Annotated in this window: 58 protein-coding genes and 1 pseudogene (1 of these 59 cut by a window edge); 43 read left to right on the top strand and 16 right to left on the bottom strand. The window is 58.3% G+C overall.

The annotated features are described in order from the left end of the window. From EST62_RS09570 to EST62_RS09625, 12 genes and pseudogenes are all read left to right on the top strand, one after another. Positions 1 to 736, top strand: a pseudogene (locus tag EST62_RS09570) (carbamoyltransferase HypF); the annotation flags it as partial. Between the two features lie 20 nt (positions 737 to 756). Continuing rightward, a complete protein-coding gene (locus EST62_RS09575; protein WP_245153582.1) occupies positions 757 to 1,143 on the top strand; it encodes a four helix bundle protein in 387 nt (128 codons plus the stop codon). 46 nt (positions 1,144 to 1,189) lie between these two features. Further along, entirely contained in the window at positions 1,190 to 1,429 is a 240-nt protein-coding gene (locus tag EST62_RS09580; RefSeq protein WP_167599284.1) for a HypC/HybG/HupF family hydrogenase formation chaperone, read from the top strand. Between the two features lie 273 nt (positions 1,430 to 1,702). Then, positions 1,703 to 2,791 (top strand): hydrogenase formation protein HypD, encoded by a 1,089-nt coding sequence (hypD, locus tag EST62_RS09585; protein ID WP_129051868.1) that lies wholly within the window; start codon positions 1,703 to 1,705, stop codon positions 2,789 to 2,791. A 14-nt stretch (positions 2,792 to 2,805) separates the two neighbouring features. Next, positions 2,806 to 4,086, top strand: coding sequence for a toll/interleukin-1 receptor domain-containing protein (locus EST62_RS09590; RefSeq protein WP_167599285.1), 1,281 nt, complete (start codon positions 2,806 to 2,808; stop codon positions 4,084 to 4,086). A gap of 21 nt (positions 4,087 to 4,107) precedes the next feature. Beyond that, entirely contained in the window at positions 4,108 to 5,142 is a 1,035-nt protein-coding gene (hypE, locus tag EST62_RS09595) for a hydrogenase expression/formation protein HypE (RefSeq protein WP_129051870.1), read from the top strand. A 185-nt stretch (positions 5,143 to 5,327) separates the two neighbouring features. After that, the gene (locus tag EST62_RS09600; protein WP_129051871.1) at positions 5,328 to 6,350 is read left to right on the top strand and encodes a class I fructose-bisphosphate aldolase; all 1,023 of its coding nucleotides are present in this window, start codon (positions 5,328 to 5,330) and stop codon (positions 6,348 to 6,350) included. Between the two features lie 248 nt (positions 6,351 to 6,598). Continuing rightward, positions 6,599 to 7,186 carry a LemA family protein gene (locus tag EST62_RS09605; RefSeq protein WP_129051872.1) on the top strand — a complete coding sequence of 196 codons (588 nt, stop codon included), beginning with the start codon at positions 6,599 to 6,601 and terminating at the stop codon, positions 7,184 to 7,186. A gap of 1 nt (position 7,187) precedes the next feature. Beyond that, positions 7,188 to 7,979, top strand: a complete 792-nt coding sequence (locus tag EST62_RS09610; RefSeq protein ID WP_129051873.1) for a YgcG family protein — start codon at positions 7,188 to 7,190, stop codon at positions 7,977 to 7,979. A gap of 28 nt (positions 7,980 to 8,007) precedes the next feature. Further along, complete coding sequence (locus EST62_RS09615; protein WP_129051874.1) at positions 8,008 to 8,643, top strand: TPM domain-containing protein; 636 nt, start codon at positions 8,008 to 8,010, stop codon at positions 8,641 to 8,643. A gap of 113 nt (positions 8,644 to 8,756) precedes the next feature. Then, on the top strand, positions 8,757 to 9,854 hold the full coding sequence (gene gcvT / locus EST62_RS09620) for a glycine cleavage system aminomethyltransferase GcvT (RefSeq protein WP_129051875.1): 1,098 nt from the start codon (positions 8,757 to 8,759) through the stop codon (positions 9,852 to 9,854). 15 nt (positions 9,855 to 9,869) lie between these two features. Next, a complete protein-coding gene (locus EST62_RS09625; protein ID WP_371414692.1) occupies positions 9,870 to 12,371 on the top strand; it encodes a DNA translocase FtsK in 2,502 nt (833 codons plus the stop codon). 107 nt (positions 12,372 to 12,478) lie between these two features. Here the strand turns inward: EST62_RS09625 and EST62_RS09630 are convergent, their stop codons facing one another. The 3 genes from EST62_RS09630 to der form a co-directional block, all read right to left on the bottom strand. Next, positions 12,479 to 12,730, bottom strand: a complete 252-nt coding sequence (locus EST62_RS09630) for a NifU family protein (protein WP_129051876.1) — start codon at positions 12,728 to 12,730, stop codon at positions 12,479 to 12,481. 142 nt (positions 12,731 to 12,872) lie between these two features. Further along, on the bottom strand, positions 12,873 to 14,012 hold the full coding sequence (locus EST62_RS09635) for an Mrp/NBP35 family ATP-binding protein (RefSeq protein WP_129051877.1): 1,140 nt from the start codon (positions 14,010 to 14,012) through the stop codon (positions 12,873 to 12,875). 136 nt (positions 14,013 to 14,148) lie between these two features. Further along, positions 14,149 to 15,462 carry a ribosome biogenesis GTPase Der gene (der, locus tag EST62_RS09640; RefSeq protein WP_129051878.1) on the bottom strand — a complete coding sequence of 438 codons (1,314 nt, stop codon included), beginning with the start codon at positions 15,460 to 15,462 and terminating at the stop codon, positions 14,149 to 14,151. 149 nt (positions 15,463 to 15,611) lie between these two features. On the opposite strand from der, the gene rplM reads away from it, so the two are divergent. From rplM to pyrH, 5 genes are all read left to right on the top strand, one after another. After that, positions 15,612 to 16,064: a 50S ribosomal protein L13 gene (rplM, locus tag EST62_RS09645; protein WP_129051879.1), complete on the top strand. Its 453-nt coding sequence runs from the start codon at positions 15,612 to 15,614 to the stop codon at positions 16,062 to 16,064. A 15-nt stretch (positions 16,065 to 16,079) separates the two neighbouring features. Further along, complete coding sequence (rpsI, locus tag EST62_RS09650; RefSeq protein ID WP_129051937.1) at positions 16,080 to 16,469, top strand: 30S ribosomal protein S9; 390 nt, start codon at positions 16,080 to 16,082, stop codon at positions 16,467 to 16,469. A gap of 138 nt (positions 16,470 to 16,607) precedes the next feature. Next, complete coding sequence (gene rpsB / locus EST62_RS09655) at positions 16,608 to 17,357, top strand: 30S ribosomal protein S2 (protein WP_129051880.1); 750 nt, start codon at positions 16,608 to 16,610, stop codon at positions 17,355 to 17,357. Between the two features lie 87 nt (positions 17,358 to 17,444). After that, positions 17,445 to 18,311: a translation elongation factor Ts gene (tsf, locus tag EST62_RS09660; protein ID WP_129051881.1), complete on the top strand. Its 867-nt coding sequence runs from the start codon at positions 17,445 to 17,447 to the stop codon at positions 18,309 to 18,311. Between the two features lie 250 nt (positions 18,312 to 18,561). Next, entirely contained in the window at positions 18,562 to 19,281 is a 720-nt protein-coding gene (pyrH, locus tag EST62_RS09665; RefSeq protein WP_129051882.1) for a UMP kinase, read from the top strand. An 80-nt stretch (positions 19,282 to 19,361) separates the two neighbouring features. Here the strand turns inward: pyrH and recX are convergent, their stop codons facing one another. Both recX and EST62_RS09675 read right to left on the bottom strand, forming a co-directional pair. Further along, positions 19,362 to 19,862, bottom strand: a complete 501-nt coding sequence (recX, locus tag EST62_RS09670) for a recombination regulator RecX (RefSeq protein ID WP_129051883.1) — start codon at positions 19,860 to 19,862, stop codon at positions 19,362 to 19,364. Further along, entirely contained in the window at positions 19,855 to 21,276 is a 1,422-nt protein-coding gene (locus EST62_RS09675; protein WP_167599286.1) for a radical SAM protein, read from the bottom strand. Before EST62_RS09675 ends, recX begins: the two co-directional genes overlap by 8 nt. 304 nt (positions 21,277 to 21,580) lie before the next feature. On the opposite strand from EST62_RS09675, the gene bchF reads away from it, so the two are divergent. The 7 genes from bchF to EST62_RS09710 all read left to right on the top strand — a co-directional run bounded on the left by bchF (position 21,581) and on the right by EST62_RS09710 (position 28,211). Further along, complete coding sequence (gene bchF / locus EST62_RS09680) at positions 21,581 to 22,054, top strand: 2-vinyl bacteriochlorophyllide hydratase (protein ID WP_129051884.1); 474 nt, start codon at positions 21,581 to 21,583, stop codon at positions 22,052 to 22,054. A gap of 44 nt (positions 22,055 to 22,098) precedes the next feature. After that, complete coding sequence (locus EST62_RS09685; protein WP_129051885.1) at positions 22,099 to 22,320, top strand: hypothetical protein; 222 nt, start codon at positions 22,099 to 22,101, stop codon at positions 22,318 to 22,320. A 48-nt stretch (positions 22,321 to 22,368) separates the two neighbouring features. Continuing rightward, positions 22,369 to 24,489 carry a bifunctional aldolase/short-chain dehydrogenase gene (locus EST62_RS09690; RefSeq protein ID WP_129051886.1) on the top strand — a complete coding sequence of 707 codons (2,121 nt, stop codon included), beginning with the start codon at positions 22,369 to 22,371 and terminating at the stop codon, positions 24,487 to 24,489. Positions 24,490 to 24,540: 51 nt separating this feature from the next. Beyond that, complete coding sequence (gene lsrF, locus EST62_RS09695) at positions 24,541 to 25,422, top strand: 3-hydroxy-5-phosphonooxypentane-2,4-dione thiolase (protein WP_129051887.1); 882 nt, start codon at positions 24,541 to 24,543, stop codon at positions 25,420 to 25,422. A 101-nt stretch (positions 25,423 to 25,523) separates the two neighbouring features. Beyond that, positions 25,524 to 26,831 (top strand): RuBisCO large subunit C-terminal-like domain-containing protein, encoded by a 1,308-nt coding sequence (locus EST62_RS09700; protein WP_129051888.1) that lies wholly within the window; start codon positions 25,524 to 25,526, stop codon positions 26,829 to 26,831. Positions 26,832 to 26,865: 34 nt separating this feature from the next. Continuing rightward, positions 26,866 to 27,690 carry an SDR family NAD(P)-dependent oxidoreductase gene (locus EST62_RS09705; RefSeq protein WP_129051889.1) on the top strand — a complete coding sequence of 275 codons (825 nt, stop codon included), beginning with the start codon at positions 26,866 to 26,868 and terminating at the stop codon, positions 27,688 to 27,690. A gap of 11 nt (positions 27,691 to 27,701) precedes the next feature. Then, positions 27,702 to 28,211 carry an LptE family protein gene (locus EST62_RS09710; RefSeq protein ID WP_129051890.1) on the top strand — a complete coding sequence of 170 codons (510 nt, stop codon included), beginning with the start codon at positions 27,702 to 27,704 and terminating at the stop codon, positions 28,209 to 28,211. Between the two features lie 104 nt (positions 28,212 to 28,315). Here the strand turns inward: EST62_RS09710 and EST62_RS09715 are convergent, their stop codons facing one another. The 9 genes from EST62_RS09715 to EST62_RS09755 form a co-directional block, all read right to left on the bottom strand. Continuing rightward, positions 28,316 to 28,732, bottom strand: coding sequence for a hypothetical protein (locus EST62_RS09715; protein ID WP_129051891.1), 417 nt, complete (start codon positions 28,730 to 28,732; stop codon positions 28,316 to 28,318). Further along, complete coding sequence (locus EST62_RS09720) at positions 28,716 to 29,114, bottom strand: phage holin family protein (RefSeq protein ID WP_371414690.1); 399 nt, start codon at positions 29,112 to 29,114, stop codon at positions 28,716 to 28,718. Before EST62_RS09720 ends, EST62_RS09715 begins: the two co-directional genes overlap by 17 nt. A gap of 28 nt (positions 29,115 to 29,142) precedes the next feature. After that, positions 29,143 to 29,409, bottom strand: coding sequence for a YqjD family protein (locus EST62_RS09725; protein ID WP_129051893.1), 267 nt, complete (start codon positions 29,407 to 29,409; stop codon positions 29,143 to 29,145). Positions 29,410 to 29,583: 174 nt separating this feature from the next. After that, on the bottom strand, positions 29,584 to 30,318 hold the full coding sequence (locus tag EST62_RS09730; RefSeq protein ID WP_129051894.1) for an SDR family NAD(P)-dependent oxidoreductase: 735 nt from the start codon (positions 30,316 to 30,318) through the stop codon (positions 29,584 to 29,586). 84 nt (positions 30,319 to 30,402) lie between these two features. Continuing rightward, positions 30,403 to 31,170, bottom strand: a complete 768-nt coding sequence (locus EST62_RS09735) for a response regulator transcription factor (RefSeq protein ID WP_129051895.1) — start codon at positions 31,168 to 31,170, stop codon at positions 30,403 to 30,405. Positions 31,171 to 31,185: 15 nt separating this feature from the next. Continuing rightward, positions 31,186 to 33,879, bottom strand: a complete 2,694-nt coding sequence (locus tag EST62_RS09740) for a sensor histidine kinase (RefSeq protein WP_129051896.1) — start codon at positions 33,877 to 33,879, stop codon at positions 31,186 to 31,188. A gap of 184 nt (positions 33,880 to 34,063) precedes the next feature. Next, positions 34,064 to 35,077, bottom strand: a complete 1,014-nt coding sequence (locus EST62_RS09745; RefSeq protein ID WP_129051897.1) for a UbiA family prenyltransferase — start codon at positions 35,075 to 35,077, stop codon at positions 34,064 to 34,066. Between the two features lie 37 nt (positions 35,078 to 35,114). Beyond that, on the bottom strand, positions 35,115 to 36,497 hold the full coding sequence (locus EST62_RS09750) for a B12-binding domain-containing radical SAM protein (protein WP_129051898.1): 1,383 nt from the start codon (positions 36,495 to 36,497) through the stop codon (positions 35,115 to 35,117). 58 nt (positions 36,498 to 36,555) lie between these two features. Next, positions 36,556 to 36,813: a bacteriochlorophyll c-binding family protein gene (locus EST62_RS09755; protein ID WP_129051899.1), complete on the bottom strand. Its 258-nt coding sequence runs from the start codon at positions 36,811 to 36,813 to the stop codon at positions 36,556 to 36,558. Between the two features lie 443 nt (positions 36,814 to 37,256). Here EST62_RS09755 and EST62_RS09760 point away from each other — a divergent pair, with 443 nt between their 5' ends. The 5 genes from EST62_RS09760 to EST62_RS09780 all read left to right on the top strand — a co-directional run bounded on the left by EST62_RS09760 (position 37,257) and on the right by EST62_RS09780 (position 39,521). Continuing rightward, positions 37,257 to 37,484, top strand: a complete 228-nt coding sequence (locus EST62_RS09760; protein WP_129051900.1) for a chlorosome envelope protein B — start codon at positions 37,257 to 37,259, stop codon at positions 37,482 to 37,484. Between the two features lie 113 nt (positions 37,485 to 37,597). Beyond that, positions 37,598 to 37,945, top strand: coding sequence for a hypothetical protein (locus EST62_RS09765; protein ID WP_129051901.1), 348 nt, complete (start codon positions 37,598 to 37,600; stop codon positions 37,943 to 37,945). A gap of 23 nt (positions 37,946 to 37,968) precedes the next feature. Then, positions 37,969 to 38,205, top strand: coding sequence for a hypothetical protein (locus EST62_RS09770; protein ID WP_129051902.1), 237 nt, complete (start codon positions 37,969 to 37,971; stop codon positions 38,203 to 38,205). Between the two features lie 46 nt (positions 38,206 to 38,251). Then, positions 38,252 to 38,572, top strand: a complete 321-nt coding sequence (locus EST62_RS09775; RefSeq protein WP_129051903.1) for a hypothetical protein — start codon at positions 38,252 to 38,254, stop codon at positions 38,570 to 38,572. A gap of 28 nt (positions 38,573 to 38,600) precedes the next feature. Beyond that, the gene (locus tag EST62_RS09780) at positions 38,601 to 39,521 is read left to right on the top strand and encodes a phosphatidylglycerol lysyltransferase domain-containing protein (protein WP_129051904.1); all 921 of its coding nucleotides are present in this window, start codon (positions 38,601 to 38,603) and stop codon (positions 39,519 to 39,521) included. 74 nt (positions 39,522 to 39,595) lie between these two features. Here EST62_RS09780 and EST62_RS09785 read toward each other — a convergent pair whose 3' ends face one another. Continuing rightward, positions 39,596 to 40,021, bottom strand: a complete 426-nt coding sequence (locus EST62_RS09785) for a molybdopterin-binding protein (protein WP_129051905.1) — start codon at positions 40,019 to 40,021, stop codon at positions 39,596 to 39,598. 397 nt (positions 40,022 to 40,418) lie between these two features. Between EST62_RS09785 and EST62_RS09790 the strand changes: the two genes are divergently transcribed. The 8 genes from EST62_RS09790 (at position 40,419) to EST62_RS09825 (ending at position 50,302) form a co-directional block, all read left to right on the top strand. After that, the gene (locus EST62_RS09790; RefSeq protein ID WP_167599287.1) at positions 40,419 to 41,228 is read left to right on the top strand and encodes a uroporphyrinogen-III C-methyltransferase; all 810 of its coding nucleotides are present in this window, start codon (positions 40,419 to 40,421) and stop codon (positions 41,226 to 41,228) included. Between the two features lie 407 nt (positions 41,229 to 41,635). Next, positions 41,636 to 43,636 (top strand): TonB-dependent siderophore receptor, encoded by a 2,001-nt coding sequence (locus EST62_RS09795; RefSeq protein ID WP_129051906.1) that lies wholly within the window; start codon positions 41,636 to 41,638, stop codon positions 43,634 to 43,636. A 13-nt stretch (positions 43,637 to 43,649) separates the two neighbouring features. Then, complete coding sequence (locus tag EST62_RS09800; RefSeq protein WP_129051907.1) at positions 43,650 to 44,651, top strand: iron ABC transporter permease; 1,002 nt, start codon at positions 43,650 to 43,652, stop codon at positions 44,649 to 44,651. Next, on the top strand, positions 44,645 to 45,445 hold the full coding sequence (locus EST62_RS09805) for an ABC transporter ATP-binding protein (protein ID WP_129051908.1): 801 nt from the start codon (positions 44,645 to 44,647) through the stop codon (positions 45,443 to 45,445). Before EST62_RS09800 ends, EST62_RS09805 begins: the two co-directional genes overlap by 7 nt. A gap of 276 nt (positions 45,446 to 45,721) precedes the next feature. After that, a complete protein-coding gene (locus EST62_RS09810; RefSeq protein WP_167599288.1) occupies positions 45,722 to 46,357 on the top strand; it encodes a class I SAM-dependent methyltransferase in 636 nt (211 codons plus the stop codon). Continuing rightward, entirely contained in the window at positions 46,354 to 47,472 is a 1,119-nt protein-coding gene (locus EST62_RS09815) for an ABC transporter substrate-binding protein (protein ID WP_129051909.1), read from the top strand. The genes EST62_RS09810 and EST62_RS09815 overlap by 4 nt, the downstream gene beginning before the upstream one ends. Before the next feature lie 234 nt (positions 47,473 to 47,706). Further along, on the top strand, positions 47,707 to 49,761 hold the full coding sequence (locus EST62_RS09820) for a TonB-dependent siderophore receptor (RefSeq protein WP_167599289.1): 2,055 nt from the start codon (positions 47,707 to 47,709) through the stop codon (positions 49,759 to 49,761). A gap of 10 nt (positions 49,762 to 49,771) precedes the next feature. After that, entirely contained in the window at positions 49,772 to 50,302 is a 531-nt protein-coding gene (locus EST62_RS09825; protein ID WP_129051910.1) for a molybdopterin-dependent oxidoreductase, read from the top strand. A 118-nt stretch (positions 50,303 to 50,420) separates the two neighbouring features. Here EST62_RS09825 and EST62_RS09830 read toward each other — a convergent pair whose 3' ends face one another. Next, on the bottom strand, positions 50,421 to 51,062 hold the full coding sequence (locus EST62_RS09830; protein WP_129051911.1) for a PEP-CTERM sorting domain-containing protein: 642 nt from the start codon (positions 51,060 to 51,062) through the stop codon (positions 50,421 to 50,423). A 287-nt stretch (positions 51,063 to 51,349) separates the two neighbouring features. On the opposite strand from EST62_RS09830, the gene EST62_RS09835 reads away from it, so the two are divergent. From EST62_RS09835 to feoB, 6 genes are all read left to right on the top strand, one after another. Then, positions 51,350 to 52,489 carry a radical SAM protein gene (locus EST62_RS09835; protein WP_129051912.1) on the top strand — a complete coding sequence of 380 codons (1,140 nt, stop codon included), beginning with the start codon at positions 51,350 to 51,352 and terminating at the stop codon, positions 52,487 to 52,489. A 106-nt stretch (positions 52,490 to 52,595) separates the two neighbouring features. Next, on the top strand, positions 52,596 to 53,390 hold the full coding sequence (locus tag EST62_RS09840) for a methyltransferase domain-containing protein (protein ID WP_167599290.1): 795 nt from the start codon (positions 52,596 to 52,598) through the stop codon (positions 53,388 to 53,390). Positions 53,391 to 53,725: 335 nt separating this feature from the next. Further along, positions 53,726 to 54,748 carry an LbtU family siderophore porin gene (locus EST62_RS09845; protein WP_129051913.1) on the top strand — a complete coding sequence of 341 codons (1,023 nt, stop codon included), beginning with the start codon at positions 53,726 to 53,728 and terminating at the stop codon, positions 54,746 to 54,748. 14 nt (positions 54,749 to 54,762) lie between these two features. Further along, entirely contained in the window at positions 54,763 to 55,038 is a 276-nt protein-coding gene (locus EST62_RS09850; RefSeq protein WP_129051914.1) for a FeoA family protein, read from the top strand. Then, a complete protein-coding gene (locus tag EST62_RS09855) occupies positions 55,035 to 55,262 on the top strand; it encodes a FeoA domain-containing protein (RefSeq protein WP_129051915.1) in 228 nt (75 codons plus the stop codon). Before EST62_RS09850 ends, EST62_RS09855 begins: the two co-directional genes overlap by 4 nt. After that, positions 55,262 to 55,942: the beginning of a Fe(2+) transporter permease subunit FeoB gene (gene feoB, locus EST62_RS09860; protein WP_129051916.1), read on the top strand. It continues 1,683 nt past the right edge of the window; 681 of the gene's 2,364 nt are visible here — the first part of the coding sequence; the start codon lies at positions 55,262 to 55,264; the stop codon falls past the right edge of the window. Before EST62_RS09855 ends, feoB begins: the two co-directional genes overlap by 1 nt.

A 55,942-nucleotide genomic window follows, 5' to 3' on the forward strand; every position in this document is an offset into this window, starting at 1 on the left:
GTGGGGCGGCGAGGTGCTCGTCGGCGACGCCGCCGCCGTGACGCGCTTCGCCTCGCTGGAGCCGATGCCGCTGCCCGGCGGCGACGCGGCGGTGCGGCAGGTGTGGCGCACCGCGCTCGGCTGGCTCCACCGGAGCGGCGTGTCGCCGGAGGGGCTGGAGTGCTTTCGCCAGCCGCAGTCGGCGCAGGTGCTCGAACTGCTCGAAAAAGGGGTCGGCACGGCGGAAAGCTCCGGCTGCGGGCGACTCTTCGACGCCGTAGCCTCGATCTCCGGCCTACGCCACGAAGCGCACTACGAAGGCCAGGCGGCCATCGAGCTGATGCAGGCCGCAGGCGGACGGCTCGCCGACGCGGGTTACAGCTTCGGCTTCGAGCGCCAGCACGGGCGCTGGCTGATGCTCATTTCGCCGATGCTCCGCGAAATCGCCGCCGCCGTCCGTGCTGGAGCAGGGGCCGCCGAGGTCGCCCAACGCTTCCACCGAACGCTCGTCGGAATGCTTGCGGAAGCAGCGCGCATGGCCAGCCACGAAACCGGCCTGAAAACCGTCGCCCTCAGCGGCGGCGTCTTCCAGAACCAGCTTCTCACCGAAGCCCTTGCGCACAACCTCGAAAGCGACGGCTACAAAGTGCTCATGCACGAGCAAGTCCCCCCGAACGACGGCAGCCTAAGCCTCGGCCAGGCCGCGATAGGGCGAGAGTTTCTTAAAGGGCGGTATATTGGAGTTTGTAATGGATAATGGATAATTGACAATGGATAATGAAAGAAATGGGAAGCAAGAGTGGGGTAAATCGGGTTAAAGAGCTTTCTTTTGAATTTGCGATTCGTATAGTAAAACTCACGCAGTTTCTGGAGCAGGAGAAAAAGGCATATGTTTTGAGCAGGCAACTCCTGAAATCCGGTACTGCAATAGGGGCCCTTGTGCGTGAGGCGGAACATGCTGAAAGCAAGGCTGATTTTATTCATAAAATGGCCATCGCACTTAAAGAGGCCAATGAGACAGACTATTGGGTCGAGCTTCTCTACCAGTCGCAACTCCTTGAAAAGCAAGGCTTTGATTCGATAAAATCGGATATTGTCGAATTGCTGAAACTTCTGACAGCTATTATCAAGTCATCAAAAAGGAATCCACCCGAAAGCAATTGAGTTCAAATCATTATCAATTATCAACTATCCATTATCCATTAATATCATGTGCTTGGCAATCCCCGGAAAACTCATAGAAATCCGCGAAGAGAATGGCCTCAAAATGGGCACGGTGGACATCAGCGGCGCGCTGACGAAAGCGTGCCTTGAGTACGTGCCGGAGATCGCCATCGGTCAGTACACCATCGTCCACGCGGGTTTCGCGCTGAAGATCATCGATGAGGAGGAAGCTGCCGAAAGCCTCAAGCTCTGGGACGAGCTGATGCGCGCGCAGCGCGACGGATGAATTATGAATGTTGAATTATGAATTGAATGTTCCGTAGGGGCAGAACTATGTGTCTGCCCTTTTCCTGCGAAAAAATTTTGATGTGCGCACTGCTTTTTCTCTTGCCCCGACATGTCGGGGGGTCCGACGAAGTCGGGCGAAGAATCCAGAGAGTCTCGTAACATATTTCAATTCAGTCAATTATGGTGATGCCTCGAAGAAACTGGATTCTTCACTTCGTTCAGAATGACAGAACTGAAACGTGCATAATTTATTCAATCCCCCTGACCGCCCATGAAATTCATCGACGAATATCGCGATCCGGCTCGCGCCCGTGCTTTGCTTGACCGCATTCGGCAGGTGGCGCGGCGGGAGTGGACGATCATGGAGATTTGCGGCGGGCAGACCCACTCGATCATGCGCAACGGCATCGACCAGCTTCTGCCGCCGAACGTGCAGCTCGTTCACGGGCCGGGGTGTCCGGTGTGCGTGACGCCGCTGGAGACTATCGAGCGGGCGCTGGCGATTGCCGCTATGCCGGGGGTGATCCTCACGAGTTTCGGCGACATGCTCCGCGTGCCCGGCAGCGAGAAAGACCTCTTCATGGCGCGAAGCGAGGGGGCGGATGTGCGCATCGTCTTTTCGCCGCTCGAAGCGTTGCAGATCGCACGTGACCATCCCGAAAAAGAGGTGGTGTTTCTCGCCGTCGGCTTCGAGACTACCGCTCCGGCCAACGCGATGGCCGTCCGGCAGGCGGCGCGGGAGGGACTCTCGAACTTCAGCGAACTCGTGAGCCAGGTGATGGTGCCTCCGGCCATGCGGGCGATTCTTTCGTCGCCCGGCAACCGGGTGCAGGGGTTCCTCGCCGCCGGGCACGTCTGCGCCATCATGGGGTACGAGGAGTACGAGCCGGTTGCGGCGGAGTTCGGCGTGCCGATTGTGCCCGCCGGGTTCGAGCCGGTCGATCTGCTCGACGGCATCCTCAAGGTGGTCGAGATGCTCGAAGCGGGGCGCAGCGGCGTCGTCAACGCTTACGGGCGCGTGGTGAGTCGCGAGGGCAACCCCGAAGCGCGGCGGGTGATGCAGGAGGTGTTCGAGGTGGCCGACCGCCCGTGGCGCGGCATCGGCATCATTCCGCAAAGCGGCCTCGTGCTGCGCCCAGAGTTCGCCCGCTTCGACGCCGAAAAGCGCTTCAACGTAGGCCACATCGCCCCGCAGGAGTCCCCCCTCTGCCACAGCGGCGAGGTGCTGCAAGGCCACCTCAAACCCTCCGACTGCCCAGCCTTCGGCCACGAATGCACCCCGCAAACCCCGCTTGGCGCAACGATGGTCTCCAGCGAAGGAGCCTGCGCTGCGTATTATCGCTATCACCGCAAAAGCTGATAAAGGAGGATTTTATGGGAAATATTCTGACGAAAGAATTGCTCCTGAGATCGGTGGAGGAATGGAATAAGGCGAGGGATGCAAATCCAGAACTGAAGCCTGACTTGAGTGGGACAGACCTCCACAGGACAGACCTCCGTGGAGTAAATTTCAGGGGCGCTGACCTTCGTGTGACAGACCTCAGCGAAGCTGACCTTCGGTGGGCAGACCTTGGCGATTCAGACCTCCGTGGAGCATATCTCTGTAGGGTAAACTTAAGCGAGGCAAATCTCAGCAAGGTAGATATGAGCTACGTATTTTTCAAAAGAGGGGCCGATGGTGTATTGGGAGGTGTTAAAAAAGATAGGATTTATGGAACTGATCTAACCGGAGCGAACCTTCATGCTGCATTCATGCCCGAAGCTAATCTTAATACGGCTCATCTTCAAGGTGCAGACCTCAGTGATGCACTTCTCAGTGGAGCTAACCTCAGCGGAGTAAACTTTGTAGATGCAGACCTGAACAAAGTGCGCCTTCACGGGGCAGACCTTCAAGGTGCAATCCTCATCCGAACAAAGCTTATAGAGGCAGACCTAAGCTCGGCAGAAATCAAAGGAGCAATCCTCAGCGAAGCAAATTTCAGCAGAGCAGCAGTTGACAATACAACCTTCGGAGCAGTTGATCTCAGCAGTGTTATAGGGCTGGATACTTTACGACACAAAGGCCCATCAACTATCGGAATCGATACCATTTACGCATCGAATGGCAACATACCGGAAGTCTTTCTACGAGGATGTGGTGTGCCGGATAACTTCATCGATTACGCCCGTTCACTGACAGCCAAGGCCTTTGATTACTACTCATGCTTCATCAGCCATAGCACTTCGGATAAGGTTTTTGCGGATCGTCTCCATGCCGACCTTCAGGCTAAAGGTGTTCGGTGCTGGTATGCTCCGCATGACATGGAGGGTGGCGAACATATCGATACCCAGATTGATCGGGCGATAAAAGTCCATGAAAAGGTGCTTCTTGTGCTTTCTGAGAGCAGTATCAACAGCAACTGGGTGAAACGGGAAATCGCCAAAGCGGTCAAGCGTGAAGAAGCCGAAGGCAAACGAGTGCTGTTTCCCATCAGCCTTGTTGAGTTCAGCACACTTGAACAGTGGGAGTTTGTTGACAGCAAGGGCCGGGATTTGTCGGAAGAGATCAGGAAATTCTACATCCCGAACTTCAAGGGATGGGAAAATGACAATTCTCTTTACACGACGGAGTTCGACAAGTTGCTGAAAGCGTTCAAGGATAAAAGCAAACAATAACCGATTCAATCCCATACATCCATGCAACTGAGCTGCCCTTCGCCGATTCTTCGGCATGAAACCGTTCAGATGGCTCATGGCGCGGGCGGTCGCCTCTCGCAGGAGTTGACGGCGCGGGTGTTCATGCCGCATCTCGGCAATCCGGTGCTCGACCAGCTCGACGATCAGGCGCGGTTCGAGGCCGAGCCGGGGCGCATTGCGTTCACTACCGACACCTACGTCGTCTCGCCGATCTTTTTCCCCGGCGGGAACATCGGCGACCTGGCGGTTAACGGCACGGTGAACGACCTCGCCGTCGGCGGCGCGGTGCCGCGCTACCTCAGCGCCGGGTTCGTGCTCGAAGAGGGACTTCCGCTCGCCGACCTCGAACGCATCGTTGCGAGCATGGCCGAAGCTGCGCGGAAGGCCGGGGTGGTGATCGCGTGCGGCGACACCAAGGTGGTGCAGAAAGGGCAGTGCGACCGGATTTTCATCAACACCTCCGGCGTCGGCTTCATCCCGCCGGGGCGCGACGTATCGTGCCGCAACCTCCGGCCCGGCGACGCGGTTATCCTCTCCGGTACCATCGGCGACCACGGCATGGCGATCCTCACCACCCGTGAAGGCCTCTCCTTCCAGAGCCGCATCCAGACCGACTCCGCCGCCCTGAACGGCCTCGTCGCCGAAGTGCTCGGCGCAGCAAACGTCCACGCCATGCGCGACCCCACGCGCGGCGGCGTCGCGGCGACGCTCAACGAGCTGGCGAACTCATCCTCCGTCGGCATCGAACTCGCCGAAGCCGCGATTCCCGTGCGCGAAGAGGTGCGCGGAGCCGCCGAACTCCTCGGCATCGACCCGCTCACCATCGCCAATGAAGGCAAAATGCTCGCCGTCGTTCCCGCCGCCGAAGCCGACTCAGCGCTCGCCGCCATGCGCGCGCACGAGCACGGACGCGACGCCGCGATTATCGGCAAAGTCACCGAAGAGCACCCCGGCATGGTGGTGATGCGCACGCCATTCGGCAGCCGCCGTATTGTCGAAATGCCGCTCGGCGAGCAGTTGCCGCGGATTTGCTGAGAAGAAGAAAAAGACTTCAAAGACAAAGGGACAGCAAGGACAACAATGCCGGGAGAATCGATCTTTTTTTCTTCGTCCCTGAAGTCCTTGCAGTCCCTGTTGTCCTTTCTTTGCGAACCCGCAGGGCTTGTCGATTGTTTGGGAATCGTGCAGGTGCAACGAATGCAAAACGAGAGGAGGATTGTATGGACACGCAGAAACTGAGCGCGGTGGCCTCCGCCATTGTGTCGCACGCAAAGGGAGTTCTTGCGGCTGATGAAAGCTCGCCGACCATCAAAAAACGGTTCGATTCCATCGACGTCGAGTCCACGGAGCCGACCCGTCGGCGGTATCGTGAAATTCTGTTTACGACCGAAGGGATCGAGCAAGAGATCGGGGGCGTCATTCTGTTCGATGAAACTATCCGCCAGTCCACCCTTGACGGCGTTCCTTTCCCGAAATTGCTTGCGGAGCGCGGCATCGTGCCCGGCATCAAGGTGGACAGGGGAGCCAGGGCGCTGGCTTGTTATCCCGGCGAAAAGGTGACCGAGGGGCTGGACGGCTTGCGTGACCGGCTCGTCGAGTACCGGGAGCTTGGGGCCGGATTCGCGAAGTGGCGGGCCGTCATCGAGATCGACGAGCACGATGCGCCGTCGCCGTTCGGCATCCGCGCGAACGCCCACGCGCTGGCGCGTTACGCCGCGCTGTGTCAGGAGGAGGGGCTGGTGCCGATTGTCGAGCCGGAGGTGCTCATGGACGGCGGGCACGGCATCGAGCGCTGCGAGGAGGTGACGTCGAGGGTGCTCGAAGCGGTGTTCAGCGAACTCGACGCGCATCGCGTGCTCTTCGAGGGAATGCTGCTGAAGCCGAACATGGTGATCGCGGGCAAGCAGTGCTTCCGCCAGAACAGCCCGGAGGAGGTTGCCGAAGCCACGATTCGCTGCCTGAACCGTTACGTTCCGGCAGCCGTGCCGGGCATCGTGTTTCTGTCCGGCGGCCAGAAGGCCGAGGAGGCCACCGCCAATCTCAACGCCATGAACAAGATGGGGCGTCGCCCCTGGGAGGTCAGCTTTTCCTACGGACGCGCCCTGCAAGCTCCCGTGCTGGCTGCCTGGAAAGGTCAGGAGAGCAACGTTGCCGCCGCGCAACAGGCGCTGAAGAAACGCGCCCGCCTCAACGGCTTGGCCCGCGAGGGAAAGTATTCGCCAGCGATGGAGGCTGAGGCGTGAAGAGATGAGTGAAGGACAGAAAGGACTTCAGGGACTCAAAGAACTACAATGCCGCGAGCATCGATTTTCTCTCTTTGACTTTTGAGTCCCTGCTGTCCCTGAAGTCCTTTTTATTTTTCCAGCCCATCTCTAACCCTGACGTGCCAAAAAAATACACCATCCTCAGCGGCGGGCCGGTTTGCATCGGGGAAGGGAATATTCTATTTTGAGCGGTGTTACCAGACTTTTCAAACCGAAAGTACAATGCAATGATACGATATATTTCAAGGGTATTTCCCTTTCTGATGGCGCTCGTCATGCTGAGCGGGTGCGGTTACAATACGATTCAGCAGAACGAAGAGGCGGTCAATCGCGCGTGGGGCGACCTCGAATCGCAGCTTCAGCGCCGTTCCGACCTGGTGCCGAACCTCGTCGCCACGGTGAAGGGGGCGGCAAATTTCGAGAAGGAGACGCTTCAGGCGGTCGTCGAGGCCCGCGCCAAGGCGAGCTCCATCCAGCTCACGCCGGAGATGCTCAGCGATCCCGACGCCATGGCGAAGTTCCAGGCGGCGCAGGGCCAGCTCTCATCCTCGCTGTCGCGTCTCCTCGTCACCGTCGAGCGCTATCCCGACCTGAAGGCGACGCAGAATTTCCGCGACTTGCAGGTGCAGCTCGAAGGCACGGAGAACCGTATCAGCGTTGCCCGCCAGCGCTATAACGAAGCGGCGCAGGTTTTCAACACCTCGATCCGCATTTTCCCGAACTCCATCACCAACAGCGTGGCGCTCAAGCTGAAGCCGAAGGCCTACTTCAAGGCGGACGAGGCGGCCAAAGTCGTGCCGCAGGTGAAATTCTGATATGGCTGTTACCCTCAACAGATCACGCTGGCTGCCCTCCGTTCTCTTTGCGCTGGCGCTCCTGCTGGCGAGCGCTCCGCTCATGGCGGCTTTTCCGCCCGTGCCCGCGCTGAAGCAGCGGGTGAACGATTATGCCGGAATGATTTCGCCGCAGGCTCGGCAGCAGATCGAGCAGAAGCTTGCCGCGCTCGAAGCCGAGGACGGCACGCAGATCGCGATGCTCACGGTGCCGTCGCTCGAAGGCGAGCCGATCGAGGAGTTCTCGATCCGGGTCGCCGAGGCGTGGAAGCTCGGCGACGAAAAACGTGATAACGGCGTCTTGCTCATTGTCTCGAAGGGCGACCGCAAGGTGCGCATCGAGGTTGGCTATGGCCTGGAGGGGACGTTGACCGATCTCGAATCGGGCCGGATTATTCGCGGCGTCATCCAGCCTGCGTTCAAAAGCGGGGATTTCGACGCGGGTTTCACCGGCGCGGCTGACGCGCTCGTTGCGGCGGTGAAGGGCGAGTACAAGGCCGAACCCAAAAAGGGTGATAAAGACAAGCCGTCGGCTCTGGTGGTGCTCATCATCCTTGCCGTGCTGTTTTTCTATCTCCGCATGTTCGGCGGTCGCCACCACGGCGGGCCGTTCGTCTCCGGCGGTTTTCCGGGGCCGGGCGGCGGTATCTTCACCTCCGGCGGCGGTGGTGGATTCAGCGGCGGTGGCGGTGGTGGATTCAGCGGCGGTGGCGGGGGTGGATTCAGCGGCGGTGGCGGCGGCTTCGGCGGCGGAGGAGCGTCGGGCGACTGGTAAGGCAACGAACTCCATTCCGGAAAAAAGCATGAAAGAGAAGATCAAGAAGTTTCTGACCGACGAGGAGCGCCGCCGGATCGAACAGAAGGTCAGGGAGGCGGAGGCCTCGACCTCTGGCGAGATCGTGGTGATGGCGGTCGCGGAGAGCAGCAACTACCCCTCGGCGATTTTGGCCGCGAGCGGCGCAATTTCGCTCGTGCTCGCCATCGGCGGTACGATGTTGTACGGCAGCGAGAGCCTGTGGGTTTTTCTCACGTTGTTCGCGCTTTTTTTCATTGCGTCGAACGAAGTGGTCAAGCGCATCCCCGCCCTGAAGCGCCCCTTCGTCAGCCGCGCGGAGATTGCCGAAGAGGTCGAGGAGGCGGCGATTCACTCATTCTACCACCGCAAGGTGCACGAGACGCGCGACCGCACCGGCATTCTCATCTACATCTCGCTCTACGAGCACAGCGTCAAGGTGCTTGCCGACAGCGGCATCGACGCCGTCGTGGGCAAGCAGGTTTGGCAGGAGGTGGTCGATACCATCACGAAAGGCATTCGTGACGGGCGGCAGGGCGAGGCGATCGGCCAGGCCGTCGGAATCTGCGGCAAGCTCTTGAGCCAGCACTTTCCCCGCAAGGCGGACGACACCAACGAGCTTGCCGATTCGGTCATCATCGGCTGAACGAAGGCCGCAATCTCTTGCGCGGCATGGAGAAAAAGGGCTTTGATCTTTTCCGCAAATTGTTTTTTTACAAGACATTCCATCACATTCATTCAATTGGATAAAAGAGATCAATGAAAAAGACAGCGCTCTCAGCCTGGCATGAAGCAGCCGGTGCGAAAATGATCGATTTCGGCGGCTTTCTGATGCCGGTGCAGTACACCGGAATCATCGCCGAACACAAGGCCGTGCGCGAAGCGGCGGGGCTTTTCGATGTGTCGCACATGGGTAATTTCTACGTCAGGGGCGAGCGGGCGCTGGAGTTCCTCCAGTACATGACCACCAACGATCTCGGCAAAGTCGTGGACGGGCAGGCGCAATATACGCTGATGCTCTATCCCGATGGCGGCATCGTTGATGACCTCATCATCTACCGCGTCAGCGCCGACACCTTTTTCCTCATCGTCAACGCGAGCAACTGCGAAAAGGATTTCGACTGGCTTTCGAGCCACGTCGTCGAGTTCGAGGGCGTCTCACTCGAAAATCACACCAGCGAGCTGTCGCTCGTCGCCCTGCAGGGGCCGAAAGCGATGGAGATTCTCGCGCGGGTTTTCCCCGGCGCGGGCATCGACCAGCTCGGTTCGTTCCACTTCATGAAGCTGCCGTTCGAGGGTGCCGAGATCATGGTGGCCCGCACCGGCTACACCGGCGAGGCGGGCGTGGAGATCTGCCTGCCGAACGAAAAGGCCGAGGCGCTCTGGTCGGCGCTGATGGAGGCCGGAAAGAGTGACGGTATCAAGCCCATCGGCCTCGGCGCGCGCGACACGCTGCGGCTCGAAATGGGCTACTCGCTCTACGGCCACGAAATCGAGAAAAATGTCAATCCGCTCGAAGCGCGGCTCAAATGGGTGGTCAAACTCGACAAGCCCAACTTTATCGGCAAGCAGGCGTGCCAGCAGGTCGAGATCGATCCGCGCCGGAGCGTGGCCGGATTCAGCCTCGAAGGCCGCGCCATTCCGCGCCAGCACTTCAAAATCTATAACGCCGATAAGCAGGAGATTGGCGTGGTGTGCAGCGGCACGGTGTCGCCGACCCTTCAGGAACCGATCGGCACGGCGAGCCTCCTCTGCGACTATGCGAAACCCGGCACGCCGATCTTCGTCGAAATTCGGGGAACCATGCAACCCGGCGCGGTCAGGCGGCTGCCGTTCGTGCATGCCGTCCGCCCATGATCTGAAAAGGAGCCGATCTCCCTGTTGAAAAAGAAGATAGACACGCAGGCTTTCCGCAGGGAGAGTCTCGCCACGGAAGCCGGCGGCATCGTGCTGATGCTCGCCGCGCTTTTTTGCATTGCCGCCGTGCTCGGTTTCCATGCCGAAGACGAGCCGTACATCGTGACCTTGCCCTGGTACGAGATTTTTTCGAGCGCGGCCAAAGCTGTCGCCGGGACGATACACAACCCTTTCGGCCTGTTTGGGGCGCGGGTGTCGGTCTTTTTCATCCGGGTGCTGCTCGGCTATCCGTCGGCATTGCCGCTTTTCGGCTTTCTCGCGCTCGGCTGGCGTCTGTTCAGGATGCAGCCCCTCGGCCCGGCGCTCTTCTTTCTGGTTTACACTCTCCTCATGGCGCTCGACCTCTCGGCCATGTTCGGCCTCTCCACGGTGCCGTTTGCCGATCTCATGGCCGGCGCGACCGGGCGGATGATGGCGTCGTTCCTCTCGACCGTCATCGGCTACCCCGGCGCGTGGACTCTCACCGCTGTCATTGGCGTACTTCTGACCTTCTACATGGGCCGCGATTTCATTACGGAGGCGATTGCCGCCGTGAGCGCATTTTTCGCGAAGGTGTCGGCAACCGTGAAGGCGATCAAGGACGAGCGGTCGAGAAAGCGCCGTGAAAAGGAGGAGCGCGAGGTCAGGAAAAAGGCGGCGCGGATGGCTGTCGCCCAGGAAAAGGAGTGGAAAAAGAGGGAGAAGCAGGAGCGCCGCGCCGCGAAAGGGGGGAAGGCTTCGAAGGCCGCTCCATCCGGAAAACCGCCCAAACCTGCGGCTCCCACGAGGGATACGGAGCCAGAACACGCGCCTGAGCCGCCGCCCGCCAGGCTGCCCGCGCCCGAATCCATTGTGATTCCGGCGGAGGTCGAGGAGATCGAAGCGCCGGAACCGGCAATCGTCCGGTCGGAAGAGGGGCCGGATATGATCATCAATCCGGGAGTTCGAGAGGCGGAGGCCGACCTCGACGAGCGGCGGCTCAAGGTCAGGACGCACGATCACGTTCAGTACCGCTTTCCCTCCATCGATCTGTTGCAGCGCCCGAAGGACGAGGACGAGAGCTACGACGAGCGCCACCTGGCCGAAACCAAGGATCGGCTGATCGAAAAGCTCAGGATTTACAAGATCGACGTCATCCGCATCGCCACCACCGTCGGCCCCCGCGTGGCGCTCTTCGAGCTGGAACTCGCGCCGGAGGTGAAGATCAGCCGCATCAAGTCGCTCGAAAACGATCTCGCCATGGCGATGGCCTCCTCGTCGGGCGGCATCCGCATCATCGCGCCCATTCCCGGCAAGAACGCCATCGGCGTCGAAATCCCGATTCGCAAGCCGCGCCCGGTGGTGATGCGCTCGGTGTTGCAGGTCGAGAAATTCAAGAACAACACGATGGCTCTGCCCATCGTCCTCGGCAAGAGCATCTCGAACGAGGTGATTATCGATGACCTGGCCTCGATGCCGCATCTGCTCATCGCGGGCGCGACCGGCGCGGGCAAGTCGGTGGCGATCAACGTGCTGCTCACCAGCCTGCTCTACTCGAAAAAGCCCGACGAGGTGAAGTTCGTCTTGATCGATCCGAAGCGGGTCGAGCTGAAACCGTACAAACTGCTGAAAGATCACTTCCTGCCGAAGATTCCCGGCATGGAGGATCAGATCATCGTCACCGATCCGCAGAAGGCGGTCGCGGCGCTCCGCTCGGTGGTGCGGGAGATGGAGCATCGCTACGAACTGCTCGAAAAGTGCGGCGTACGCAACATCGGCGAGTACAATAAGAAGATGAAGGATGAGGCGATGTTCTACCTCGTCGTTGTCATCGACGAGCTTGCCGACCTGATGATTACGGCGGGCCGCGAGGTGGAGGAGCCGATCACGCGGCTCGCGCAGATGGCCCGTGCGGTCGGCATTCACCTGATCGTGGCCACGCAGCGTCCGTCGGTTGACGTCATCACCGGCATCATCAAGGCCAACTTCCCGTCGCGCATCGCCTTTCAGGTGGCCAGCAAGGTCGATTCGCGCACCATTCTCGACGTGTCGGGCGCGGAGCAGTTGCTGGGCAGCGGTGACATGCTCTTCCAGTCGGCGAAAATGTCCAAGCCGGAGCGCATCCAGTGCCCCTATATTTCGCTCTCGGAGGTCGATGCGATCACCGAGTTTATCGGCGAGCAGCCGCCATTGAAGACCGAGTGCATGCTGCCCGAACCGCCGTGGTCGAACGGCAACGGCTCCTCCTCCGGCTCCGGCCAGGAGCGGGACGCTCGCGACGCCATGTTCGAGGAGGCCGCCCGGCTTGTCGTCATGCACCAGCAGGCCAGCGTTTCGCTGTTGCAGCGCCGCCTGCGGCTCGGCTTCAGCCGCGCCGGACGGGTGATGGACCAGCTCGAACGCAACGGCATCGTCAGCGCCGGAGACGGCAGCAAGCCCCGCGAAGTGCTCGTCAAGAGCGAAGACTCGCTGGAGCTGCTGCTGCGGAATCTGGATTGAAAATCGGGGTGCGGTTTTTTGTCCTATAGGACTTATAGGGCTTAAACCACAAACGGCTGCTCCGGTCAATTTCCGGGCAGCCGTTTTGCTTTTCCGTGCTGTTTAGCTCAGACCGCTTCGACGCGGGCGATTTCGGGGTTGGCTTTCTTGATGGCCTGCTCGACGCCGGCGCGGAGGGTGAGGGTGCTCATCGGGCAGGAGCCGCAAGCGCCGAGGAGCTTCACATCGACCACCATATCCTTGGTGATGCCGACGAGCTGGCAGTCTCCGCCATCGACCTGGAGGTAGGGGCGGACGGTTTCGAGAGCGCTGATGACTTTGTCGTACAGCGGGTCGGTTTTTGGCAGATAATCCTTCATGGTCTGTAAACTTGTTGTTGGTTTTGGATTATGAAAAAAACGGGTTGCTCGTTCGTTTCTGAAATCAGAGCTTAATATAACAACCGGGCCGCAACCCTGAAAAATCCGGTATTGCTCAAGGCTGCGCTCCTCGCCGCCGATTTCAGTTCATCGAACAGTTGGCGTTCAGAATCGATATCTGCCGGGCGATTTCACCGGCGACCTTGCTTGCCGCCACGGAGGTCGGCGCGTCCGGCGCGGCGATGATCGCCGGCGTGCCGACGTCGCCGCCTTCGCGCATCGAGCTGCTGATCGGAATCGAGCCGAGGAAGGCCAGCGCATTGATCCTGGCGAACTTTTCACCGCCCTGGCGTCCGAAGATGTAGTCGCGCGTACCGTCGGGCAGCTCGTACCAGCTCATGTTTTCGACGAGGCCGAGAATCGGCACGCCGACCTTGCGGAACATCGTGACCGCTTTCGAGACGTCGGCGAGCGCCACCTCCTGCGGGGTGGTGACGATGACCGCGCCGCTGATGGCAAGGTTCTGCACGAGGGTGAGCTGGATGTCGCCGGTGCCGGGAGGCAGGTCGAAAATCAGGTAGTCGAGCTCCTGCCAGTCAACGTCGGTGATGAGCTGGCGCATGGCGCTGGAGGCCATCGGGCCACGCCAGATGAGCGCCGTCTCCGGATCGACGAGGAAGCCGATGGACATCATTTTGACGCCGAACTTTTCGATGGGCATGAGCTTCTGGTTCAGCACTTCGGGCTTGACGTTCTGGAGGCCGACCATTGTCGGGATGCTCGGCCCGTAGAGGTCGGCGTCGATCAGGCCGACCTTGGCGCCCGAAGCGGCGAGGCTGACGGCGAGGTTGAGCGAGACGGTCGATTTGCCGACGCCGCCCTTGCCGGAAGCCACGGCGATGATGTTCTTGACGTTCGGCAGATCGATCTTCTGCGGAGCGCCGTGGCCTCCGTGCGCGCCATGATTGCCGTGCCCGTCGTGATTGTCGCGGCCTCCATGTGCGCCGTGGTGGCTGCACGAAGAGGTGACCTTCGAGGTCATGTTGACGTCGATCGCGCCAACCTCCGGAACGGCGGCCTTGATGGCGTCGATGCAGGAGTTTTTGATTTTCTCTTTCATCGGGCAGGCGGGCGTGGTGAGCACCACAGTGAACGAAACGTTGCCCGCCTCATCGACGGCGATGTTCTCGACCATGCCGAGACTCATGAGGTCACGGCCAAGGTCGGGTTCCATCACCGTGCCCAGCGCGGCCTCGATCTGCGATTTCTGTATTGACATAATTGATAATGGATAGTTGATAATGGATTAGTGATTATTACTGTCGGGACCGCTTTTTTTCTTTCTCCCAAAAGTCCCATGAGTCCCATCCGTCCCGATTGGCAAATCCCCAAAACAAAGGCACTCCCTGTTCCCGCGCTCACTTCTTTACAAACCGCATGGTGATCGGGATTCCCGCGAAATCGAAGTTTTCTCGCAGTCGCTTTTCGAGGAAGCGGCGGAAATTGCTTTCGAGCAGCTCCGGGTCGTTGCAGAAAAAAACGAAGACCGGATGGCCTGATTCGATCTGGGTCATGTACTTGATTTTCAGCTCCTTGCCCGATTTGGTGGCCGGGTGGCGCATGGTGAGCGCCTCCTGCAAGAAGCGGTTCAGGTTGCTGGTGCTGATCTTCTGCCGACGGTTCAGCGCGATCTCGGCCGCCGTGTCGATGGCGCGGTAGCAGTTTTTTTTGGTCAGGGCCGAGGTGAAGAGCACCGGAATATAGCCGATGTTGCCGAGCTGGTTTTGCAGGTTGTCCGTGAACGCCTTGCTGGTTTTGGAATCCTTCTCGACCAGATCCCACTTGTTGACCAGAATCAGCACCCCTTTTTTGCGTTCGATGGCCATGTGGATGATCTTCATGTCCTGGCTTTCGAGGCCGAGCCGGGCGTCGAGCAGCACCAGCGCCACGTCGCAGCGCTCGATGGCGCGTGCGGTCCTGATCGAGCTGTAGAACTCGATGCCGGCGTCGATCTTGGTGCGCTTGCGCAGGCCCGCCGTGTCGATGAGCGTATATTCCTCGCCGTTGCGCTTCAGGACGGAGTCGATGGCGTCGCGCGTCGTGCCGGGCACGTCCGAAACGATCTGGCGTTCCGCGCCGAGGAGGGCGTTGACCATGCTCGATTTGCCGACGTTCGGGCGTCCGAGCACGGCGAGCTTGATCGAATCGTCCTCTTCAGGCTCTTCGCCCTCCGGGCAGGGCAGGGTCGCGAGCACATCATCGAGCATATCGGCCACGCCCGCGCCGTCGCGCGCCGAGATGAAATAGGGTTCGGTAAAGCCGCTCCTGACCAGCGACTGCGCTTCGAGCGCGACCTGTGGATTGTCCACCTTGTTGGCCACGAAAAAGATTTTCTTGTCCTTGAAGGTCTTCTGAAGGATTTTCGTGATGTCGAGGTCGAGATAGGTCAGACCCGCGCGAGCATCCACCATGAAGATGATCGCGTCGGCATCCTCGAAGGCGCGCAAGGTCTGTTCGAGCATGGACACGCTGAGCGAGTCGTTTTCGGGCGCGTAACCGCCGGTGTCCATGAGCAAAAACTGCTTGCCCAGCCACTCGCCGGGGCTGATGTGGCGGTCTCTGGTCACGCCCGGCGTGGGATCGACGATGGCGCTTTTCTGCCTGAGAATGCGGTTGAAGAGGGTCGATTTGCCCACATTCGGGCGACCTACCAAGGCGATCAGTGGTTTCATGAGTCAGCGGCGTGGGAGCGAATTGACGTACGCTTCCGGTTAGATTATTTCTTGCAAAGAGAACAAGGTAATAGTTTGTAGAATTAAACGGAATAAATTACATTGTTCGACCTTATTTTTCGGAATAGACCAGATAATCAAAGAGAAGCATGAGCAAGACGTTAAGCTTTAAAACATACTCAGCCAAACCGGGCGAGGTGGAACGGACATGGTATGTCATCGATGCGGAGAACCAGGTGCTTGGCAGGATGGCCGCCCAGATCGCCAATGTTCTGAGGGGAAAGCACAAACCGCAGTTCACCCCCCATGTCGATACCGGTGATTTCGTGGTCGTGACCAATGCAGGCAAAGTTGCGCTGAGCGGTAAGAAACACGACGACAAGACCTACTTCTCGCACTCCCACTATCCCGGCGGCGTCAGGATCGACAGCGTGAAAGACCTCCTCCAGAAAAAGCCGGAAAAGGTGATCGAACACGCCGTATGGGGTATGCTTCCGCATAACAATCTCGGCCGCCAGCTCTTCAAGAAGCTGAAAGTCTATGCCGGGCCAGAGCATCCGCATACCGCTCAGATGCCGGTGGAAATGAAAGTCAATCAATAAATCTAACGTATAGTGATGAAAGAGGTTATCGATACCGTAGGTCGCCGAAAAACTTCCGTTGCGCGTGTGTTTATGTCGCCGGGCAAGGGCAAGATCGTGGTCAACAAGCTGCCGGTTGAAGAGTATTTCAAGGATGAGTTCAAGCGCAGCCAGGCGCTCAAGCCGCTGGCTGCCGCTGAAAAGCAGGAAGAGTTCGATATCAAAATCAACGTGCAGGGCGGCGGTCTCACCGGCCAGTCCGGCGCGGTGTGCCTGGCTATCGCAAGGGCGCTGGTCGAGTTCGACGAGTCCATTCGCCCTATGCTCAGGGCCGATCGTCTGCTCACCCGTGATCCCCGCATGGTCGAGCGGAAAAAATATGGCAAGAAAAAGGCCCGCAAATCCTTCCAGTTCTCGAAGCGCTGATTTTTTCGTAGCAACAAACAACTCACATACCCTGCCATTCCGGCTTGCCGGATAAACCCCAAGGGAGGTGTCTCGGATGTAATTTCGGGATCCCGATGCGGCGGCAGGGTAGAGGAACAACTCAACAAAGGAGACATCATGTCAACAAAATTCCAGCTCGAAGAGATGCTTCGCGCAGGCGTGCACTTCGGTCACCTCGCCCGCCGATGGAGCCCAAAAATGAAGCCGTATATCTTCATGGAGAAGAACGGCGTTCACATCATCGACCTCAAAAAGACCGTCGTCATGGCTGACGAAGCGTTCAAAGCCATCGAGGCCATCGCTTCGACCGGCCGCGAAATCATGCTGGTCGGCACCAAGAAACAGGCCAAGGTCATCATCGCCGAACAGGCCGAACGCGCCGGTATGCCGTACGTTTGCGAGCGCTGGCTCGGCGGTATGCTGACCAACTTCTCGACCATCCGCCAGAGCATCCGCCGAATGAACGCCATCGACCGCATGGAGACCGACGGTACCTTCGACATGATTACCAAGAAAGAACGGCTCATGCTGCTCCGCGAAAAGGACAAGCTCGTGCGCATCCTCGGCGGTATCTCCAACATGAACCGCCTGCCCGCCGCGCTGTTCGTGGTCGATATCAAAAAAGAGCACATCGCCATCAAGGAGGCTCGTTCGCTCAATATTCCGATCTTTGCGATGGTCGATACCAATTGCGACCCCGACGAGGTCGATTATGTCATTCCGGCCAACGATGACGCTATCCGCTCCATCGATCTGATGGTCAAGGCGGTTGCCGACACCATCCTCGAAGCTCGCGCCTTGCAGGTCGAGCAGGAAGTTCTCGTCGAGATGGACGAACAGGCCGAAGAAGAGTCGGCCAACGACTGATCTTAACGCTACCGGGACGAGGCCGGAACCCCACTGTTACAGCCTCGTTTTCCGCAACATTCACGATTCAATTCCTATAGAAATATTATGAGTCAGATTTCCGCCAAAGACGTCAAGGAACTCAGGGATACCACCGGCGTCGGCATGATGGAGTGCAAGAAAGCTCTCGAAGAGACCGGGGGTGATATGCAGAAAGCCATCGAATATCTTCGCAAAAAGGGCGCGGCGATGGCTGCCAAGCGCGCTGATCGCGAAGCCTCCGAAGGCGCGGTCTGCATTCTGATGAGCGACGACCAGAAGCAGGGCGTGATTCTCGAACTCAACTGCGAGACCGATTTCGTGGCTCGCGGCGAGGTGTTCACCGGCTTTGCCAACGAGCTCGCCACGCTGGCTCTTGCCAATAATTGCGAGTCGAGAGAGGATTTGCTCGGCATCAACCTCGGCGAAGCGTACGGCAACGAAACCGTCGAAGAGGCGCTCAAGTCGATGACCGGCAAGGTTGGCGAAAAGCTCGAACTCAAGCGCATGGCCCAGCTCACCGCTGAAGCGGGCGTGCTCGAAAGCTACATTCACCCTGGTTCGCAGCTCGGCGCTTTGATCTCGGTCGATACCGACAAGCCGGAAGAGACCAAGTCGCTGGCCAGAGACCTCGCCATGCAGGTGGCCGCCGCTTCGCCGATTGTCGTGGGCCGGGACGGAGTGCCGTCGGAGCTTATCGAAAAGGAGAAAGAGATTTACCGTCAGCAGGCGCTTGCCGAGGGAAAGAAAGAGGAGTTCGTTGACAAGATCGTCATGGGCCGTCTCAACAAGTACTACCAGGAGGTGGTGCTGACCGAGCAGACCTTCATCAAAGATCAGAACGCCCGCGTCTCCGGAGTGCTCGATGACTTCATGAAGAAGAACCAGGCGCAAGTCAAGGTCAAAGCCTTTGTCAGGTATCAGTTAGGAGCCTGAAACTGAAAAAAGCCTCGTTGATGCGAGGCTTTTTTTTTGCTTATTTGAAAGAAAAGGCACCTCTAAAAAGCGTCATGAGCGCCATGAGTGCAAGGTGGATGGAGCGCAGAAACCGGAATGTTCTTTTGTCCATGAGGATTTTGAGCACCACCCAACGCAGCAATCAGGGGGCGCGGCAGGTTTGTAGAGATGCCTTGAATACCCTACCCAATCCGTCGCACAAGTCAAATAGAAACAAGGAGAACCAGCCATGCTAAAATACCGGAGAATATTGCTCAAGATCAGTGGTGAATCGCTTGCCGGAGAGAGCGGATATGGCATCGATGCCGGTGTTCTGGAAAGCTTTGCCGACGACATCAAGGAGGCCATCGATCTCGGTGCCGAGATCGCGCTGGTGATTGGCGGCGGCAATATTTTCCGGGGCCTGTCCAAAGCCGCGGCCTCGATGGATCGCGTGCAGGCCGATTACATGGGAATGCTCGCCACGGTCATCAACTCGCTGGCGTTGCAGGATGCGCTTGAGCGCAAGGGCATCTACACCCGCCTGGTGACCGCCATCAAAATGGAGCAGATCGCCGAGCCGTTCATCCGCCGCCGCGCGGTGCGCCACCTCGAAAAAGGGCGCGTCGTCATCTTCGGCGCAGGCACCGGCAACCCCTACTTCACCACCGATACCGCCGCCTCGCTCCGCGCCATCGAAATCGAGGCCGACGTCATCGTCAAGGGTACCAGAGTCGAGGGGGTTTACGATTCCGATCCCGAAAAGAATCCCGACGCGGAGTTCTTCCCCAACATCTCCTACGTCGATGTGATCCGCAAAAACCTCAGGGTGATGGATATGACCGCCATCACGCTCTGCCGCGAAAACACCCTGCCAATCGTGGTGATGAACATGAACACCAAGGGAAACTTCACCCGTCTGCTCAAAGGCGAACCAATCGGTACGCTCGTGCACGTGGGTGATGAATGATGAATTATGAATGTTGAATGATGAATTGCAAGAGGGGCGAGCGGGAAGGTTCGCCCTTTTTTTGTATAGAATCGGACCGGTCAGTCCGATGTGATTGATCCGTCCGATCCGTCCGATCCGTCCAGTTCACCGCTCATCACCAGCTCCACGGTTTCGCGAATGGTTTCCCAGTCGAAGCCACGGTTTTTGAGGAAAGTGATGAGCTTTTTCTTTTTCTGGTCGGGGGGGGCGGTAAGGGTGCGTAGCTTTTTTTCTGCGGCGGCGCGGCACAGCTCGGCCTGGTCGCAGTTGGTGATTGCTTCGTCGATGATTTTGTCGGGAAGTCCTTTCTGCCTGAGGCGGGCGAGGGTCTTGAGTTTGCCTTCCGGCCTGCGGCGGGCCATGCTCGTCATGCAGCTTTGCGCGAAGGCGCGGTCATCGGTCAGGCCAAGCTCGTCAAGTCTTTCAAGGGCTTTTGAAATCGCTTCGGAATCGAACCCTTTTTTCTTCAGCTTGGCTTCGAGTTCGGCTCTTCCGTGAGCTCTTCCGGCCAGCAGCCGGAAGGCATGGTCGAGCGCGGAACTCTTTTTTCCCTCATCCATTCAGGAGCGGTTTCACGCCCGACAGCATGGCCGGGTTCATCTTGTGGTCGCGCTCGAAGGTTTTGAGCTGCGCGGAAAGGTGCGTTTTGAAGGCGATGCTGGTGACCAGATTGATGAGCTTTCTCGGATTGTGAACCGTTCTGAGCAGAATCTCCCTCCATGTGTAAACGTTGACGTAGCTCTTGAGCACTTTGTACTGGAAGAGCAGTGGCTCGTAGCGGTCAGACTTGATGACCAGATGCAGGGCGTTGTATTTTTCCCAGTCCTCGATGGTGATCAGGCCGTTTTCCTTGTATTCGAGGTACATCTGCGTACCTGGGTAGGGGGTGATGATCTGGAAGATGGGCATGAAGATGTGATTCTTCTTGACGAACTGCACCAGCTCGTCGATGTCCTCGAAGGTGTCGATGGCCGGGTTGAACAGGAAGTTGCCCTGGATGTTCAGCCCCGCCTTGCGGCAGTCGTCGATGATCTTCGAGTACTTCTCCGCCGAGTTGACGTGCCCCTTGTTGTAGGCTTCGAGCGTGCTCTGCTTGATCGATTCGAGACCGGCGAGCACGAAGTTGCAACCGGCCTCCACCAGCTTTTTGACCGTGGTCGGGTCTTCGAGGAAGTTGATGCTGAGGAAGACGCTGAAGGTGATGTCGCACTCCTTGAGCAGGTCGAGCGACGCCCAGAGCTTGTTCTTGTTGATGCCGAGGTTTTCGTCGGTAAGCATGAACCAGGGCTTCGAGTTCTTGCCGTTCGCCTTGAAGAAGTACTTTTTCGCCTCCTCGATCTGGTGCTTCAGCGACTCCGGATCCTGCACCCGGTACTGTTTGCCGGTGAAGTTTGGCGTGACGCAGAAGGAGCAGTTGAACGGACAGCCGCGGGTGACGTAAATCGGAATCGACTTGGTGCCGTCAACCTTCGTGCGCTTGGAGGCTTTCGCGATTCTGGCGTAGTCGAGCGGCGTGATCGACTTGACCGGCGGAAAATCCTTGGAGTCGTAGCGCTCCTTGAGGCGGTTGTTGGCCACGTCGTCGAGCAGGGTCGTCCAGAGATTGTCGGCCTCGCCAACCACGATGCAGTTCGCGTGAGAGGCCGCCTCGTCGGGATTGAACGAAATGTGCAGGCCGCCGAGCACCACGGTTTTACCGCGCTTGCGGAACTCGTCGGCGATCTCGTAGGCTCGGGTCGCTTCGATGGTTCGGGAGGTGATGCCGATCATGTCATAGTCGCCATCGTAATTGACCTTGTCGTGGAAGTGCTCGTCCACGAGTTCGATCTGGTGCTGGGGTGGCGTCAGGCTCGTCAAAACGCCGAGCGCCATGTGGAAGAGAGGCTTCTGGTTGCTGTCGTCATCCAGTTTGCCCTGCGGAGATACGAGCAGGATTTTCAAGGGCCGGGTGGCTGCTGGGTCGGGAAATTGCATCAGGTGAAAAAACCGGATTGATACTAAAAAACCATGACTCTGTATTGCAGGATTGCCCGATCCTGAAAGGCGATGGAGGCGGGCGCGCAACCTGTCTGGTGAAACCTACGAAACCTGCCGAATTTAGCAAAATATTCGATAGTTAACAATTACGTCGATGCTGTAAAAAAGATCGTTGCAGAAGCGCAATTTCGGCTTTCAGAGGTTTTTCAGGGTATCCGGATTTTACTATATTCCCTCCTTCGTACAGCCGGGCCGGCTGTATTACAATCGTCCAATTCTCAGTTGCAAGTTTCAAGACTTCATGCCTCGCTATACACCTGAACAGCTCGCCAAACGCAACGCATCGGTCTGGACCGACATCCAGATCATTCTGGCTCCCATACAGTTTTTCATTTTTCTTGGCGGTATAACGCTCAATACCCTCTACGCATTCAATATCGCCAGCATCGATTTTTACTGGATCAGCATCGCCATTCTGTTCAAGACCCTCTTTTTCGCCATCCTGTTCATTACGGGCATGTTTTTCGAGAAGGAGATTTTCGACCAGTGGGTCTATTCCAAAGAGTTTTTCTGGGAGGATGTGGGCAGCACGGTGGCGGCCTTTTTCCATCTGCTCTATTTCGTGATGGCGTGGATGGGGTATCCGGAGCATGTGCTGGTCGTCGAGGCTTACATTGCCTACCTGACCTACGTGATGAACGCTTTGCAGTATCTGGTGAGGATCATTCTCGAAAAAAATAATGAACGAAAGCTGAAGGGGCAGGGGACGATCTGATCTCCGTCCTGTTCTGCCGCTTGTCAGCATAGCTTGCGCCGATTATGAATTACAGTTTCAAGACGCTCTGGAATGTGATGTTTCTGGCCATCGGGCCGGTCTGGTTTTTGCTGGTCTGGATGATCTGGTCTTCCGGACAGCTCACGACAGCGCACGATCGGATACTCTATTTCGCCCTGATCATTCCGGGCTTTATTCTGATTTATTTCTCAGGCTTTCTGATTCAGAAGCGTCATGCAAAAAAAATACAGGGTCTGCACTCCTGAGCAGCGCATCGCAACTTTAACCGTGATTACAGGAATAGTTCAATCCTTATGAAGAATCTCTGGAACGAGTCCGATCTGAACATGACGGCGGCGGGCCGCATCGATGCCGCCGATACTCCCTCCGAACTGGTGGAGCTGGTCTATGCGTCGAGGCTGCTCGGCAAGGATGACCGGCTGGTCATGCACGGCGGCGGCAATACTTCCGTCAAGAGCGTCCTGACCGATTTTATCGGCAATCACGCCAACGTGATCTACATCAAGGCCAGTGGCGTCAATCTCGCCTCGGTCGATGCCGGTGATTTTACGCCGGTGCGCATCGATCCGCTTCGCAAGCTGCAACAGATGTACGCCTCCGGCCAGCGCCACAGCGAGGAGGATATTCGGGATTTTTCGACCAGGGAGTTCAAGAATTTTCTCTTCCTGAACCTCTTCACCCTGACCGACCACATGGTCAGCCGCTCGCTCAGCCCTTCGATTGAAACCCTGCTCCACGCCTTTCTGCCTCATCGCTACATCATGCACACCCACTCGCTGGCGCTGCTCACGCTGAGCAACCAGACCGACGGGGCGCGCCTGTGCCGCGAGGCGCTGGGCGACGGCTACGGGCAGGCGCCCTACATCCAGCCGGGTCTCGGCCTGGCCAACCTCGCCCATGACGCTTACGAGGCAAATCCGTCGATCGAGGGACTCGTGATGCACAAGCATGGTCTCGTCACTTTCGGCGACTCCGCCAGAGAGGCCTATGACCGGATGATCGATGGCGTCAATCGCATCGAGGAGCGCATCGCTTCTGCTGAACGCAAGGCGTTCGCCGTGGCTGAGATGCCGTCGCAGATCGCCAGCGTCGAACAGGTCGCGCCCATCGTGCGCGGCGCGTGCTCGTTCGAGAAGACGCCCGGCGAAAAGGATTACCAGAGCTTTGTGCTCGAATTCAGAACCTCGCCCGCGCTGCTGGACTACCTCAAAATCGCCGACCTGGAGGCGTTCGCCAAAAAAGGGGCGATGACGCCGGACTTCATCATCCGCACCAAGAACCACCCGCTTGTCGCGCCCGCGCCGGATGCTGCCGATCTCGATGGATTCCGCGCCGCAATCCGTGAGCGCGTCGAGCGCTTCACCGAGGAGTACCGCGCCTACTTCGAGCGCCAGCAGGCGGCCACCGGCATGGAGGTTTCGATGATCGATCCGATGCCGCGCGTCGTGCTCGTGCCGGGTCTCGGCCTGTTCGGCCTCGGACGCTCCGTCGCCGACGCCAGGCTCACGGCGGACATCGCCGAGCACTCGGCGGTGGCGATGCTCGATGCCGAGTCTATCGGCTGTTTCGAGTCGATTTCGGAGAAGGATGCGTTCGAGATCGAGTACTGGGACATGGAGCAGGCCAAGGTGCGCAAGAGCCGCAACGGGGGCGAGTTCGCCGGAAAGGTGGCGCTGGTCACGGGTGGCGCGGGCGCGATCGGCCTGGCCACGGCGAAGGCGTTCAAGCAGAAAGGCGCGGAGATCGTGCTGATGGATCTCGATCCGGCGGCGCTCGAAAAGGCGGCGACGGAACTCGGCTCCGGCACACTCGCCATTCCCTGCGATGTCACCAATTCCGCGGCGGTCGGCGCGGCGTTCGACGCGGTCTGCCGCGCTTTCGGCGGCCTCGACATCGTCGTCTCCAACGTCGGCGTCGCATGGCAGGGCAGGATCGGCGACGTTTCCGACGAGCTGCTCCGCAGGAGCTTCGAGCTCAACTTCTTTTCGCACCAGACTATTTCGCAGCAGGCCGTCCGCATCATGCGCCGCCAGGGCACGGGCGGGGTGCTGCTCTACAACGTTTCGAAACAGGCGGTCAATCCCGGCCCGGACTTTGGCCCCTACGGCCTGCCGAAAGCCGCGACCCTCTTTTTGCTCCGCCAGTACGCGCTCGACCACGGGCGCGACGGCATCCGCGCCAATGGTGTCAATGCCGACCGCATCCGCAGCGGCCTGCTCACGCCGGAGATGATCAAGGCCCGTTCGGCGGCGCGCGGACTCTCCGAAAGAGATTACATGGCGGGCAATCTGCTCGGCCTCGAAGTGTCGGCGGAGGATGTGGCCGATGCGTTCGTCCATCTGGCGCTCGAAACCAAGACGACCGGCTCGATCACCACGGTTGACGGTGGCAACATCGCCGCCGCGCTGAGGTAATCCATAGCGTAGTTTTCATTTAAAACCATAACCCAATCTGGAGGTCTCACGATGGCGGAGTACGATAAGGACAAACAGGCGAAAGAGTATTACACCGATGTACCGGTCAACAATTACGGCTTCTTTCTCAAAGGCGCTCACTCGCTCGACTGGGGCATGAAGAACCGCCTGTCGAGGATTTTCCGTCCCGACACCGGCAAGACCGTGATGTTCGCCATCGACCACGGTTACTTCCAGGGGCCGACCACCGGCCTGGAGCGCCCCGACGTGAATATCGTGCCGCTCATGAAGCACGCCGACGCCATCATGCTGACCCGCGGCATTCTGCGCACCACCGTGCCGCCGAGCCTCACCAAGGCTGTCGTCATGCGGTGCAGCGGCGGGCCGAGCATCCTCAAGGAGCTTTCGGACGAGGAGCTGGCCGTTGACATCGAGGACGCCATCCGCATGAACGTGGCCTGCATCACGCTTCAGGTCTTCATCGGCGGCGAGTACGAGACCCGCTCGATCCACAACATGACCAGGCTGGTTGACATGGGCCTGCGCTACGGCATTCCGACGATGGCCGTGACCGCGGTCGGCAAGGATATGGTGCGCGACGCGAAGTACTTCCGCCTCGCCACCCGCATTTGCGCGGAACTCGGCGCGCAGATCGTCAAAACCTACTATGTGCCGGAAGATTTCGAGACCGTCGTTGCCTCCTGCCCGGTACCGATTGTGATGGCTGGCGGCAAGAAGCTCCCCGAAATCGAAGCGCTGACCATGTCGTACAACGCGATCCAGGAGGGCGCTGCTGGCGTCGATATGGGCCGCAACATCTTCCAGAGCGACAATCCCGAAGAGATGATGCTGGCGGTCAACAAGATCGTCCACGAGGGTTATACTCCGAACGAAGCCTTCGAATACTTCAATTCGCTCAAGGCGGAGAAGTGATTTGCCTGGCGGAGCTTTTTTCCGCCGTAATTGTTAACCGGGAGGTGGCCGAATCTGCCTCCCGCTTTTTATAACTGCGCAGCGGCTGATCGGATCAAATTATGAATGCTGAAGACGTCAAAGGTTTTTTTGCTTCCAGGGAATCGCTCGACATGGAGCAATACCTTGTGCTCGATTACTACCTCGAATGCGTGGGTGATATCGAGACGGCTCTCGCCCACTTTTGCAGTGAACAGTCAACCGCTCAGTGGAAGCGGGTCGGCGTCGATGAAGATTTTCGTCCGGTGCACGCCGCCAAGGTGATCGATTACGAGGTGATCGAGGAGCTGGAGCAGCTCAGCTATCCGGTCAAGCACTCCGAGACGGGCAAGATTCATGCCTGCCGCGTGACCATCGCCCATCCGCACTGCAATTTCGGCCCGAAGATTCCCAATCTTCTCACCGCCGTCTGCGGCGAGGGCACCTACTTCACGCCCGGCGTTCCGGTGGTCAAGCTGATGGACATTCAGTTTCCCGACACCTATCTCGCCGATTTCGAAGGGCCGAAGTTCGGCATCGAGGGGCTGCGCGACATTCTCAACGCCCACGGACGCCCGATCTTTTTCGGCGTCGTCAAACCCAATATCGGCCTCAGTCCCCAGGAGTTTTCGGAGATCGCCTACCAGAGCTGGCTGGGCGGACTCGATATCGCCAAGGATGACGAGATGCTGGCCGACGTGACCTGGTCGAGTATCGAAGAGCGGGCGGCTCATCTCGGCAAGGCGAGGCGCAAGGCGGAGGCCGAGACCGGCGAACCCAAGATTTACCTGGCCAACATCACCGACGAGGTGGACAGCCTGATGGAGAAGCACGACGTCGCCGTGCGCAACGGCGCGAACGCTTTGCTCATCAATGCGCTGCCGGTGGGGCTGAGCGCGGTACGGATGCTCAGCAACTACACGCAGGTGCCGCTCATCGGCCACTTCCCGTTCATCGCCTCGTTCAGCCGGATGGAAAAATACGGCATCCACTCCAAAGTGATGACGAAATTACAGCGCCTTGCCGGACTCGACGTGGTCATCATGCCCGGTTTCGGCGACCGCATGATGACTCCCGAGGAGGAGGTGATCGAAAATGTGATCGAGTGCACCAAACCGATGGGGCGCATCAAGCCCTGTCTTCCCGTGCCCGGCGGCAGTGATTCGGCGCTGACGCTCGAAACGGTCTGGCGCAAGGTCGGCAATGTCGATTTCGGCTTCGTGCCGGGGCGCGGCGTGTTCGGTCATCCGATGGGGCCGAAGGCTGGCGCGAAAAGCATCAGGCAGGCGTGGGAGGCCATCGAGCAGGGCATTTCAATCGAAACTTACGCCGAGACCCATCCCGAGCTTCAGGCAATGATCGACCTGACCGCGCTGAAAAAGCAGGACTGACGCGCGGCGCTGCCGGAAGCTGAAACGTGCCGTCATGAAACAGCTCGAAAACAGGGTCGCCGTCATCACCGGTTCGACCAAAGGCATCGGCAGGGCTATCGCCCGCGAGTTCGTCCGCGAGGGCGCGAAGGTGGTCATCACCTCCAGCCGCCGCGAAAATGTCGAAGCCGCCCTCCGCGACTATTCCGAAGAGTCGGTTTATGGCCATGTCTGCGACGTCTCGTCGTACGCCAGCGTCGAGGCTCTGGTCGAAGCAGCCGTCAGGCGGTTCGGCGCAATCGACTGCTTCATCAACAATGCCGGAATCTCCGACCCCTTCACCAGCGTCTGCGACAGCGACCCGGAAGCTTGGGCGCGGGTGATCGACACCAATCTCAAGGGAACCTACAACGGCAGCCGGGCCGCCGCCCGCTACTTTTTGTCGTCCGGCAGGCGCGGCAAAATCATCAACATGGCCGGGTCGGGCACCGACAAAGGCTCGAACACCCCGTTCATTTCGGCCTACGGATCGACCAAGGCGGCCATCGCCCGCTTCACCTACGCCATGGCCGAAGAGTATCGCAAAACCGCTCTTTCGGTTATGCTGCTCCATCCCGGTTTGGTGCGCACGGAGATCAACAGCCCGGAGCGTCCGACCCCGGAACTGCAAAAGCAGCTCAAGACCTTCAATATCATTCTCGACATTTTCGCGCAAAGCCCCGACCGGGCGGCGCGCTATGCGGTAAAAATGGCTTCACGGTGGAGCGATGGCAAGACGGGACTCTATCTCTCCGCGCTCGACGGAAAACGCAAGAAGATGATGCTTCTGAGCTATCCGTTTCGTAAACTGACGAACAGAATCGACCGGCAAACCCATTAACCACGAACGCCATGCGCAAGACGACCGGAACCCTTTTCGCGCTGCTCACACTTGTGACGCTCATTTTGCAGGGATGCTACAGCTTTTCTGGCGGAACGCTTCCTCCGCATCTGCGCACGGTCGCCGTGCCGCTGTTCGATGACTCTACGCAGGCCGGTATCTCGGAGTTCAGGGAGGGCATCACCCGAAGCCTCATCAACAAGATCGAATCGCAAAGCACACTTTCGATTGAAGCCGATCCTTCGCGCGCCGACTCGGTGCTGAATGGCTCGATCGTCTCCTACAGCGACGAGCCGAGCCAGCTCGGCAGCGCCACGGAGCGGGCCGTGACCAACAGGGTCACGATTGTTCTGGAAGCTGATTTCGACGACCAGGTCAAAAACAACAAGCTCTTCTCGCAAACCTTCGTCGGCTTCGCTGATTACCAGGCCGGAAATTACACCGCGCAGCAAGACGCTATAAAGAGCGCCTACAGCATGGCCGTTGACGACCTCTTCAACCAGATGATCTCGAACTGGTGAGAAGAGAACTATGAATTGATAATGTGGGGGATGGTTCTTCGGCTCTTCATCCTATAGGACTTATAAGACCTATACGACCTATAAGTCCTATAGGATAAAAAGCCTTACTTTTTCTTCTCTTCCACGCGGCTTTTGAGCCAGGTGATCCCCAGGTCTCTGAATGTATGCAGCAGCTCCACGCCGATGGCTCCCGCAGCGACACCGGCTGGCGATGGCTGCTTTACCTGAGTTGTGTGCGGCGCTGCGTGAACCTGCGGCTGACTGGCGGGAGCGCAGTCGCCGGTTTTCCTGAAGAAGAGTGATCTGATGATACGGCCTGCCACAATGCCGGTGACGAAAGAGACGCCTGCTGCCTCCACGGGATGTCTTTTGAGCATCTCCACTGGTGAGAGTTCCTCCTGCAAATCCTCTTTCAACTGTCGGGTTCGTTCCCTGATCTGATCCCCGCGTTCACTGATGGTCTCTTCCAGCTCATCGATTCTGGACTGGATGTTTTTGATCGGGTCATTGGCGGTCGTCATGGGCGGAGAGAAGGATTTTGTGGATGAAGTTCTTCAGCGCATTCGGCCTGACTTTGGTGAAGAACGCAAAAGTCAGGATAAATACCATGCTTACAAGGAGATAGCCGAGCCAGACGTGGCCGAACAGTTCGCCAAAGAAGAGGGCAATGGTGGTAATCAGGTAAGCCACGCCGATCAGGAGAACGACGAGCAACAGCACCAGCGCGCTGACCAGCGCTACCTTTTCGGTCAGCTCGATCTTGAACAGTTCGAACTTGGCGTCGATGATCGCCTTGAAATCATCGATGGTCGAATTGACCGTACTGTCTATCAGCTCAGGGATGCCTTTTCGCTGGCGATCCTGGTCTGCTTTGCGGCTGGCTCTGGCTGGCTCGTGTTTCATCCGGCTCATAGCGATAATGGGTTCCCTGTTATTTCCTTTTCAGCAAAAAGCCAAGAAACACGCCCGCGCCGAGGGCGTAGAAGAACGAGTTCACCGGATTTTCCGTGATGTACTCACGAGCTTGGTCGCGAGCGTCGAGTATCTTTTCCCAGGTTTCACTCTCTTTGAATTCGTCGAAAACTTCCGAAACTTTCTGGCTGATCTCCCTGAGCGGTTCAGGAATGTTATCGTGCGTCTCCGGGCTTGTTTTGGTCTCTTCCTGAGCCATGTCGTTGACCGGTATCTGGTGTTCCATGGTGGTCGATGGGATAGGTTCGCGGGCCGATTACTGCTTGAATATAGAAAAAATAACGGAGGCAACGGCTCGCTTGTTCCCGGTTGGCGGGTTAATCGTTTTGAGCAATAGGACGTACGGGTCAAATGGGAGGAACGGGAAACGGCGATTGAAATTCCGTTTTCAATTCATTATTCAGAACAGCAGCCGTCCGCCGTCCACGTTGATGACCTGGCCGGTGATGTATTCGGTCTCCATCAGGAAGCGGATCGCCATGACGATATCCATCGGGTCGCCGAGCCGCTCCAGCGGAATTTTGCCGACCAGGTCGTCCGGCTCGTCGCCGCGCCCCGAATAGGCCGAGATGGTGCCCGGCGCGATGGAGTTGACGAGAATTTTCGGCGCGGCCTCCCTGGCGAAAATCCGGGTGAGGTGTTGGATGCCCGACTTCGAGACCGTGTAGGGCGCGTAGTTGCGCCACACCAGCCCGGCGGAGATGTCGGTCATGGTGATGATGCGTGAGGTGAACGGCTGCTTGAGCATGATTCGCGCGGCGGACTGCATCGTGAAAAACGCGCCCTTCAGGTTGGTATCGACGAGGTTGTCCCACTCCGCTTCGGTCACTTCGAGCAGGTCGGTGCGGTAGAAGTTCGAGGCGCTGGTGATGACGAGGTCGAGCCGGTCGAAGTGCTCGCTGAAGACCGCGAAGGCCCGCTCGATCTCGGCGACGCTTGAAACGTCGCACCGCGCCATCTGCGATTCGGGGCTGACCCAGCGGATTTTTTCGAGCGTCTCCTGCGCCCGCTCCTCCGAGTGCTGCCAGGTAAAAAAGATCGAGTAACCCTGTCCGGCGACAGCCAGCGCGATTTCGCTTCCGAGCTTGCCCGAAGCTCCGGTCATGAAGCACACCTTTTTTCCTGAATTCGGCATGGTGGCAATAGCTGGTTGAAATGGTGCTTTTGTCAAGGTAAAAAAATAAGTCCTATAGGTCTTATAAGTCCTATTCCGGGCGGTTCACTTGACGGTCAGCGGCTCGGATAAGCAGTACCCTTTACCTCTCACGGTTCTGATCGGGAGTTTCACGCCATGTTCCGCGGCTTTCTGGCGCAGCCGGTGAACCAGCACGTCGAGAGCCTTGTTGCCTGTGGCGACGTCATTGTAACCGAGAGCGGCGGCAAGCTCCTGACGGGAAGCGTTGCCGCGCTTCGAGGCAAGGTGTTCCAGAAAGTCAATCTCTTTCGATGAGAGGCCGAGCTTTTCGCCTGTGGGCGTGATGATGGTTGACGCGGCTCTCAAAAGCTGCCAGCCGGAGGAGAGCGGTTCGAGCGGATTTATGCCGCGCGCCTGTTCGTCGTCTCCTTTTTGGGAGAACCTGCCCAGGTTGCTTTCGATCGATGCGATCAGCTCGTCGGTGTTGACCGGCTTGAGCAGGTAGGTGTCGGCTCCGGCTTTGTATGCCGAAACGCGGCTTTCAATTGAAGAGCGGGCGGTGAGAATGATGATCCGCATATCGGTGTTCTGCCGGATAAACTCGGCCAGCACCACGCCGTTCTGGTCGGGAAGTCCGAGGTCGAGAATCACCAGCGCATAGGGTTTCTGGGCGACTTTGTGGTAGAAATCCAGAGCGCTTTTCGCGCCGGTCGCCTCGTAACCGTACAGCGTGAGTGTTTCGACAACGCTGTCACGGAAATCGCTGTCATCTTCAACGACGATAATTCTGCCCCGGTCAGTTTCATTGCTGACGGGCGCGGCCTGTTCAACGGTGAGCGAATCTGTAGTCATGGGGTATAGATCTGATTAATCCGGCTGGTTATCGATAATGACCGGCAAGATAATGGCGGCCTCGACCCGCTTTCCGGTTTTGCCGAGCGTAATCGAGCCGTCGTGCTGCGTGACGATATTCTTCACCAGCCAGAGGCCGAGGCCCGCGCCGGCGGTATTGCTCGTATGGCTGCCACGGTGGTATTTTTCAAAAAACATCTCCAGCTCCTCTGTACTGAGGTCATACAAAAGCTTGTTTCCGACCACGATTTTAACGCTGTTTTCATTTTTGCTGAAGCATTTGATCGTGATGGTTGACTCTTCGGGAGAGTACTTGCGGGCGTTGTCGAGGAGGTTGAAAATCGCAAATTTGATGCCCGATTCCTCACCATAAATATTGATGTTTTCCGGGCAGTTTTCAAACACCAACGTTCGTTCCTTCCATATTCCCGAAAAGGTATCGACCTGCGATTTGATGATCGTCGCCAGTGGCAGCTTGTGCCGGTTCGTCAGCGATTTGTGGCGGTCGGCCATGCGGCTCTCCTGAATCGAGACTTCGAGAACCTCTACCAGGCGGGCGATGCTCCGCTCGATCTTGGCGAATTCCTGGTTGTTGGAATACTTTCCCATTTTGTGCTTGATCTTGATGAGGTCGAGGTTCGTCCTCATGATGGCCAGCGGAGTGCGGTATTCGTGGGAAATCATGCTCAAAAAGCGGTGCAGCCGCTCCACCTCTTTTTGCAACTGGATGTTCCGGTCGGCGATGGACTGTTCGAGGCGGCTGATATTCTGCTGCTGCATTTTCTCCAGCGTGATGTCAACCATCATCACCAGCAGCACTGCCGCGCCTTCGAGTTCGATGAACTCCGTTGAATAGAGCACATCGACGAGGTCGCCGTTTTTTTCGTTTAAAAGAAGCGGTTTGTTGCAAACCCGCTCGCGCCTGGCAACGGTTGCAAGCAGTTCATGGTAATCCGACTCGTGGTGATGCAAGCCAAGTTCCAGCCCGGTTTTGCCCGTCACCTCTTCAAGAGAGTAGCCAAGCAGTTCGAGCCAGGAGTCGTTGACATCGATGATGCTGCCGGTTTCGATCTCCTTGATGCTGATGGCGATCGGCGCGTTATCGAAGATGCTCCTGAACTTTCGCTCGTTCTCTCGGAGTTCGTCGTCGAGTCGCTTTCTTTCGGTAATATCCATGACTGTTCCGACATACCGGTCAAGCTCGCCCGCCTCGTTGAGCTGCGGTTTGCCGCGGCAGGCCAGCCAGTGCAGGGAGCCGTCTTCGGGGTGGCAGACCCGGAACTCGATATCGATGTTGATTTCTCTGTTTGCCGCCTCCATGACAATGCCGAAGGTCTCTTCCCGGTCATCGGGATGGACGGTGCTTTCGCAAAGCTTGTGGTTGTGCGGCTTGCTGTCGGGGGTGAGGCCGTAGAGGCGCCAGATACGATCCGACCAATAGACCTCGTCGTTTTTGAGGTTCCATTCCCATACCCCGGCTTTGGTGGCTTCAAGCGCGAGGGCCATGCGCGCCTCGTTTTTGACCAGCTTCTCTTCGAGCGTTTTCTGGCGGGTGATGTCGATGATCGTGCCGAGGTATCTTTCGATGGCTCCACTCCTGCCTTTCCGGGGTTTGCCTCTCGAAAGCAGCCAGTGAATCGAGCCGTCGGGGTAACGAACGCGATACTCGATGGAGATATTGCCGCCTTCGGTCGCCGCCTTGCGAACCGCCTGGCAGGTCGCCTCACGGTCTTCGTGAACAATCGTCTCCGCCCAGAGCGCGAATGACGGGGTCTGGCCATGCGGTTCGAGTCCGTAGAGACGCCAGACTTCGTCCGACCAGACATTGTCGCCTTTTATCAGATCCCATTCCCAGATTCCCGCCCCGGCGGCTTCGAGAGCCTGATCGAGCCGCGCCTTGTTTTCAAGCAGGGTGGTTTCGACAGCCTTGCGCTCGGTGATGTCGGTAATCAGACCGATGTATTTGACGATCTTGCCGTTCGCGTCGTACTTCGGCGATCCCTGCGAAAGCAGCCAGTGCACGGAGCCGTCTGCCGGATGAACCACCCGGTACTCGACCGACGCGGCGCGGCCCTGGTGAAGGGTGTCGGTGATCACGGTTCTCACGAAGTCGCGATCCTCTTCGTGCACGGTGATGACGCACAGCTCGTGGTTGAGCTGCCGACTGCCGGGGGTGAGGCCGTAGAGCGCCCAAACCTCTTCGGACCACATCAGCCGGTCGGTTTCGGCATTCCACTCCCATATTCCGGAACGGGCCGCATCGAGGGCGAACGAGATTCTCTCTTTGTGCTCAAGAAGCTCTTGCTCTGTCGATGCACTGTCGATACCCGTATCGGTGTCGGCAAGTTTGGTAAGATCGTCATCGGGCGATGATTCAGTTGCCTGAGCCAGAGGCAGGGTGACGAGCAGTTTTCTTTCGGCCTCTCCGGTTTGGGGAAGCGGATGAACGATGCCTGCCGCTTTGCCGGTCGCGCAGGCTTTGGGCAACAGTTCGGCGAGGTTATCAGCTTGCGGCCAAGACAGGGGAGAGGAGGAGATGAGAGAGGCAAGCGGTTTGCCGGTACATCGGGCAGGCTTTTTGCCGAGCCGCGAATAAAAAGCTTTGTTCGCGCCAAGGAGCTTTCCTTCGCAATCGACGACGGCGACGGCATCCGGAATCAGTTCGATCAGGAGGTCGATGGTTTGTTCATCGGAAACGAGTGTCGGCATGGGTCGCGCCGGTAGCTTGTCGGTTATAAAGCGAAACTCCTTTGTAATAAATGAAAGTTTTCAGACAACGCAAAAAAGATCATTTCCGAAAAGCCTCGCGAGCGTACCGGTCGGGTCGAGGTTTTCAGCGTGAGCGCTTCTGTCGAGTCGTCCTCGCAATCGATTTCGATAACAACCGTCGCGATCACATGTACTTCATGCCTATCAGCGCGGCAGCGACGAACTGGTTGATGAGAAACAGGACGTTGTTAATGACCTGAAAGCGCAGAAAGGCGTTGTGCTCGTGCACTTCGCTTTTGCCGATGGCGTTGCCGAAGCCGTCATCGACCGCGCCCTGCATGAACGATGCGCCGGTTTTCGGGTCGCGGTAAATCGGAATCTGCACCAGAATGTTGATCAGCAAAGAGGCAAGAATCATGGACATCAGCACCTGGAAACCCCATTGCCACGCCAGGAAAGCGAATCCGGCAAAGACCAGGTCGATGATGATGAAGGCCGTCAGAAAGGTGTATCGCGAGCCGACGAGCACGGTCAGCGACTTCATGCCGCTTTCGGCATCGCCTTTCTCTGACTTGAAGTCGTTCATGATAATCAGCGAAATGGCCATGAAGAAGTTCAGTACGGCCAGCCAGAGCACTTCGGGCCTGATGTCGCTGAAGAGCGCGTTTGCCGAAAGGTAGGTGATGAAGCCGTAGGAGATGCCGACGGCGGGAGCGGAAAGAAAGATGTTCTTCTTCAGCTTGAAGGGTGGCGCGGAGTAGAGATAGCCGAGCACCAGGCCGGTCATCATGCAGATGCTGAAGACAAGGCCGCGCTGGCCGCCGATGTGGATCGACAGGGCGATGCTGATCGACAGGGCGGCCACCAGCACGATGGCCCAGTTCCAGACCGCCTCCTTTTCGGAAATCCGCCCGGAAGGGATCGGCCTGGTCGGTTCGTTCAGGCGGTCGAGTTCGAGATCGAAATAGTCGTTCACCGACTGGCTGAAGCCCGTGCCGAGCGGGCCGTAGAGCACGAAGAGCAGAAAGAGCAGCAGGTAGTCGTGCAGGGTCGGCTGCATCGCACCGGAACCCATCACGCCGCCGGCCAGGCAGGGGAAGACGCTGATCCAGGTGACCGGGTCGAGCAGTTCGATGTGGGCCTTGATTTTCTCTTTCAGGCCTGGTGATGAGCTGGCGGTCAGTGTGGCGATGTTCATGAAAGGTCTCGATTGGTGCTGGATTGTTTGAGTGCCGTCAAAGGTACATGGCCGGGTTCAGGCCGCGGGTGAACCGGTTCATCTGGAGGTTGGCCAGCCACACCCAGTTCAGCGGCTTGCCCTTCATGCGCTGCATGATGGCCCGTGCGCTGTACACCTCCCGCTGAATTTTGACGAAGTGTTCAAGGAAGCTGTCGGCGCCGATGCCCGTCGGCTCGAACATGTAGTGATAGGTGTCGTATTTGTCCCAGTCGAAATGGCGCAGTCGCGGCTTCATTTCATCGAAATAGGGGGTGCCGGGAAAGGGGGTGACGAGCGAAAAGACCGGAAAGTCGATCCGGTTCTCCATGATGAAATCGTAGGTCAACTGGAAGCTTTCACGGCTGTCGTTGTCGAATCCGAACATGAAATAGCCCTGGATGGCGATCTTCTGATCGTGCAGGTTTTTGACCACCGTGGCGTAGTTGTCGAGCCGGTTCGATCCCTTGTGCAGGGTTTTGAGCGTTTCGGGATTGAGGGACTCGAAGCCGATGCTCATCAGCTCGCAGCCCGACCACGCCGCAAGCTTGGCGATTTCGGGGTCATGGAGAAAGTTCATCGAGATGTTGGCGTTCCAGCGAATGTTCAGCCACCCCATCTGGCCGAGCAGCTCCTTGAAATAGTTCGGGCGGAAACTGATGTTGTCGTCCATGAACGAGAAGTTGACCTTCTCCTTTCCGAGTCGCTCCTGATGGTAGCGCATTTCGTCGAGTACGAGATCGATGTCGCGGTATCGATAGTTCTTGCCGTAGATCGTGGGCGTCGTGCAGAAATTGCAGCCGACCGGGCACCCTTTGGTGGCGAGCACGGGAATGCGCGAGCTGTATTTGCGGCTGTTGCGGCTGCGGAGCGCAAAGGAAAAGTCGGGCCGCAGCATCGAGTTCATCGGCTTCAGCGCTTCGGCGCGATAGAGCGGCTTCATCGTGCCGTCAATGACGTCTTGCGACAATTCCGGCCAGACCGACTCGATTTCGCCATAGACGACGCTGGTGGCGTGGGCCTGGGCTTCATCGAGGGACATGGTCGGGTGCACGCCGCCGAGCAGGACGATTTTACCCTGTTTTTTTGCGGCCTCGGCAATCCGGTAGGCTTTCCTGGCGTTCAGGGTGCGAGAGGTGATGGCAACGACATCGTACCCTGAAAAATCTTCAGGAACAGCGTCGCCCAGCCGTTCATCGATGAAATCGACCTCGAACAGCTCGCTGGCCAAGGTCGCCACCATCATGAGGTTCAGCGGCATGCTGACGCTCCCCGAATCGACCATCATGCTGGTGTTGCTGACCGGCTGAACCAGCAACCATTTTTTTCGTGATTTTCCGTTGACGCCTGCCAATCGCGGCTGGGCAACTGTTGATTCAAAGGTGGGATTTTCGTTTGCCATTACAGGTCAGATCGAAATACTGAAGAGGAATACTGCAACAAAGCGCTGGGCTTGAGAGTCAGGAGTCGAATTTTCTGCCAGTCTCCTTGCTTGGCCTGGCATAGCCGGAAACGGCAGGCGAGCCGCCACGGAAAATGCCTCCCGCCGGAGCGTTCCCGTAGAGATAGGGATAGGCGTTGGCTCCGAGTCGCTTGGTGCATTTGCCGACATTTTCGAGATAATCGCCGACAACCCACCAGTGGCCGTCGATGAAAACTTCCGGAAGCCTGCCGTAAGCTTCGGCGCCACGCACAAATGCGCCATTAATATCTGCCATTAATATCTTTCATGTTGAAGTGGTTGCGTTGAAAGATTTGGTTGGTATTGTGTAACTCTTTGAATGTAAAAAAACGGCTAACATTCTTGCAAGTATTGTTGCTTAATTCGCCTCTCCGGTAGCGAAGCCGCATCGGCTGTTGGGCGAAGGATTCCTGTTTTGTTCAGAGGCTGTGCTTGGGCAGGTCGCGGATGGTTCTGTATTTTTTGTATAACTAATTATTTTTAAATGTTTTATAGTGCTGTTCTGTGCTCGCTTCTTCGAGAACGCCTCAAGAGATGTCGCCAGTTGGGTGGTCGCGAGGATGGTAAGGTAATCGCGGGTCTTCATGGTTATTGGCGTGAGTTTCATTTTTTTTCTTTTTTAAAATCACATAATTGTACTATGTTTTGAGTAAGAAAAGAAACTTTTCAGGCTTCCCAAACCAAAAAAACGTGAGAGCTATGGCACAAGAGACTACCAGCACTTTCGCCCAGTCACTCAATGACCTCATGGCATCCGTAGGAAAAATCGGACAGATGCAGGTTGACCTCCTCTCTTCGGTACTCAACTCGGCGGTTTCTGCTATCGAGCCGATGAGTAAAACCGCAAGTGAGCTTATCGGCAACGTTGCCAATACCGCAACCCAGGCGGTTCAGAATGTTGCTTCGACAATCACTCCCAAGAAGTGATTCGCAACTCCATCCAGGCAAGGTGACTCATGCGGCCAAGGCGTGGGTCGCCTTACTTTTTTTGTTTAGCGGGCCTTTTCATATCACTCAATTGCTAATATCGTAACAGAGCCATGTCAGAGTCTTTCAGCACAACGCTCAAAACCTCTCCGAACGGCGTCCAGGGATTGGCCATGATGGCCCCGATCATTGGCCTCCCGATCGGCATTCATGTCTTGGGCGGCGCGCTGGTCGCCGTTGCCGGGATTACCGTTGCCGTCGCTCCGATTGCTGTTCCGATTGCCATTCCCCTTCTCTACAACGTTGCCTCGAAAGGGGGCTTCGATTCTATCACGAAAAAGATTTTTCCATCTGCCGGGACGGCGGGAGCCGTACAAAAGGTTGTCATCAACAACGTGGCCGATGTCACCGGAAAGAAGGCGGAGCCAGGCGCCTGTACCGTCATCGCGGCAAGCGTTTAATCAGTAAACCGGAACAAGCCCATATGATCAGGCAGTTATGGCTCCATGCGGTTAACCTGGCATGGAAAGGCTACATCAAGCGAATCGACAAGTGCCAGACCGACAAGAAGTTCAGCGAGTATCTCAAGCAAAGGCTTGAGCTTGACATGACTCTCGAAGAGTTTGGCGAGATGGTTTTTATTGCGGGCTTTACGGCGGGAGAAGAGTATTCCGGCCAACTTCCGCTACTCAAGGAAAGCCAGAAAGCCAGGATTAATTAGACTGGCGACGGCCAACCTCTTTCAGAAGAATTACCACAAAGCTATAATGGACAAAATCAGCATGAACCGGAATCCGGTGGTTTCGGCAGCAACTGCGGTCGGGGTAGTCGGCGGCGGCGCTTTGCTTGCCCCAATTGCCGCTCCTGTTGCCGTGCCTGCGCTGCATGGAATCGCCGGTATCGCTATCGTCGGGCTTGGCGTCTATGCAACGGGAGCAGCGGTTTTTAACGCAACGCGCTTCTTCAGCGAAAAAGCGACGGGGATTTTGAATGATGGAGCAATGGCTGTAGAATTGTTCAAAGGGAGCTTCCTGTCGAGTCCCAGGCCGAAAGTCCCGGCGAAGGAGGTTCCGTTCATGCGCAAATGATCCGGAGCCTCAAAAGAAGGAGTGACCGATGGATGAATCCCTGCCCGCGAGCTGGCTCAGAATCGATGCTCCTTACCCGCGCTACCATGCAGTAAAACTCCCGTTTTCACGTTTCACCTGGCTTGCATTTGCCGATATTCCCGGCACTTACAATCTCTACGACCTCTACGGCGATTTGCATCGCTCGTTTCCGGAAGGTTTCGTCATCCGGGGGTGCCATCCGCACATCGCCGAGCTGTTTCTGTCGCAACGGCACGAAACCTTCAGAACCGGAATCGAGGCGGTGCTCAGGTTGTCCGGCAGCGCTCATTTTGACGGCAGAAAAGTGCTGGCCGCGCTCAAAAGAGGATGGCGTCATGGCGTTGTCGAGGAGGTTCGGCTTGAGAGCATTCACGCCGGGCAATTCAACGCGCTTCTCGCCGCATCGCCGCACGCCGGAAAACCTCAGCTCCGCAATGTTTTTAGGAACCATCCGTCGCAAGCCTCGCGATGCTTCGTTTTCAAATCGTTTTCCGGAAGCTGGCTGGCTTGCGTGACGCTTTCCCGGCAGGGCGCAAAGGCATATCACACCGAACTGATGCTCAGAAGCCGGAACGCTCCCGGCGATATCATGGAGTGCCTGATTACGGAAATCGGCGCTATACTCCGGCGGGAAGGCGCTGAAGAGCTGAGCCTCGGCGAAGTGCCGTTCATGCGCCATGAAGACGACCATCACCCCTTGAGCCTGCTTGAGCAGTTGTTTTTTTCTGCCGCGCCGCTTTTCAGGTACGCCTACGATTACGAGCGCCTGTACTTTTTCAAAAACAAATTCCGGCCCATTTGGCGCACCATGAGGCTTTGCGCCGGTCCTGGCGTACAGTTTTCTCCCTCGTTTCTGGTTGAGCTTGCCTATGCAATGGGTTTTGTCGAGCTGCTGATGTTTGGCGGATTGGTCGCACCTGGATGGTAAAAAAATAGGACTTACAGGTCATATCCGTCCTATAAGTCCTATGGAAGAAGTCCTTGTTGCGGCGAAGTGTCTGCTCACTCCACGCCGATAATCACGCTCGATGCCTTGAAGATGGCGCAGGCGTGGTCGCCCTCGGCGAAGCCGAGATTTTTGGCGCTGCCGTGGGTGATGACCGCCGAGAGCACCTCGCCGCCGCCGATTTCGAGATCGACCTCGCAACTGACCGGCCCGTCGATGACGCGGGTGACGGTGCCGCAGAGGATGTTCCGGGCGCTCATTTTCGCCTCGTGCAGATTGGCGCCGAGAATGATCGTGCTGGCCTTGATAATGGCGCTCGACGCCATGCCCTCTTGCAGGCCGAGCCTTTCGACGGCGCCGATGGTGATGATCGATACAATCGGAGCGCCGCTGGCAAGCGTGATGGTCACTTCAGCATTGACCGCGCCCTTGACGATCGACGAGACGGTTCCCTTGAAGATGTTGCGTGCACTGATGTTCATGGAGTTGCTCCTGATAGGGATTGATGGGGATAACGTTTGACGTTTTGAAGCATTGAAAGCGGCGCGGCGCATCCATCGAAGGTGAACCGGACTCCTTTTTTTTGGATCCGATAATCGCGAAGCGTCTGGATACAGGGGTGCATGGGTTCAAATCGATCTGTTGGCTTTGCTATAACGCACTGGCTTCAATATTTGAAATTTTTCTTTCACGACAATAGGCGGAGTGAAGAAACCTTAATTATTGAAATGAAGAAGCTGTTTTTGATAAATTTATATACCAATAGGTAGGATTTGTTTGAATAATGGTGAAGATGTCGCAAATTCTTCCAAGAAAAAGCGTGCGCCTCTTTTTTTTTGTCAGGCGTTATGTTGTTAGGGAAATAACGAAACCGGTAGAGTGATTCAGCAGATGGCGGAGCATGGAGAAAACAGGATTCTGATTGTCGGAACCGGGCCGGGCGATCCGGAGCTGCTGACGGTGCGCGGCGCGGCGGCTATCCGCCAGGCCGAGGTCATCCTCTACGACTGCGGGACGGTCGAGCCGGTGCTCGCGCTGGCATCCGAACGCGCCGCGATTGTTCGCGTGGATCGTTCGCCCTACGAAACCGGCGAGGGTTGCCGCGAACAGACGCCGATGATCGTGGCGATTCGCGAGTATCGCAAGAAGGGATTGCGCGTCGTGCGACTGAAAACCGGCGATCCGGCGCTGTTCGGCGGCGAAGTCGATGAGGGCGACGTGCTCACGCGGCTCGGCATTCCGTGGGCCGCCGTCCCCGGCGTTTCCGCCGGAGCGGCGGCGGCGAGCGCCTACGCCCTGCCGATCAGCCGCAAGTTCGAGAGCGATGCCGTGCTTAACATCATCGCCGCCGCGATTACCGACGACTTCGCGCTCATCCGCGATGCCGCGCGCCTGCTCGGCCACGGCGCGGCCGTCGTCTTCTACATGGCGACGGCGAATCTGCCGGGTATCCTGCGGACGTTCCGCGAGGCGGGCGTACCGGACGGGACGCCGGTTGTGGCGGTGAGCAAGGTCGGCTGGCCCGGCGAGGCGTTTGTCGAAACAACGCTTGGCAGGCTTGGTCGCGAGGAATTTTCCGCCGTTTTGCCGGAGCCGGTGGTCTATCACATCGGGCGGTACGTCAGAGTGCGGAACGTTCCGGCGGGATCGAAAGAGCTTTCCGGCAAGGTGCGTGGAGGTGCTGAATAGTAGTGTGTCAAGAAAAACAGGACAGAGACTGGTCATTGCGAGCCTCCTGTATCAGGATCGATACCGCACACGGACAATGAACATGATTTTCTTCGGCAAAATCTGTCGTTCATAACTGTAGGGACGGCTCTTGTGGCCGTCCTCTTACGAAAGAGCAACGATGGTAATTCAATGGCATTAAACGAAGTAAAATGGCGATAAAATGATACATGTTCATGGAAAGTCCCGAAAGGTCGGTGCGTGGTGATCCACCTTTTGCTGACCCTCGCTGATTCCGCATGGATTGCCACGTCGCTATGCGACTCGCAATGACAGGAATGAAGGCTGTGCAGTATTGAGTTGAGAACAGCTCTCTTTTTTTTGAATGGCATTATGTAGTAAAAGTTATAACGAAATCAACCACATCCATGAAAAAAGCAGTTCTGATGGTGTTGCTGTTGGCCTCGGTCAGGCCGGCGATGGCCGCCGAAACCTCGTTATCAAGCGACGAGAGCGCCGCGTCGGTCTTCACGGCAGGCGAGATTGTCGTCACGGGCAAGAGCGCCAACTCCGCCGAAACGGTTCCCGTTGCCGAAATGGAGAGGCTCGACAAGCAGAATCTCTCCGAAGCCGCCAATCTTTTGCCGGGCGTCAACATCGGCAACGTCGGCGGGCGCAACGAGGGGATGGTTTACGTGCGCGGCTTCGACATGCGCCAGGTACCGCTCTACCTCGATGGCGTTCCGCTCTACGTGCCGTATGACGGCTATGTCGATCCGAACCGCTTTTTGACGGTGAACCTGTCGGAGGTCAATGTATCAAAAGGCTTTACCTCGGTGCTGTACGGCCCGAACACGCTTGGCGGGGCGATCAACATGGTGAGCCGCAAGCCGGAAAAAAAGCTCGAAGGCAACGTCACGGCTGGCGGATCGATGGGCAACGACCAGATCGACGCCGGATTTGGAAGCGTCAACATCGGCTCGAATCAGGGCAAGTGGTACGTGCAGGCGGGACTCTCCGTGCTGAGTCGCGACTTCATGCCGCTCTCCTCCTCGTTTGATGCCGTTGCGAACGAAGATGGAGGCGAGCGCGACAACTCCGACACGCGGGACCGGAACGCCACGGTCAAGGTCGGTTATACGCCAAACAGCACGGACGAATACGCCATCACCGTCAACAGCCAGCACTCGGTCAAGGGTGTGCCGCTCTATACCGGATCGAATCCGGGCAACAAAACGCGCTACTGGCGCTTCACCAACTGGGACAAGACAAGCCTGTACTACATCGGCCGCACCAGCCTCGGCGCGAAAAGCTACCTGAAAACGAGGGCCTATTTCGACAACTACTACAACTCGCTCGAAAGCTACGACGACGCGACCTACACCACCCAGAACAGCGGCAAAGCGTTTTCGAGCCGGTATGACGACCACACGGTCGGCGGATCGGTGGAGTTCGGTACCAGCATCGCGCAGAGCGACATCCTCAAAGTCGCGCTGCACGACAAGTACGACATGCACAACGAAATCGGCGACACCGGCGAGGAGCCGCTGCGGTTCGCGGACAACACCTTTTCGATTGCCGTCGAGAACACCTGGAACGCCTCGAAAAATCTGTCGGTCATCGCCGGTGTCCGGCAGGATTTCCGCTCGACCATCGAGGCGCAAGAGTTTACCGACAATACCAAAACAGTGATTCGGGACTTTCAGCTTGAAGACAATCAGGCGACCAGTGCGCAGCTCGCCGTGGTCGCACGTCTGGACGACAGCAACGTGCTGACCGGTTACGTGGCGCGGACGACGCGCTTTCCGACGCTGAAGGATCGCTACTCCTACCGGATGGGTCAGGCTATCGCCAACCCCGGCCTCGATCCCGAAAGCAGCCTGAACTACGGCGTCGATTACGCTTTTACGCCATCCAGCAACTTCTCGCTCCATGCGTCGCTCTACCGGAGCAAGCTCGACGACACCATCCAGCAGGTCAATAACGTTTCGGGTACGCTCTGGCAGATGCAGAACACCGGCAAGTCAACCTTCACCGGCTTCGAGTCATCGGCTGACTGGCAGCCGCTTGGCTGGCTCAAGACGCATGTCGCCTACGGTTACATCGACCGGCAGAACGACAGCAACCCGACTCTCGTCTTTACCGACGTGCCGAAGCACAAGCTCAGCGGCTACGTGCAGTTCCTCCTGAACAAGGAGAGCTGGTTGCTGGTCGAGAGCGAGTACAATACCAAGCGCTACAGCACCAGCGACGGGCTTTACACGGCTGCGCCCTACGGCCCCCTGAATCTGCACATGAATGCCGGGCTGACCGACGGGCTGTCGCTTCACGCGGCGGTCAACAATCTTTTCGACCGGAACTACGAGGTCGCCGAGGGCTATCCCGAAGCCGGACGCGAGTATGTCGTGTCGATGAACTACGCATTCTGAACTGAGCAGCCCGATGAAAGGTGTATCGCTGATTCTCGTCTGCCTCTTCGCGCTTGGCGGCGTGAGCCTGCTGTCGCTCGGCATCGGGCGCTATCCCGTCTCGCCGCTGGCGATGCTTTCGTGGCTCCTGACCGGCCAGAGCGCCGACGCCAACCTGCCGGTGGTGCTGCTCAACATCCGCCTGCCGAGGCTCGTCGCGGCCATCGCGGCGGGCGGGGCGCTGTCGCTCTCCGGCGCGGCGTATCAGGGATTGTTCCGCAACCCGATGGTCAGCCCCGACATTCTCGGCGTTTCGTCCGGCTCCGGCTCCGGCTTCGGCGCGGCGCTGGGGATTCTCTTCTCGCTGCCGGTGGTCGCCGTGCAGGCGCTGTCGCTGGCCGGAGGCATCACTGCCGTGCTCTCCGCCGTGCTCGTCAGTCGGGCTATCGGGCGCAGCAGCGACTCGGTGCTGGTGCTCGTGCTGTCGGGCATCGTGATCTCGTCGCTCTTCGGGGCGCTGCTCTCGCTGCTCAAGTACATCGCCGACCCGCTCGACAAGCTGCCCGCCATCACCTACTGGCTCATGGGGAGCTTCGCCGACATCCGCACCGGCGAACTCGGCACGGCGGCGGCGATGGTGCTCGCGGGCGCGATTCCGCTGCTGCTGGTGAGCTGGCGGCTGAACGTGCTCTCGTTCGGCGAGGAGGAGGCCCGCTCGCTCGGCCTCGACACCGGGCGAATGCGCCTGGCCGTGATTCTTTGCGCGACGCTCGTGACGGCGAGCATGATTTCCGTTTGCGGCATCATCGGCTGGGTCGGCCTGGTGGTGCCGCACATCTCGCGGTTTCTCGGCGGAGCGAACCACCGGCGGCTCATGCCGGTTTCGTTCCTCTGCGGCGCGGCCTTCATGGTGGCGGTCGATACGGTCGCCCGCTCGGCGGCGTCGGTGGAGATTCCGGTCGGCATCATCACGGCGGTGCTCGGCGCGCCCTTTTTTATCTGGATCATGAAACGCTCGGCGGTACGCGCATGGTGAAGGCGAGGGAACAGTCGATTGCCATCCGAAACGCCGGACTCGGCTATAACGGCAAGGCGATTCTCGACGATGTCGAGCTGGAGATCGCGCCGGGCGAAATCATCTGCCTGCTCGGCCAGAACGGCGCGGGCAAAACCACGCTTTTTCGGACGATGCTCGGCTTCATCGCGCCGCTCCGTGGCTCGGTGACGCTCGCGGGGCGCGAGGTTTCGCGCCTGTCGCCACGCGAGATCGCCCGCATCGTCTCCTACGTGCCGCAGTCCTACGCCATGCCGTTCGCCTACTCGGTGACGGACGTGGTGCTTTTCGGCAGAAGCGCCCACCTCCGCCTCTTCGCTTCGCCGGGCAGCCGGGATCGCCGGATAGCGGCGGAGTGCCTCGACCTGCTCGAAATCAGCCATCTCGCCGCTCGACCGTTCAACGAACTGAGCGGCGGCGAGCGGCAGATGGTCGTCATCGCGCGGGCGCTCGCCCAAGAGGCGCAATTCATGATTCTCGACGAACCGGCCTCGAATCTCGACTACGGCAACCAGGTGCGGGTCATCCGCAAAGTCCGGGAGCTGGCCGGGCGCAACATCGGCATTCTGATGGCGACGCACCACCCCGACCACGCCTTCATGGCGGCGTCGAGGGTGGCGGTGCTCTCCGGCGGCAGGCTGAGCCACGACGGCTCGCCCGAAGCGATGCTCACCCCGGAGACGCTGCGGAGCCTCTACGGCGTCGAGGTGCAGGTGTTCGACACCCCGCAAAACGGCCACGCCAGCCGCCGGGTGTGCGCGCCGGTGGTGGAGTGAGAGGGGAGTGGAACGATTGGGCTAAAGCCATTATTTATTATGCCTTATCTGCATACCCCGGACTGAAGTCCGGGGCAATTGTTCAAGAAGTGCAATGGTCAGAGCGATAAAACAGGAGAAGGCGGATGACTTTGGAAAAGTTAGTTCTCCAAAATTGCCCCGGCCTTCAGGCCGGGGTTCAAGGCACAAAAAAATCATGGGCTTCAGCCCAAAATCTTGCTCAACAACCTTTGTGAGTTGTTGTTGCCTGAATCATAAACAAAACGCAGTAAAAAAATGAGTTATACCATGAATGCGGCGGAGTTCAATGAGAAGATCATGAAGGGCCATTTCCGCAAAATCTATCCCGTCATTGCCGCCCAGATTGTCGAGCGGACTGGCGTGACCTCCGGGCGCTGCATCGATCTTGGCGGCGGGCCGGGGATGCTCGGCGTCTGCATCGCTAAAATCACCGCGCTGAAGGTGACGGTGGTCGATCTCATGCCGGAGTGCGTCGAGCTGGCTCGCGAGAACAGCGCCGAAGAGAGCGTCGGGGATCGGGTCGATGCCGTGGTGGGCGTTGCCGAGGCGCTGCCGTTCGATGACGGTTCGGTCGATCTTGTCGTCAGCCGGGGTTCGATCTTTTTTTGGCAGGATCAGCAGCAGGGGCTTGCCGAGGTGTATCGCGTTTTGCGGCCCGGCGGCTGGGCGTGGATCGGCGGCGGCTTCGGCACGGCGGAGCTGCTCCGCGAAATCGAGGCGGCCATGGCGGACGACCCGGAGTGGAGCCGCAAGCGCAAGGAGCGCATGAGGCAGAACCCGCCGGAGCACTTCCGCGCCATGCTCCAGCGGCGCGGCATCAAGGGCGTCGTCGAGCATCAGGAGGCCGGAACCTGGATCATTTTCCGCAAACCTGCGGAGGCGGAAGCATGAGAGCCGCATCGATGCGCATCTTCCGGCTGATCCTGCCGCTCTTCCTTATCCTGTTCGCCGCCTGTCAGCCCTCCGGCGAAAAGCCCGCAGCCGACACGCGCGAGGTGGTCGATATGGCGGGGCGGCGCATGAGGGTTCCCGTCACGATCGAGCGCGCCTACGCGACGCGCCCTGGCAGTGTGACGCTCTACGCCGTCGCGCCCGACCTGATGGTGAACCGTTCGCTCTGGATGACCGACGGTGCGGAGCGCTTCATGAGTTCCGCCTACCTCAAACTGCCTTTCTCCGACGGCTCGTCCGAGGAGATCGTGCGCCTGCATCCCGACGTTATCATCTCCTACTTTTCGATCAACCCGCAGAGCATCAACCAGGCCGACCGGCTCAGTCAGCGAACCGGCGTTCCGGTCTTCATGGTCGATATGGAGATGCAGCGCTACCCCGAAGCGTTCGCGGCGATGGGCGAGCTGCTGGGCCGTCAGGAGCAGGCAGCCAGGATGGGCGCATACCTCGAAAAGCGGCTGCTGCCGGTCTTCGCCAAAGCGGCTCAGATTCCCGCGAGCCAGCGGAAGCGGGTCTATTACGCCGAGGGCAATCGCGGCCTGAACACCGACCCCAGCGGCTCGTTCCACAGCCAGATCATTGACCTCGTCGGCGCGACCAACGTCGCCCAGGTGAGCCTCTTCTCCGGCAAGGGGATGAGCGCCGTCTCGATGGAGCAGGTGCTGCAATGGAATCCGGACATCGTGATCGTCTGGACGGGCATGGGCGCGTCGATGACGACGTTTCGCGCCATCACCGGCGATCCGCTCTGGCAGCGGGTTCCTGCCGTCCGCGAGGGGCGGATCCACCAGATTCCGTTCCTGCCCTTCGGCTGGTTCGACCGTCCGCCGGGCACGAACCGGATCCTCGGCGCATTGTGGCTGGCGCAGCTTCTCTATCCCGATCTGTACCACATCGATCTCGAAGCCGCCGCGCGGGAGTACTTCAGCGTTTTTTTTCACCGCGACCTGACCGACGCCGAGCTGCGCGAGGTGCTGCATCCGCTCGCCTTGCCGGGCGTGGATCGGCGTGAGGTCGCCAATAAACTATCGGGACATGATGAAGCCAGTCGATAGCGTGGGCCAGGGACGGCAACCTCCTCGCGGTGTGCCGCCCGCCGCCGCTTCATCGCCGCAGCACGGGCAACGGTGTGCCGCGCATCAAAAAAGGGGCGAACCGGTGTGTTTGCTCGCGTACGCTGCTACGGAGAGAGAAATCAATTCTGTCGCGTGCGCCGATGATCTGTCGTGAATCCCGATACATCGGCCTGATTTTTTATCTATCGTTATAACAATAAAAACATATCGAACATGAACATGCTGAATTCCCGATCCTGCCGGATTCTTATGACGGCGGTCATCATCGGCTCCGCAAACTCACAGGCTCTGGCCGCTGATGATTTTACGAACTGGACGGCTGACGAAATCGTCATCACCGCGACCCGAACTGAAAACCCCGTCTCCAAACTCCCGATGGCAGTTGAGGTCATTACCCGCGAGCAGATTGCGGAGAGTGGCGCGCTGAACCTCGCCGACGTGCTTGCCGAGGCGGAGGATGTCAACGCGCTCGAACCGGTGAACGGGCGGATCGGCGTGGCGAAATTGCGTGGTCTCGACAGCAGCCTGACGCTCGTGCTTATCGACGGCTACCGGTTGCAGTCCGGGTTTCAGGGCTACTCCGATCTTCGTGAAATTCCGGCGGGCATGATCGAGCGTATCGAAATCGTCAGAGGTTCCGGCTCGGCGCTCTACGGCAGCGATGCTGTCGGTGGCGTCATCAACGTCATCACGCGCAAGCCGACCAAAGAGCTGCACGGCGGCCTGTCGGTTTCCGGAGGGGGGAGCCGTTACGGCGAGGCGGGCACCGTCGAGAGCGATGGATGGCTGAGCGGATCGGCGGGAAAGCTCGGCTATGTGGTGGCCGGAACCTACTACAATCGCGACCGGTATGATCGCGACAAGTCCGACCTCATGACCGATGGCGACGACCGTCGCATCGCCTCCGGATCGGCCTCGCTGACCTACGACCTGACGCCGGGCGTGAAACTGACCGGCGGGATCGTCTATGCCGACAATTCGCTTGACGGTATCCGCACGCAAACGTCGGGTGATTTCGACCGGTGGGTGGACAGCGACCGCCTGCTCGTTCATGTCGGGGCCGAGATAAAAACCGGCGAGGAGTCGAACCTTTCGTTGCAGGTTGCCAGAAGCACCTACGACTGGTCGTCACTCATGGACAACCTCAACGGCGTACCGGTGATTACCTCGTCCACCGCTTCCGGAACGACCACAACGACGGCAACGACAACCACCACGCGAACGAAGGTGTCGCAGGATTACGACCAGTTCGATGCGCGCTGGACGGGCCGGTTCGCCGATCATCATCGCCTGACTGCCGGAGTCGAATACCGCACGGAAGAGCGCACGGATTCGGGCAGCACCGTCACGACAAAGGTGGTCACCAAAACCGGGGCGGTCAACAGCGGGCCAACAACAATGGTGACGCCAGACAAGACGGATAGTTCGCACGATGTCGATAATCTCGGTCTCTATTTCCAGGATGAGTTCACCGGCCTGAAACCGTTGTCGATCATCGCCGGAGTGCGGTACGACGACCACTCGGATTTTGGTTCCGAGTTCAGCCCCAAGGTCGCGGCGCTGTTGCCCATCAGTTCGCACATCAAACTGCGGGCTTCGTATGGAGAGGGCTTCCGCGCTCCTTCGATCTACGAACTCTGCACCGGTTCTCTGACGACAAAAAAAAGCATCGTGCAGTCGAATCCGAACCTCGAAGCCGAGACCTCGCAGACGTTTGAAATCGGTTCGGATTATACCAATGGCAGGTTCAAAGCCAGCGTGACGGCGTTCCGCAACGAGGTCAGAAACATGATTTCGCAGGTGCAGATTGGCGTTGATAACGGGATTCCGGTTAATCAGTACCAGAACATTTCAAGGGCGATGACGAGAGGTATCGAAATCAATGCTTCGATGAAACTCTCCTCTGCGATTTCCATATCTGACCGGGTCAGCTTTCTCGATTCCGAGGATATGAGCACAGGGAAGGTGCTGCTCTACGTTCCGGATATTGCCAATGTTTTCCGGCTCGATTACCTGAATGGCAGGTTGGCGCTGAAAGGCAATATCAGGATCATCACCACCGGCACGCAGCACGTTTCCGATATCGAGAAGATTTCGGGCTACACGCTCGTCAACGGCTACCTCTCGAAAAGGGTCGCCCGCAACACCGAGCTGTTTGTCGGAGTCGATAACCTCTTCAACGACGACGCCAACGCCGCTTACGGCAACAACGAAGGTTCCGGCGCAATGGGCACGTATTATTATGGCGGCCTGAATTTTAAACTGTAATGATTGTCCAATGACGATGAAAAAAAAGTTCAGCGCTTTTCTGCTGCTGAGTCTCATCGCTCTTCCCGGCAGGCTGCATGGAGAAACCGTGCAGTCCGGCTCTGGCGAGATCAAGATTTTCGGGCTGGTGGAGCATCCGTTGACGCTCTCCCTCGAATCGCTCAGGCGGATGAAGGTCGTCGAGAAAGGGGAGTCGGCGATTGTCTGCGATTCCGGCCAGACAAGGCAGACGATGAAAAGCTTTAAAGGCGTGTTGTTGCGCGACATTGTCGACTCGGCCAAAGTGGCGATGCCCAACCCTCGCCAGCGGGGCGAGTACTACGCGCTCGTGCGCTCGGCGGACGACTACAACGTGATGTTCACGATGAACGAGTTGCGCTATGGCATGGCTGGCGAAGCCACATGGCTGGTGTTTGAGGAGAACGGCAAGCCGCTCGAAAAACGCGGCCCGTTCGTGATCTTCTGCGACAACGACCACGCCAACGGCCCGCGCCACGTGAAAATGGTCAAAAGCATCGAAGTCTCGAAAGTCACGCCGTAACTGATTGATTCAGGGAGTATCTCAGCCATTCCGGCTGCTGTCAGGACGGCGGCTTCATCGTAAAGTCCGCCATTCCTGAAGAGCCGGAATCGTGAATCGGTTCAGAGCAGAGTCGGTGTTACTCCGCCATCTCCATCTTCTTGCGCGTACGGCGCAGATTGCCGAACATCAGCAGCGAGCCGACGCCGACAAGCGCCAGCGTACCAGGTTCGGGAACGGCTTCAACGGTGCCGTTAAAGGTATAGTCGTTGACGCTGAAGGTGCCGACTCCAGAATTATAACCATAAAGGCGAAACTCAATAGGGTCTGTCAGATGCTGGAACTGCGAAGCGGTCAGGTCGATTGTCGTGCCTGTTGCTGTTGGCGAACCAATGTTTGTCGTGAACCCATCAATGCTTGACCTGAACGCGAAAGATGTTGGCCCGGTGGACGATCTCTGGGCGTGATATTCAAAACTGTCGATGTTGATCCGGTAGCCAGCGTTCGCATCCAGAGTGAAGGTGAAATAATCGTCGGCGTTAAATACATCCGACCACCCACTTGCATTATAACGATCATCACCGATTTTTCCCGATATGCCGGAGCCTTGCCCGATTCCTGTCGCTGAGATGTTTGACGTTACGAACAGGTTTGCGGTGTAAGGATTTTCAAGGCCCGGGTCATCACCGGTTATGTCGTTGTGGCTGATGACGGCAGCATTTGCGCCTGTCCACGACAGGGTGGTAAACAAAATGCCGATAGCTGTTGCTTTGGCTTTCATGATTTTTTTCTCCGTTTGGCTTGTAGGGGTAAAGGGGTTCCCGAACGGGAGGGGTGTATATGCGAAAATTTGGGGTATCGCACTGTGTAATGTAGTTGTTTATGACGTACATAGCAACGTCACATCGGCGAAATTGTCGAGATTTTCCGCAAAAAAACCGCGTGAATTTTCAGCATGTGGCATCTTCGCAAACCCTGCCCGAAGGAACCTTTTTCATCGGTAAAGACTTGTTCGATGAAAGGTTGCCGTCAAGGCATCAACATGTTACAGCCGGGGAGGAACAAACGATGGCATCGTGCATCAACGATCATCTGAAGCGGTACGGCGGTCTGGCCGTGGGCCGCGAGGAGGAGCAGAAGCGGTACTTCGAGGAGCGGCGGCTCTATGCGCTGCAAATCGAGACCACCGACGCCTGCCAGCAGGGGTGCATTTTCTGCTACGCCGGTTCGACGCCGCGCGAACGCAACGGGCTGAGGTCGGATGAAATCCGGGGCCTGCTGCGTGACGCGGCGGCGCTGGAAATCCGGGCCATTGACTGGCTCGGCGGCGATCCACTCCTCCGTCCGGACTGGTACGAGCTGATGCAGTACGCCCGCTCGCTGGGGCTGGTCAACAACGTCTGGACGAGCGGTCTGCCGCTGCAAGACAGGGAGATCGCGGCCCGTGTGCACGAGGTGAGCGAAGGCGGTTTTGTTTCGGTGCATGTCGATTCCATCACGCCGGAGGTTTACGCGAAGCTGCATCGCGGCGGCAATCCGCACTTCATCGCCGCTATCGTCGAAGGGGTCGATAACCTGCTCGCGCTCGGCAAGCCCGCCGACATGATGATTAACTGCATCACCTACACGTCGTTGCAGGGGCCGGACGACGCGATCAAAACCATGCGCTGGTGGTTCCGCGAGAAGGGGCTGCGCACCTGCCTGACCATGTTCAATCCCGCAGGCATGGGCGCGGAGTTGCGCTCGCTGGAGCCGGGTCTCGACGAGGTGCAGCGGGTTTATACGGAGCGCGACCGCATCAACTACGGCGACGACAACATCTCTATCGCCGCGATGGATACCGACAAATACTACTGCGGCACAATGGCCACCGTGACCTTCACCGGTGACGTAACGCCGTGCTCGGTGATCCGCGACGGCGTGGCCAACATCCGCACGACGCCGTTTCGCGAAATCATCGCCAACCATCTCGACACGCTCGTGCACGCCGCGCTGCACGATGTGCAGAACCTGCCGACCCCGTGCAACGAGTGCGTCAACAACGCGCACTGCTGGGGCTGCCGGGCCAGCGCCTACAACTACAGCGGCGACGCTGACGGCCTCGATCCGAAGTGCTGGCTCGTCCGTGCAGGCCAAGCGTCAGATTATTACTCTGGTGATAATGAATCGAAAAGATTTCCAGATAAAGAAATTGGGCTAAAGTCCTGATTTATTTTGTTTTATCCGTAAACCCCGGGCTAAAGTCCGGGGCAATTGTTGAAGAGTTTTCATTGCAGGAGTAATAGCTTTATTAACTCAAGAACGAGAGGTTTTTATGGCGAAGCATAAACTCGATGTGACGATCGGAAGCGTCAGCGAAGTCTATGACGGCGCGGGCGGCATTCTGTGGGAGATGTTGATGGGCGAACAGATTCACGTCGGCGCGGAATCGGAAACTGACGTTCTTGCCGCAAAAGCCGGAGTCAGCGACAAGACGCACCTGCTCGACGTGTGCAGCGCACTCGGCGGTCCGGCCCGGCATCTGGCCAAAAAGTACGGCTGCCGCGTAACCGGCCTCGACGCGACCCGGCGGATGGACGAGGAGGCCAAGCGGCGCACGAAAGAGGCGGGTCTTGACGGCGCCATCGATTACGTGCTCGGCAACGCGCTCGACATGCCGTTCCCGCAGAGCACCTTCGACGTGGTGTGGGGCCAGGACGCCTGGTGCTACATCACCGACAAGGAGCGGCTCATCGAAGAGTGCGTCCGCGTGCTCAAACCGGGCGGCACGCTCGCCTTCACCGACTGGCTGGAGACCGGCCCGATGACCGGGGACGAAGTGACGGCGCTCAACACCTTCATGGTCTTTCCCTACATGGAGACGCTCGACGGCTACGCCGCGCTCGCCGAAGCCGCCGGACTGACGGTGATCGAAAAGGAAGACCTCTCCCCCGACTTCGCCACGCACGTTCAGGGCTACCTCGACATGGTGCAGAACGACTTCCGCCAGGCGATCATCGACAACTACGGCCAGGCGATGTACGACGCGGTCGAAGAGGGCATCACGCTCTGGCGCGACGCCTCGGCGGCAGGCAAGGTGGGCCGGGGACGATTGATCGCCCGGAAATAGTTAGAATGGAACGCTGAAATATCGAGCTTGAGCAACCCCGCTCCGGAACTGATAGTGTGACAGTTCCGGAGCGGGGTTGCTTTTGTTCACATCGATCATCCTTCAGAGATTTCCGCTTTTCGTGTGCAGGACAGCGCTTTCGTTACATCGGGTCAATTTTTGTAATGTTCCGATAAGTCAATTGGTTATTGTTTTTTGAGTCTCATTTGAAAGGTTGAATGAGCTTTTTTTTTGCCTTCTTATTTGTATTTAGTCTAAATAAAAATTAGGTTTCGTGAGTTTCAAGAGCCTCTGCGCGGGGCTCGCTCTCATCAAATCCCAAATCATTCTGATCCATGAATCTCTCTTTTTCCAGAACGCTTGCCCTTGCTTCGCTCTGTATGCTTTGCTCAAAAGGGCTGTATGCGGCTGAAGCGGATGGCGCGGCTTCGGGGCCGTTTGGCGACAAGCTTGCCCTCGCCGGTCTTATCGAAGTCGAAGGCTCGATTGCCGATCGCGATGGTGGCGACACCTCCTCGAACATCATCCTTTCAACCTTCGAGCTTGGTCTCGAAGCGAAGCTGAACGACCGGGTGACCGGTTTGGCGACGCTGCTGTACGAGGAGGATGGCGACGACGAGCTGCTGGTGGACGAGGCGTTCATTCGCGTCACGCCCGCGAAGGTTCCGCTTTTTATCGAGGCTGGCCGCATCACCCAGGCGTTCGGTGATTTTTCGACCGGCATGGTGGCCGATCCGGTGACGCTCGAACTTGCCGAAACGAAGCATCACGGCACCGTGACGCTCGGCTATGAAGAGGGGCTTTTCGGTGCGCGCGTGTCGGCGTTCAAGGCCGATGTGCAGAAGGGCGGTGACGATGCGGTCAATACCATCGTCGCCGCTTTTTGCGTGGCTGACGACGAGGGCGAGGAGCTGCGCTATCGCGTGGGGGCTTCGTGGATCAACAATATCGCGGCCACCGACTCGCTGAGCGGCGATTACGAAGCGCTCGACGGCAGCACCTCGGAGCTGGTCGGCGGCGTGGGGCTTTCGGCGATGGCGGGCTTCGGGCCGGTCGATCTGCGGGCGGAGTACATCACCGCGCTCGACGAGTTCGCCGATGGCGACCGCGCGGGGCGCAAGCCGCTCGCATGGAACCTCGAAGCTGAATACGCTATCTCGGAGCCGCTGGCCGTGACGCTGCGCTACGCGGGCGCGACCGATTTCGACGTCCGTCGGCAGTATGGCGCGACCATCGGCTACGAGTTCATGGAAAATACGGCGGTGGCGCTCGAATATCTGCGCGAAAATGGCCGTATCGATGAAGGCGTAAAGGGCGATCGCGACCTGTTTACGCTGCAACTGGCCATGGAATTCTGAGGAGGCGTGTGGTTATGGCTCCGTTAGGAATGCTTGGCAAAGGAGAGGTTGGCGAGATCGTCAACCTCCGGCCAGGCCGGTCTCAGGCCGGCCTGCACGGTCATCGTCATCACTCGCATGGCCGGGAACATGGAAAACGGCTGGCCGAGATGGGATTTTCCGTCGGTCAGACCATTGAAATCATCGAAAACAGTCCGGGGATGCCACTGCTGGTGCGGGTACACGACAGCAAGGTGGCTATTGGCCGGGGAATCGCCATGCGCGTCATGGTCAGGAGGATTGCATCATGAAATTGTCTGAACTGAAAAAAGGACAATCCGCGCGGATTGTCGCCATGCCATCGTCGGTCGGGCTGCGGAGGCGGCTGGCCGAGATGGGAATGCTGGTCGGCGAGGTTGTCCGCGTCGAGGGCGTCGCGCCGTTGGGTGATCCGGTCGAGATGACCGTTCGCCGCTACCGGCTGTCGCTGCGCAAGTCCGACATCGAGAACATCACGGTCGAGGAGGTGCGCTGATGGAACTGGCTGCACAGAAACAACGGACGAGCGCGAAGGCTCCGGCCTCGCCGCTCCAGCGGGTCGTGGCCGTGGTCGGTAATCCCAACTGCGGCAAAACGACGCTCTTCAACGCGCTGACCGGGCTGAACCAGCGGGTCGGCAACTGGCCTGGCGTGACGGTCGATAAAAAGAGCGGACGCTTCCGCCACGACGGCGAGGAGTACGAGCTGGTCGATCTGCCCGGCATCTACTCGCTCTCGTCGCTCTCGCAGGACGAAGAGGTGGCGCGGAGCTACATCCTCTCCGGAGAGGCGGGGCTTGTCGTCAACATTGTCGATGCCTCGAATCCCGACCGCAATCTTTATCTCACCAGCCGCCTTCTGGAGATGGGCGTGCCGGTGGTGGTGGCGCTCAACATGGTCGATTCGGCGGAAGAGCGCGGCATTTCGGTCGATCCGGCGCGGCTCTCATCGCTGCTCGGTTGCCCCGTCATTCCGATGGTTGCGTCTCGCGGCGAAGGGATTGCGGAGCTGAAAGCGGCCATCGCGAAAGGGTTTACGACCGGCGGGGCTTCCGCGCCCGGCTCGAAGGTGCGCTTTCCGGCGGAGCTTGACGAGGCGATCCGGCGGGTTGCCGAATCGACCGCCAATCACGCTCGCGCTTTCGGCTACGATCCCGGCTGGTTCGCCATGAAGCTG

Origin of the sequence: Chlorobaculum sp. 24CR (assembly GCF_004118635.1) — a bacterium.
Lineage (GTDB): Bacteria > Bacteroidota > Chlorobiia > Chlorobiales > Chlorobiaceae > Chlorobaculum.

Bases quoted from the DNA above. Each gene is read 5' to 3' on its own strand.
- EST62_RS09720 (WP_371414690.1), bottom strand. From the start codon at position 29,114: ATGAAACACGAGCCAGCCAGAGCCAGCCGCAAAGCAGACCAGGATCGC.
- EST62_RS09825 (WP_129051910.1), top strand. From the start codon at position 49,772: ATGACGATGAAAAAAAAGTTCAGCGCTTTTCTGCTGCTGAGTCTCATC.
- rplM (WP_129051879.1), top strand. From the start codon at position 15,612: ATGAGCAAGACGTTAAGCTTTAAAACATACTCAGCCAAACCGGGCGAG.
- EST62_RS09775 (WP_129051903.1), top strand. From the start codon at position 38,252: ATGGACAAAATCAGCATGAACCGGAATCCGGTGGTTTCGGCAGCAACT.
- EST62_RS09575 (WP_245153582.1), top strand. From the start codon at position 757: ATGAAAGAAATGGGAAGCAAGAGTGGGGTAAATCGGGTTAAAGAGCTT.
- EST62_RS09730 (WP_129051894.1), bottom strand. From the start codon at position 30,318: ATGCCGAATTCAGGAAAAAAGGTGTGCTTCATGACCGGAGCTTCGGGC.
- EST62_RS09820 (WP_167599289.1), top strand. From the start codon at position 47,707: ATGAACATGCTGAATTCCCGATCCTGCCGGATTCTTATGACGGCGGTC.
- EST62_RS09580 (WP_167599284.1), top strand. From the start codon at position 1,190: ATGTGCTTGGCAATCCCCGGAAAACTCATAGAAATCCGCGAAGAGAAT.
- EST62_RS09745 (WP_129051897.1), bottom strand. From the start codon at position 35,077: ATGAACATCGCCACACTGACCGCCAGCTCATCACCAGGCCTGAAAGAG.
- EST62_RS09750 (WP_129051898.1), bottom strand. From the start codon at position 36,497: ATGGCAAACGAAAATCCCACCTTTGAATCAACAGTTGCCCAGCCGCGA.
- EST62_RS09765 (WP_129051901.1), top strand. From the start codon at position 37,598: ATGTCAGAGTCTTTCAGCACAACGCTCAAAACCTCTCCGAACGGCGTC.
- EST62_RS09615 (WP_129051874.1), top strand. From the start codon at position 8,008: ATGAAAGAGAAGATCAAGAAGTTTCTGACCGACGAGGAGCGCCGCCGG.
- EST62_RS09805 (WP_129051908.1), top strand. From the start codon at position 44,645: ATGGTGAAGGCGAGGGAACAGTCGATTGCCATCCGAAACGCCGGACTC.
- EST62_RS09590 (WP_167599285.1), top strand. From the start codon at position 2,806: ATGGGAAATATTCTGACGAAAGAATTGCTCCTGAGATCGGTGGAGGAA.
- EST62_RS09830 (WP_129051911.1), bottom strand. From the start codon at position 51,062: ATGAAAGCCAAAGCAACAGCTATCGGCATTTTGTTTACCACCCTGTCG.
- bchF (WP_129051884.1), top strand. From the start codon at position 21,581: ATGCCTCGCTATACACCTGAACAGCTCGCCAAACGCAACGCATCGGTC.
- der (WP_129051878.1), bottom strand. From the start codon at position 15,462: ATGAAACCACTGATCGCCTTGGTAGGTCGCCCGAATGTGGGCAAATCG.
- EST62_RS09700 (WP_129051888.1), top strand. From the start codon at position 25,524: ATGAATGCTGAAGACGTCAAAGGTTTTTTTGCTTCCAGGGAATCGCTC.
- EST62_RS09690 (WP_129051886.1), top strand. From the start codon at position 22,369: ATGAAGAATCTCTGGAACGAGTCCGATCTGAACATGACGGCGGCGGGC.
- EST62_RS09755 (WP_129051899.1), bottom strand. From the start codon at position 36,813: ATGGCAGATATTAATGGCGCATTTGTGCGTGGCGCCGAAGCTTACGGC.
- EST62_RS09795 (WP_129051906.1), top strand. From the start codon at position 41,636: ATGAAAAAAGCAGTTCTGATGGTGTTGCTGTTGGCCTCGGTCAGGCCG.
- EST62_RS09835 (WP_129051912.1), top strand. From the start codon at position 51,350: ATGGCATCGTGCATCAACGATCATCTGAAGCGGTACGGCGGTCTGGCC.
- EST62_RS09725 (WP_129051893.1), bottom strand. From the start codon at position 29,409: ATGGAACACCAGATACCGGTCAACGACATGGCTCAGGAAGAGACCAAA.
- EST62_RS09850 (WP_129051914.1), top strand. From the start codon at position 54,763: ATGGCTCCGTTAGGAATGCTTGGCAAAGGAGAGGTTGGCGAGATCGTC.
- EST62_RS09800 (WP_129051907.1), top strand. From the start codon at position 43,650: ATGAAAGGTGTATCGCTGATTCTCGTCTGCCTCTTCGCGCTTGGCGGC.
- EST62_RS09630 (WP_129051876.1), bottom strand. From the start codon at position 12,730: ATGAAGGATTATCTGCCAAAAACCGACCCGCTGTACGACAAAGTCATC.
- EST62_RS09845 (WP_129051913.1), top strand. From the start codon at position 53,726: ATGAATCTCTCTTTTTCCAGAACGCTTGCCCTTGCTTCGCTCTGTATG.
- EST62_RS09675 (WP_167599286.1), bottom strand. From the start codon at position 21,276: ATGCAATTTCCCGACCCAGCAGCCACCCGGCCCTTGAAAATCCTGCTC.
- EST62_RS09770 (WP_129051902.1), top strand. From the start codon at position 37,969: ATGATCAGGCAGTTATGGCTCCATGCGGTTAACCTGGCATGGAAAGGC.
- EST62_RS09815 (WP_129051909.1), top strand. From the start codon at position 46,354: ATGAGAGCCGCATCGATGCGCATCTTCCGGCTGATCCTGCCGCTCTTC.
- hypE (WP_129051870.1), top strand. From the start codon at position 4,108: ATGCAACTGAGCTGCCCTTCGCCGATTCTTCGGCATGAAACCGTTCAG.
- EST62_RS09710 (WP_129051890.1), top strand. From the start codon at position 27,702: ATGCGCAAGACGACCGGAACCCTTTTCGCGCTGCTCACACTTGTGACG.
- EST62_RS09705 (WP_129051889.1), top strand. From the start codon at position 26,866: ATGAAACAGCTCGAAAACAGGGTCGCCGTCATCACCGGTTCGACCAAA.
- rpsI (WP_129051937.1), top strand. From the start codon at position 16,080: ATGAAAGAGGTTATCGATACCGTAGGTCGCCGAAAAACTTCCGTTGCG.
- hypD (WP_129051868.1), top strand. From the start codon at position 1,703: ATGAAATTCATCGACGAATATCGCGATCCGGCTCGCGCCCGTGCTTTG.
- EST62_RS09785 (WP_129051905.1), bottom strand. From the start codon at position 40,021: ATGAACATCAGTGCACGCAACATCTTCAAGGGAACCGTCTCGTCGATC.
- EST62_RS09605 (WP_129051872.1), top strand. From the start codon at position 6,599: ATGATACGATATATTTCAAGGGTATTTCCCTTTCTGATGGCGCTCGTC.
- EST62_RS09760 (WP_129051900.1), top strand. From the start codon at position 37,257: ATGGCACAAGAGACTACCAGCACTTTCGCCCAGTCACTCAATGACCTC.
- EST62_RS09685 (WP_129051885.1), top strand. From the start codon at position 22,099: ATGAATTACAGTTTCAAGACGCTCTGGAATGTGATGTTTCTGGCCATC.
- rpsB (WP_129051880.1), top strand. From the start codon at position 16,608: ATGTCAACAAAATTCCAGCTCGAAGAGATGCTTCGCGCAGGCGTGCAC.
- tsf (WP_129051881.1), top strand. From the start codon at position 17,445: ATGAGTCAGATTTCCGCCAAAGACGTCAAGGAACTCAGGGATACCACC.
- pyrH (WP_129051882.1), top strand. From the start codon at position 18,562: ATGCTAAAATACCGGAGAATATTGCTCAAGATCAGTGGTGAATCGCTT.
- gcvT (WP_129051875.1), top strand. From the start codon at position 8,757: ATGAAAAAGACAGCGCTCTCAGCCTGGCATGAAGCAGCCGGTGCGAAA.
- EST62_RS09810 (WP_167599288.1), top strand. From the start codon at position 45,722: ATGAGTTATACCATGAATGCGGCGGAGTTCAATGAGAAGATCATGAAG.
- EST62_RS09715 (WP_129051891.1), bottom strand. From the start codon at position 28,732: ATGACGACCGCCAATGACCCGATCAAAAACATCCAGTCCAGAATCGAT.
- EST62_RS09840 (WP_167599290.1), top strand. From the start codon at position 52,596: ATGGCGAAGCATAAACTCGATGTGACGATCGGAAGCGTCAGCGAAGTC.
- recX (WP_129051883.1), bottom strand. From the start codon at position 19,862: ATGGATGAGGGAAAAAAGAGTTCCGCGCTCGACCATGCCTTCCGGCTG.
- EST62_RS09600 (WP_129051871.1), top strand. From the start codon at position 5,328: ATGGACACGCAGAAACTGAGCGCGGTGGCCTCCGCCATTGTGTCGCAC.
- EST62_RS09855 (WP_129051915.1), top strand. From the start codon at position 55,035: ATGAAATTGTCTGAACTGAAAAAAGGACAATCCGCGCGGATTGTCGCC.
- EST62_RS09740 (WP_129051896.1), bottom strand. From the start codon at position 33,879: ATGCCGACACTCGTTTCCGATGAACAAACCATCGACCTCCTGATCGAA.
- lsrF (WP_129051887.1), top strand. From the start codon at position 24,541: ATGGCGGAGTACGATAAGGACAAACAGGCGAAAGAGTATTACACCGAT.
- EST62_RS09780 (WP_129051904.1), top strand. From the start codon at position 38,601: ATGGATGAATCCCTGCCCGCGAGCTGGCTCAGAATCGATGCTCCTTAC.
- EST62_RS09610 (WP_129051873.1), top strand. From the start codon at position 7,188: ATGGCTGTTACCCTCAACAGATCACGCTGGCTGCCCTCCGTTCTCTTT.
- EST62_RS09735 (WP_129051895.1), bottom strand. From the start codon at position 31,170: ATGACTACAGATTCGCTCACCGTTGAACAGGCCGCGCCCGTCAGCAAT.